This is a genomic window from Micromonospora sp. SD19 (genome assembly GCF_054462275.1).
The window spans coordinates 115,344-173,014 of sequence record NZ_JBTLMN010000002.1 but is presented as its reverse complement, the minus strand read 5'-3'; the positions used below and the strand labels follow the sequence as shown (position 1 = coordinate 173,014).

50 protein-coding genes (2 of these 50 cut by a window edge) are annotated in these 57,671 nt (G+C 71.4%); 24 read left to right on the top strand and 26 right to left on the bottom strand.

The genetic code is table 11. The features are described from left to right. Positions 1 to 346: the 5' portion of an epoxide hydrolase family protein gene (locus ACX27O_RS07950; protein WP_081883977.1), read on the bottom strand. 788 nt of this gene lie to the left of the window's left edge; 346 of the gene's 1,134 nt are visible here — the first part of the coding sequence; it begins with the start codon at positions 344 to 346; the stop codon falls past the left edge of the window. Positions 347 to 409: 63 nt separating this feature from the next. On the opposite strand from ACX27O_RS07950, the gene ACX27O_RS07945 reads away from it, so the two are divergent. The 4 genes from ACX27O_RS07945 (at position 410) to ACX27O_RS07930 (ending at position 3,975) form a co-directional block, all read left to right on the top strand. Further along, a complete protein-coding gene (locus tag ACX27O_RS07945) occupies positions 410 to 1,378 on the top strand; it encodes a helix-turn-helix transcriptional regulator (RefSeq protein ID WP_030335379.1) in 969 nt (322 codons plus the stop codon). 93 nt (positions 1,379 to 1,471) lie between these two features. Beyond that, on the top strand, positions 1,472 to 2,395 hold the full coding sequence (locus ACX27O_RS07940; RefSeq protein ID WP_030335376.1) for an RNA polymerase sigma factor: 924 nt from the start codon (positions 1,472 to 1,474) through the stop codon (positions 2,393 to 2,395). 112 nt (positions 2,396 to 2,507) lie between these two features. Next, positions 2,508 to 3,392 carry an alpha/beta fold hydrolase gene (locus ACX27O_RS07935; protein ID WP_030335374.1) on the top strand — a complete coding sequence of 295 codons (885 nt, stop codon included), beginning with the start codon at positions 2,508 to 2,510 and terminating at the stop codon, positions 3,390 to 3,392. A 121-nt stretch (positions 3,393 to 3,513) separates the two neighbouring features. Then, positions 3,514 to 3,975 (top strand): DUF5709 domain-containing protein, encoded by a 462-nt coding sequence (locus tag ACX27O_RS07930; RefSeq protein ID WP_081883976.1) that lies wholly within the window; start codon positions 3,514 to 3,516, stop codon positions 3,973 to 3,975. Between the two features lie 54 nt (positions 3,976 to 4,029). Here the strand turns inward: ACX27O_RS07930 and ACX27O_RS07925 are convergent, their stop codons facing one another. From ACX27O_RS07925 to ACX27O_RS07905, 5 genes are all read right to left on the bottom strand, one after another. Further along, positions 4,030 to 5,610, bottom strand: a complete 1,581-nt coding sequence (locus ACX27O_RS07925; protein ID WP_030335371.1) for a DHA2 family efflux MFS transporter permease subunit — start codon at positions 5,608 to 5,610, stop codon at positions 4,030 to 4,032. A gap of 821 nt (positions 5,611 to 6,431) precedes the next feature. After that, positions 6,432 to 6,755 (bottom strand): hypothetical protein, encoded by a 324-nt coding sequence (locus ACX27O_RS07920; protein ID WP_458939167.1) that lies wholly within the window; start codon positions 6,753 to 6,755, stop codon positions 6,432 to 6,434. Positions 6,756 to 6,822: 67 nt separating this feature from the next. Next, entirely contained in the window at positions 6,823 to 7,398 is a 576-nt protein-coding gene (locus ACX27O_RS07915) for a DinB family protein (RefSeq protein WP_458939166.1), read from the bottom strand. A gap of 72 nt (positions 7,399 to 7,470) precedes the next feature. Next, positions 7,471 to 8,274 (bottom strand): IclR family transcriptional regulator domain-containing protein, encoded by an 804-nt coding sequence (locus tag ACX27O_RS07910; RefSeq protein ID WP_458939165.1) that lies wholly within the window; start codon positions 8,272 to 8,274, stop codon positions 7,471 to 7,473. 3 nt (positions 8,275 to 8,277) lie between these two features. Next, entirely contained in the window at positions 8,278 to 9,714 is a 1,437-nt protein-coding gene (locus tag ACX27O_RS07905) for an amidohydrolase family protein (protein WP_458939164.1), read from the bottom strand. A gap of 197 nt (positions 9,715 to 9,911) precedes the next feature. Here ACX27O_RS07905 and ACX27O_RS07900 point away from each other — a divergent pair, with 197 nt between their 5' ends. The 7 genes from ACX27O_RS07900 (at position 9,912) to ACX27O_RS07870 (ending at position 16,593) form a co-directional block, all read left to right on the top strand. Beyond that, positions 9,912 to 11,048: a CaiB/BaiF CoA transferase family protein gene (locus tag ACX27O_RS07900; RefSeq protein WP_030338322.1), complete on the top strand. Its 1,137-nt coding sequence runs from the start codon at positions 9,912 to 9,914 to the stop codon at positions 11,046 to 11,048. Continuing rightward, the gene (locus tag ACX27O_RS07895) at positions 11,033 to 11,803 is read left to right on the top strand and encodes a citryl-CoA lyase (protein WP_030338331.1); all 771 of its coding nucleotides are present in this window, start codon (positions 11,033 to 11,035) and stop codon (positions 11,801 to 11,803) included. The genes ACX27O_RS07900 and ACX27O_RS07895 overlap by 16 nt, the downstream gene beginning before the upstream one ends. Before the next feature lie 31 nt (positions 11,804 to 11,834). Next, the gene (locus tag ACX27O_RS07890; protein ID WP_210860417.1) at positions 11,835 to 12,701 is read left to right on the top strand and encodes a DODA-type extradiol aromatic ring-opening family dioxygenase; all 867 of its coding nucleotides are present in this window, start codon (positions 11,835 to 11,837) and stop codon (positions 12,699 to 12,701) included. Continuing rightward, positions 12,698 to 13,060, top strand: a complete 363-nt coding sequence (locus ACX27O_RS07885) for a hypothetical protein (RefSeq protein WP_030338325.1) — start codon at positions 12,698 to 12,700, stop codon at positions 13,058 to 13,060. The genes ACX27O_RS07890 and ACX27O_RS07885 overlap by 4 nt, the downstream gene beginning before the upstream one ends. Then, complete coding sequence (locus tag ACX27O_RS07880; protein WP_030338327.1) at positions 13,057 to 14,022, top strand: quinone oxidoreductase family protein; 966 nt, start codon at positions 13,057 to 13,059, stop codon at positions 14,020 to 14,022. Before ACX27O_RS07885 ends, ACX27O_RS07880 begins: the two co-directional genes overlap by 4 nt. A gap of 85 nt (positions 14,023 to 14,107) precedes the next feature. Further along, positions 14,108 to 15,532: an aldehyde dehydrogenase family protein gene (locus tag ACX27O_RS07875; protein ID WP_210866182.1), complete on the top strand. Its 1,425-nt coding sequence runs from the start codon at positions 14,108 to 14,110 to the stop codon at positions 15,530 to 15,532. Positions 15,533 to 15,759: 227 nt separating this feature from the next. After that, on the top strand, positions 15,760 to 16,593 hold the full coding sequence (locus ACX27O_RS07870; RefSeq protein ID WP_210863926.1) for a helix-turn-helix transcriptional regulator: 834 nt from the start codon (positions 15,760 to 15,762) through the stop codon (positions 16,591 to 16,593). A gap of 9 nt (positions 16,594 to 16,602) precedes the next feature. On the opposite strand, the gene ACX27O_RS07865 is transcribed toward ACX27O_RS07870, so the two are convergent. Beyond that, the gene (locus ACX27O_RS07865) at positions 16,603 to 17,088 is read right to left on the bottom strand and encodes a helix-turn-helix transcriptional regulator (protein WP_458939163.1); all 486 of its coding nucleotides are present in this window, start codon (positions 17,086 to 17,088) and stop codon (positions 16,603 to 16,605) included. A gap of 11 nt (positions 17,089 to 17,099) precedes the next feature. Next, complete coding sequence (locus ACX27O_RS07860; RefSeq protein ID WP_309140877.1) at positions 17,100 to 17,405, bottom strand: AraC family ligand binding domain-containing protein; 306 nt, start codon at positions 17,403 to 17,405, stop codon at positions 17,100 to 17,102. Positions 17,406 to 17,455: 50 nt separating this feature from the next. Between ACX27O_RS07860 and ACX27O_RS07855 the strand changes: the two genes are divergently transcribed. Continuing rightward, positions 17,456 to 17,878 (top strand): DUF2000 domain-containing protein, encoded by a 423-nt coding sequence (locus ACX27O_RS07855; protein WP_210862690.1) that lies wholly within the window; start codon positions 17,456 to 17,458, stop codon positions 17,876 to 17,878. Positions 17,879 to 17,973: 95 nt separating this feature from the next. Further along, on the top strand, positions 17,974 to 19,587 hold the full coding sequence (locus ACX27O_RS07850) for an RICIN domain-containing protein (protein WP_247676366.1): 1,614 nt from the start codon (positions 17,974 to 17,976) through the stop codon (positions 19,585 to 19,587). Positions 19,588 to 19,638: 51 nt separating this feature from the next. Here ACX27O_RS07850 and ACX27O_RS07845 read toward each other — a convergent pair whose 3' ends face one another. Together ACX27O_RS07845 and ACX27O_RS07840 are read right to left on the bottom strand one after the other, a co-directional pair. Then, positions 19,639 to 22,170: an ABC transporter permease gene (locus ACX27O_RS07845; protein ID WP_458939162.1), complete on the bottom strand. Its 2,532-nt coding sequence runs from the start codon at positions 22,168 to 22,170 to the stop codon at positions 19,639 to 19,641. Next, on the bottom strand, positions 22,167 to 22,925 hold the full coding sequence (locus ACX27O_RS07840) for an ABC transporter ATP-binding protein (protein ID WP_030338156.1): 759 nt from the start codon (positions 22,923 to 22,925) through the stop codon (positions 22,167 to 22,169). Before ACX27O_RS07840 ends, ACX27O_RS07845 begins: the two co-directional genes overlap by 4 nt. A 146-nt stretch (positions 22,926 to 23,071) precedes the next feature. Here ACX27O_RS07840 and ACX27O_RS07835 point away from each other — a divergent pair, with 146 nt between their 5' ends. From ACX27O_RS07835 to ACX27O_RS07795, 9 genes are all read left to right on the top strand, one after another. Beyond that, positions 23,072 to 24,274 (top strand): sensor histidine kinase, encoded by a 1,203-nt coding sequence (locus ACX27O_RS07835; RefSeq protein WP_210861203.1) that lies wholly within the window; start codon positions 23,072 to 23,074, stop codon positions 24,272 to 24,274. Continuing rightward, entirely contained in the window at positions 24,271 to 24,909 is a 639-nt protein-coding gene (locus tag ACX27O_RS07830; RefSeq protein WP_030338152.1) for a response regulator, read from the top strand. Before ACX27O_RS07835 ends, ACX27O_RS07830 begins: the two co-directional genes overlap by 4 nt. A gap of 88 nt (positions 24,910 to 24,997) precedes the next feature. Further along, positions 24,998 to 26,020 (top strand): fibronectin type III domain-containing protein, encoded by a 1,023-nt coding sequence (locus ACX27O_RS07825; protein WP_458939161.1) that lies wholly within the window; start codon positions 24,998 to 25,000, stop codon positions 26,018 to 26,020. A gap of 53 nt (positions 26,021 to 26,073) precedes the next feature. Next, positions 26,074 to 27,477, top strand: coding sequence for a Si-specific NAD(P)(+) transhydrogenase (sthA, locus tag ACX27O_RS07820; protein WP_030338148.1), 1,404 nt, complete (start codon positions 26,074 to 26,076; stop codon positions 27,475 to 27,477). Positions 27,478 to 27,557: 80 nt separating this feature from the next. Further along, positions 27,558 to 30,305, top strand: coding sequence for an AAA family ATPase (locus ACX27O_RS07815; protein WP_030338147.1), 2,748 nt, complete (start codon positions 27,558 to 27,560; stop codon positions 30,303 to 30,305). Between the two features lie 46 nt (positions 30,306 to 30,351). Continuing rightward, positions 30,352 to 30,636, top strand: a complete 285-nt coding sequence (locus ACX27O_RS07810) for a hypothetical protein (protein WP_030338145.1) — start codon at positions 30,352 to 30,354, stop codon at positions 30,634 to 30,636. After that, positions 30,633 to 31,166, top strand: coding sequence for a P-loop NTPase family protein (locus ACX27O_RS07805; protein WP_210862896.1), 534 nt, complete (start codon positions 30,633 to 30,635; stop codon positions 31,164 to 31,166). Before ACX27O_RS07810 ends, ACX27O_RS07805 begins: the two co-directional genes overlap by 4 nt. Before the next feature lie 47 nt (positions 31,167 to 31,213). Further along, positions 31,214 to 31,795 carry a DUF3558 family protein gene (locus ACX27O_RS07800; protein ID WP_210862898.1) on the top strand — a complete coding sequence of 194 codons (582 nt, stop codon included), beginning with the start codon at positions 31,214 to 31,216 and terminating at the stop codon, positions 31,793 to 31,795. Positions 31,796 to 31,797: 2 nt separating this feature from the next. Continuing rightward, positions 31,798 to 33,282, top strand: coding sequence for a hypothetical protein (locus ACX27O_RS07795; protein WP_458939160.1), 1,485 nt, complete (start codon positions 31,798 to 31,800; stop codon positions 33,280 to 33,282). A gap of 166 nt (positions 33,283 to 33,448) precedes the next feature. On the opposite strand, the gene ACX27O_RS07790 is transcribed toward ACX27O_RS07795, so the two are convergent. From ACX27O_RS07790 to ACX27O_RS07755, 8 genes are all read right to left on the bottom strand, one after another. Beyond that, positions 33,449 to 34,831: an endo-1,4-beta-xylanase gene (locus ACX27O_RS07790; RefSeq protein WP_210864348.1), complete on the bottom strand. Its 1,383-nt coding sequence runs from the start codon at positions 34,829 to 34,831 to the stop codon at positions 33,449 to 33,451. A 39-nt stretch (positions 34,832 to 34,870) separates the two neighbouring features. Then, a complete protein-coding gene (locus tag ACX27O_RS07785) occupies positions 34,871 to 36,211 on the bottom strand; it encodes an extracellular catalytic domain type 1 short-chain-length polyhydroxyalkanoate depolymerase (RefSeq protein WP_458939159.1) in 1,341 nt (446 codons plus the stop codon). 306 nt (positions 36,212 to 36,517) lie between these two features. Beyond that, positions 36,518 to 38,656 (bottom strand): alpha-glucuronidase, encoded by a 2,139-nt coding sequence (locus ACX27O_RS07780; RefSeq protein WP_387218941.1) that lies wholly within the window; start codon positions 38,654 to 38,656, stop codon positions 36,518 to 36,520. Further along, entirely contained in the window at positions 38,653 to 38,787 is a 135-nt protein-coding gene (locus ACX27O_RS07775; protein WP_256443313.1) for a hypothetical protein, read from the bottom strand. Before ACX27O_RS07775 ends, ACX27O_RS07780 begins: the two co-directional genes overlap by 4 nt. After that, positions 38,784 to 39,473 carry a DUF624 domain-containing protein gene (locus ACX27O_RS07770; protein WP_357641089.1) on the bottom strand — a complete coding sequence of 230 codons (690 nt, stop codon included), beginning with the start codon at positions 39,471 to 39,473 and terminating at the stop codon, positions 38,784 to 38,786. The genes ACX27O_RS07775 and ACX27O_RS07770 overlap by 4 nt, the downstream gene beginning before the upstream one ends. Before the next feature lie 83 nt (positions 39,474 to 39,556). After that, positions 39,557 to 41,194 (bottom strand): ABC transporter substrate-binding protein, encoded by a 1,638-nt coding sequence (locus tag ACX27O_RS07765; RefSeq protein ID WP_210857873.1) that lies wholly within the window; start codon positions 41,192 to 41,194, stop codon positions 39,557 to 39,559. A 52-nt stretch (positions 41,195 to 41,246) separates the two neighbouring features. Beyond that, on the bottom strand, positions 41,247 to 42,158 hold the full coding sequence (locus ACX27O_RS07760) for a carbohydrate ABC transporter permease (RefSeq protein ID WP_245233805.1): 912 nt from the start codon (positions 42,156 to 42,158) through the stop codon (positions 41,247 to 41,249). Continuing rightward, positions 42,155 to 43,144, bottom strand: coding sequence for an ABC transporter permease (locus ACX27O_RS07755; RefSeq protein ID WP_030338250.1), 990 nt, complete (start codon positions 43,142 to 43,144; stop codon positions 42,155 to 42,157). The genes ACX27O_RS07760 and ACX27O_RS07755 overlap by 4 nt, the downstream gene beginning before the upstream one ends. Positions 43,145 to 43,441: 297 nt before the next feature. Between ACX27O_RS07755 and ACX27O_RS07750 the strand changes: the two genes are divergently transcribed. Continuing rightward, positions 43,442 to 44,479 (top strand): LacI family DNA-binding transcriptional regulator, encoded by a 1,038-nt coding sequence (locus ACX27O_RS07750; RefSeq protein WP_030338248.1) that lies wholly within the window; start codon positions 43,442 to 43,444, stop codon positions 44,477 to 44,479. Between the two features lie 21 nt (positions 44,480 to 44,500). Further along, the gene (locus tag ACX27O_RS07745) at positions 44,501 to 45,550 is read left to right on the top strand and encodes an acetylxylan esterase (protein ID WP_458939158.1); all 1,050 of its coding nucleotides are present in this window, start codon (positions 44,501 to 44,503) and stop codon (positions 45,548 to 45,550) included. Between the two features lie 9 nt (positions 45,551 to 45,559). Here ACX27O_RS07745 and ACX27O_RS07740 read toward each other — a convergent pair whose 3' ends face one another. The 8 genes from ACX27O_RS07740 to ACX27O_RS07705 all read right to left on the bottom strand — a co-directional run. Next, positions 45,560 to 49,204 carry an nSTAND1 domain-containing NTPase gene (locus ACX27O_RS07740; protein ID WP_458939157.1) on the bottom strand — a complete coding sequence of 1,215 codons (3,645 nt, stop codon included), beginning with the start codon at positions 49,202 to 49,204 and terminating at the stop codon, positions 45,560 to 45,562. A 495-nt stretch (positions 49,205 to 49,699) separates the two neighbouring features. Next, positions 49,700 to 51,067 (bottom strand): endo-1,4-beta-xylanase, encoded by a 1,368-nt coding sequence (locus ACX27O_RS07735; protein WP_458939156.1) that lies wholly within the window; start codon positions 51,065 to 51,067, stop codon positions 49,700 to 49,702. A gap of 381 nt (positions 51,068 to 51,448) precedes the next feature. Then, complete coding sequence (locus tag ACX27O_RS07730) at positions 51,449 to 51,913, bottom strand: MaoC family dehydratase (protein ID WP_030336986.1); 465 nt, start codon at positions 51,911 to 51,913, stop codon at positions 51,449 to 51,451. A 20-nt stretch (positions 51,914 to 51,933) separates the two neighbouring features. Then, positions 51,934 to 53,082 (bottom strand): acyl-CoA dehydrogenase family protein, encoded by a 1,149-nt coding sequence (locus tag ACX27O_RS07725; protein ID WP_387218920.1) that lies wholly within the window; start codon positions 53,080 to 53,082, stop codon positions 51,934 to 51,936. A 46-nt stretch (positions 53,083 to 53,128) separates the two neighbouring features. Then, on the bottom strand, positions 53,129 to 55,951 hold the full coding sequence (locus ACX27O_RS07720; RefSeq protein ID WP_358137234.1) for an AAA family ATPase: 2,823 nt from the start codon (positions 55,949 to 55,951) through the stop codon (positions 53,129 to 53,131). A 64-nt stretch (positions 55,952 to 56,015) separates the two neighbouring features. After that, a complete protein-coding gene (locus ACX27O_RS07715) occupies positions 56,016 to 56,627 on the bottom strand; it encodes a TetR/AcrR family transcriptional regulator (protein WP_030336992.1) in 612 nt (203 codons plus the stop codon). Positions 56,628 to 56,721: 94 nt separating this feature from the next. Next, entirely contained in the window at positions 56,722 to 56,877 is a 156-nt protein-coding gene (locus ACX27O_RS07710) for a hypothetical protein (protein WP_358131137.1), read from the bottom strand. A 143-nt stretch (positions 56,878 to 57,020) separates the two neighbouring features. After that, on the bottom strand, positions 57,021 to 57,671 hold the 3' portion of the coding sequence (locus ACX27O_RS07705) for an ABC transporter substrate-binding protein (RefSeq protein ID WP_360054576.1). It continues 636 nt past the right edge of the window; 651 of the gene's 1,287 nt are visible here — the last part of the coding sequence; the start codon falls outside the window, past its right edge; the stop codon is at positions 57,021 to 57,023.

Sequence of the window (57,671 nt, the reverse complement as noted above, 5' to 3'; positions counted from 1 at the left end):
GGTCGGTCAGTGGACCGATCAGCTCGGTGAACTCGACGACGGAGTTCGGCCAGCCGTGCGTGAGCAGCAACGGCAGCGCGTCCGGCTCCGGCGAGCGGACGTGCAGCAGGTGTACGTCCAAGCCGTCGATCTCGGTGAGGAGTTGGGGAAAGTCGTTCAGACGCGCCTCGTGCGCCCGCCAGTCGTAGTCATTCGCCCAGTACCCGGTCAGCTCACGGAGGTAGTCCACCGGCACCCCGCGGCTCCAGCCGGTGCCGGGCAACGAGCGGGGCCACCGGGTGCGGGAGAGCCGGTCACGCAGGTCGTCGAGGTCCGACTGGCTGATGTCGATGCGAAAGGGTGTCATGCCGAAAACGCTACGGCCCATATAGGACAGCTTCTGGCACACATCGCTGGCATTCTGGGAGCCATGTCCGACACCCCCGCCCGACTGCTGAGCCTGCTGTCGCTGTTACAGACGTCCCGCGAATGGCCCGGCAGCGAGTTGGCCACCCGGCTCGGGGTCAGCCTGCGCACCATCCGCCGCGACGTGGAGCGGCTGCGCGATCTCGGCTACCCGGTGCGGGCGACGATGGGCGCGATCGGCGGATACCGGCTCGTCGCCGGTAAGGCGATGCCCCCGCTGCTGCTCGATGACGACGAGGCGGTGGCGATCGCTGTCGGTCTGCGCACCGCCGCCGGTCACGCGGTGGCCGGCATCGAGGAGGCCTCGGTGCGGGCGCTGACGAAGCTCGAACAGGTGCTGCCATCCAGGCTGCGGCACCGGGTCAGCGCGCTGGGGGCGGCCACCGAACCGATGCTCACCTGGGACCAACCGACTGTCGACCCGGAGCACCTGAGCGCGCTGGCCGCCGCCGTCAACAACCGGGAGCGGCTACGGTTCACCTACCGCCGTCGCGACGGCGTGGACGCCGAACGGCTCGTCGAGCCGTACAAGCTGGTGTCGGCCGGGCGACGCTGGTATCTGGTGGGCTACGACAACGACCGCGACGACTGGCGGATCTTCCGGGTCGATCGGATCACCGACCTGCGGCCCACCCGGAACCGGGTCGCCGCCCGGCAACTGCCGGCGTCCGACGCCGCCACGTTCATGACGGAGAAGCTGCTTGAGCTGACCCCCGTCTACCGAGCGGTGGTGACGCTGCACGCGCCGATCGAGCGGATGGCGGGCCCGCTCAGCGGTGCCGGCGTCGAGCTGGACCCGATCGACGCGACCTCGTGCCGGCTGCGCAGCAACGCCGACACGCTGGAGTGGCTGGCGTGGCGCCTACTCACCCTCGGTTGCGAGCTGGAGGTGCACGAGCCGCCGGAGTTGATCGCACACCTGCGGCAGATCGGCACCCGTGCCACCCGCGCCGCCAGCCCTCCCGCAGCGTAGGACGGCCGGCCGCTCGGGGCATCGACACGCCAGCCCGCCGTACGCTTGACGGAGCACAAGCCAGCAAAACCGGCTTTTGGGGAGGAGCTGGACGTGACGCAGAGCGACGCGGAGCTGGTCGTGCTCGCGCAGGCGGGAGACGCGGCCGCGCTCGGTGTGCTGCTGGCCCGGCACGAGGCCGGGATGCGTGCCGTCGCGCTGAGCGTCCTCGGTTACGGGCCGGACGCCGAAGACGCGGTGCAGGACACCATGGTCGTCGCCCTGCGTCGCATCGGCGAGGTTCGCGACCCGAACGCCGTCGGGTCCTGGTTGCGGGCCATCGTCCGCAACACCAGCCGGACGACGTTACGCAAGCCCCGAGCCGTCCCGGTCGCCGAACCGGAGTGGTTCACCGGCCCGGCCGACAGCCCCACCCCCGAGGAGGCACTGGACCGGGCCGTGATGCGCGACTGGGTGTGGCATTCCCTCGAGCAACTGTCCGAGCCTGACCGCCTGGTCACCCTGCTGCGCTACTTCAGCGACGCGTCCTCGTACGAGCAGATCGCCGCCGTGTGTGGGGTGCCGGTCGGCACCGTCCGCAGCCGCCTCAACCACGCCCGCCGTGCGCTCGCCGGCGGTCTGCGCGCGGCCGCGACCACGGCGCACGCCGACGTCGCCGCCGCCAACGACGCCCGGTGGCGCGAGGGCCGCGACGTGATCGCCACCGCGATGGGCGGCGGCTTCGAGCGGGTGGTCCGCGAGAGTTGGTGGCCGAACGCCGAAATGATCGTGCCGGGCGGCCCGCGCGGCGGTCGTGACCTGGCGATCAGCGGCATGAACCGCGACCTGACCGCCGGGGTACGTCAGCGGCTGCGCAACGTGGCCGCCAGCGGCGACGTGCTGATCTGGGAGACCGACCTGATCAGCCCGCCCGACGACCCGGAGCACTGCCCACCCGCGGCGCTGTGGTTGCAGGTGCTGCGCGAGGGGCGGGTACGCCAACTGACCCTCTTCCACCCCGTCCCCGCGCTGGTCTGAAAAACCCTCCCGGCCGAGCGAACTTTTCCCCCGACCCGAGCATCTGGTCCGCGTCATGCACCAGTCGCCGTGTCGGCGGACGCCGCACGGTTCTCGGATCGGGAGATAGTTCATGGGTTCCACCAGCCACGACGTCAGCGCCCTCGCACCCGGTGCCCACACGTTCACCGTCGACGGCGTTCGGCAGGTCTACCACGTCGCCGGCACCGGCCCGGTCTGCGTGGCGCACTCCGGCGGCCCCGGCATCGAGTGGGCGTACCTGCGGACGCCCAGCCTTGAGACGCACTTCACCATGGTCTACGTCGAGCCGGTGGGCACCGGCGCGTCCGGGCAGCTGGAGAACCCCGCCGATTACCGCCTGGACACCTATGTCCAGTTCCTGCACGCCGTCGTCGAGCACCTCGGCGAACCCCGGGTGTACCTGCTCGGACACTCACACGGCGGTTTCGTCGCCCAGCGGTACGCGCTCACCCACCCGGACCGGATCGCCGGCCTCGCCCTGTACGACACGTCACCCGTCACCGGCGCCGAGTTCTGGGCCGAGGCCATGGCAGGCCTCGCCGCCTACCCGCAGCGGCACCCGGACCGGCCGGAGGCGGCGGCGGTCCCGGCCGCCTTCGCGCAGATCGGCGGCGCGACGGACGACGAGTCGTTGGGCGCCGCGCTGCGCGCCGCCCTGCCGGTGTACTTCGCGGACTTCTGGGGTCGACAGGACGAGTTCGCCCCGTTTCAGGCGGCCGTCCGGATCTGGTCGACGCCGGCCGGCGCGCAGGACCCCACGCCCTTCGACGTGCGGGACAACCTGGGTGAGATCACCGTGCCCGTCGTGGTGATCGTCGGAGCGTACGACTTCATCTGCGGCCCGCGCTGGGCCGAGCAGCTGCACGCCGGGCTTCCGGACTCGCGGCTGGTGACCCTGCCGCGAAGCGGACACTTCGCGCACATCGAGCAGCCGGCCGAGTTCACCGACGCCGTGGCGGAGCTGCTGAAGCGCTGACCCGCCCGGGTACGGCGCGACCCGAGGTCCGTTCGTCACAGCGGGCAGGCCTCGGGGTGCGGGCGCGTTGCACGGTCATAGGCTGAGCACTTTGCCGCACCGTGACACAGAGGAGACCGCCGTGAGCCAGACCGAACGGATGGATTCCGTCGACGAGTGGAACGTGGCCGAGGACGACGGGGTGCTGGACGCCTCCGACACCCTCGACGACGACCTGGTCGGCGACCCCCTCGACACCGGCATCGTCGCCGAGGACCACTGGACGGCGGCCAACCGGTTCGGCACCACGCCCGCCGAGGAGCGGGCGGGCGAGTCGCTGGAGCAGCACCTCGCCCAGGAGGTGCCGGATGTCGACCCGTACGCCGAGGGTGGCGACGACGAGGACGAGCTGACCCGCCGGGGGTACGAGGCGGAGGCGCGCGCCGGCCGCCTCGTCGCGTACGACGACGGCGTCCGCGAGGACGACGAGGCCGAGGCGGTGGCGTGGGACGCCGGCATCGACGCGGGTGCCGCCAGCGCCGAGGAAGCGGCGATCCACGTGGTCGAGGACCCGGACGGGCCCGGCGACGGTCCGTTGCGCTGACGACGTACCCGCCGCGCCCGGCACCTCAGCGGGTGCCGGGCGCGGCGGGGTCGGTCAGTGGATGACGACGGGCGTCTTGATCTGCTCGCCCTGCGGGTCGTCGAGCTGCGCCGGCTGCCGTCGGCGCGGCAGCAGGGCGGCCGGGATGAAGGTGAGCACGACCAGCGCGAACGCGACCCAGAACGTGGTGGCGAACGACTTGGCGGCGAAGTCGAGCCCGCGCTCGATGAGCGACGGGTCGACCGGCATCTGCTGAAGCAGCTCCGGCCGCTGCTGGGAGGCGATGGCCAGCCCCGCCTCGGTGACCGGCTTGCCGCTCTCGTCCACCAGGCCGGGAATCGGCCGGGAGCCGTTCAGCTCGTTGGTGAGGATCACCGACATCACGGCGGCACCGACCGACCCGCCGATCTGCTGGAGGATGTTGACGAGCGTCGAGCCGCGCGCCACCTCCTGCGCCTGCAACGTCCGCAGCGCCGACGTCATGATCGGCATCATCGTGCCGCCCATGCCCAGACCCATCACGAACAGCGACGCGCCGAGCAGCCAGTACGAGGTCTGCGGGTCGACCTGGGTGAAGCCGAAGAACCCGATCACGATGAGCCCCAACGCGAACGGGACCGTACGCCCGATCGGCACCCGGTCGGCGAGCGTGCCGGCGATCGGCATGGTGATCATCGCGCCGATGCCCTGCGGGGCCATCAGCAGGCCGGCGGCCAGCGTCGACTCACCGCGCACCTGCAGGAAGTAGCTCGGGAACAGCAGGCCGGCGCCCATGAACGCGATGATGAACACGAACATCGTCACCGACGCGATGGTCAGGCTGCGGTTGCGGAACAGGCGCAGGTCGAGCAGCGGGTGCCGGGGCCTGAACGAGTAGAGCACGAACGCCACCACCAGCGCCCCGCCGACCAGCATCGGGGCCCACACCTTGGCCTCGGCGAAGGTGCCCACCTCCGGCAGGGACGAGACGCCGTAGAGGAAGAGGGCCAGACCCGGGGAGAGCATGAGCATGCCGACGAAGTCGAACGACTCGGACGGCTCGGGCGCGTCCTTCGGCAGCGCGAACTGCGCGTAGATCAGGGCGATCAGGCCGATCGGCAGGTTGATCAGGAAGATCCAGTGCCAGCTCGCGGTGTCGATCAGCCAGCCACCCAGGATCGGGCCGCCGATCGGGCCCAGCAGCATCGGGATGCCGAGGACGGCCATCAACCGGCCGATCCGGTGCGGCCCGGCCGCCCGGGTCATGATGGTCATGCCCAGCGGCATGAGCATGCCGCCGCCGAGGCCCTGCAGGACCCGGTAGCCGATCAGCTCGCCGATCGTGTCGGCCATGGCGCAGAGCCCCGACCCGATCGTGAACAGAGCCAACGCCACCATGTAGAGCCGTTTGGTGCCGAACCGGTCCGCCGCCCACCCGCTGAGTGGGATCACGGTGGCGAGCGCGAGCGTGTAGGCGGTCATGGTCCAGGCGACGCGGGCGTAGGACGCGTCGAACTCGCTCTGGAATGTGGGCAGCGCCACACTGACCACCGTCACGTCGAGGATCGACATGATCGCGCCAAGGACGACGACGCCCGCCACCTTGAGCACCGCACCGTCGAGTTTGTCCGATGTCGCGATGGATTGCTGTGTCACTAACTCTCCTGAAGTCGATTGAGCCGGCCGATGGTGGGCGGTGGCGGCAATGCCGCGCCTACCGGGCGCGGGGCGCGACGTGCCGGGGCAGCGACGCGCGGAGGCAGACTAACCGCCAGTTGTGACGATTCGCCGCCGGTTTTCGTGACCGCCCGGCTGCTTATCCGAACGGCTGTGCGACTGTGGCCGGACGTCGGGGTGGCGATCGGCCGGCAGAACCGCGATCCAGTGGTCACCAGGGTGGTCTCCTGATCGGCCTGGACAGCCGCCCTGGTGATCTGTCGGTCTGTCGAACGCGTCAAGGCGGGAAAGCCGCGCGTCAGGCCCCGCCGTCCCTGCGCGGCAGGACCTCATCCCCGGTAGCTGAACGGGAGCGGCAGCGCGCCAGGTCTTGGCCCCCGCGCCCTCTCACCCCTCCGTAGCTGCACGGAGTGCGGGCGTGTGCACGGTCCTGGCCGCGCGCTCTCACCGCCTCGATAGCTGAACAGGAACGGGCCCACGCCGGTCCTGGCCGCGCGCCCCCACCGCCCTCGGTGGCCGCGCGGAATCGCGGCGTGCCGGGCTGGACACTCGATCCGCCCGCCAGCATCACTGCCAGCTTTACGGCGGCGAGACGTTGCTCCAAGCGGTGCGCGGCGTCGAGCGCGGCGATCAGGTCCTGCTCGGAAAGGGCCCAGACGGCCGTATCGGCGGAGCCGCGATCGCGTCCTCTGCCTGCGCCAACTCCTCGACCACGATCCGAATCTAGAACACCTGTACGACACTTTCAGTCACCGTGATCGATTCGCAGCAGGTCGGCGCCACGGCGGCGGGCGCCTGATTTATCGCGCGGCCCGCAACGCCGCCGCGACCTGGACCACGTCCAGGTCGACGACGACGTCCTCACCATCCCGCATGCCGCGCTCACCGATCGCCAGACCGATCAAGGCCAGTTCGGCGGCATCGTCACGCAGTTCGTACTCTTCGCGACTCTCCTCGCCGATGCCGCCCAACTCGTCGCGATTCCAGGCGGCGACGGCTGACTCGGCCAGAGACCGAGGCAACCGCACGCTGATCCGGCCGACTTGGGAACCGAGACGAGCACCGATCGCCAGCAGCACGGTCCGGTCCCGCTGATATCGCAGGTACTGTTCGCGATCCTCCACGAGCCGAGGCTACTCGCGCCCCGTGCAGCCACCGGTCCCAAGCCGGTGAACGTTAGTGGTCAGGGCACTAGTTGCTGCGCTTGCCGGCGTCGAGGGCAGCCAGCTCCACTCGCTGCCGGTGTTCCCGCCACCATGACTCGTCGGCCGGGGGCAGATTGTCGTTTTCCGACAGCAGCCCGACCGCGCCGTCGATGAGTTCGCGCACGATGTCGGCGTGGCCTGCGTGCCGTTGCGTTTCCGCGACGACGTGGACCAGGACGTGGTGCAGCGTGACAGCAGCATCGCCCCACCACGGCACCCGGCCGACCTCATCCAGGGTGAGGGCTTCGATGGTGGTGTCGGCGTGGGCGATCGCGCGACGGTACAGTGCGACGATTTCCTCGCGGGTCTCATCCGCGCTCGCCCACATGTCGGCGTTGGGCTCCGCCCCGTCGCCGACGTACGGCAGTTCCTCCTCGAACGGCCGGCCGAACACGACGCCGAAGTAGAGGACCTCCATGGCCGCCGCGTGCTTCACCAGACCCAGCAGGTTGGTCGCGGTCCGGGTCAACGGACGCCGAACATCGTATTCGCTGAGCCCGTCGAGCTTCCACAGCAGCGTGTCGCGGCCGCCCTTCAGGTAACTGTGCAGGTCTGCCTTCATCGCGGCACTATGGCATCCGATCTGGTGTCGGCGCTGCCCCGGACAATCGACGAAGCTCGTGATCGGTGGAACCTAGGCGGTGACCACCGGCACGGCGGCGGTGAGTGCCCAGTCGTGCCCGATGTCGGCGGCGGCGCGCAGCAACCTCGGCAGGTGCTCCTCGCGCAGGGTCTCCACCGAGGTCTCGGCGGCGTGCACCGTCACGTTGATGGCGGCGACGACCCGCCCGTCGCCGTCGCGGACGCCGGTGGCGACGGACCGGATCCCCGGGGCCAGGTCCTGGTCGGCGAGCGCCCAGCCCTTCGCCCGGACCTCGCGCAGCACGGCGTCGAGGTCGCCGGGCGAGGGCTGCCAGCGCGGGGTGATGCCGGAGCGGCTGGGCTCGGCGAGGACGGCGGCCAGTGTGTCCGGCGGTAGCGCGGCGAGCAGCACCTTGCCCATCGACGTCGCGGGCGCCGGGAAGCGGGTGCCGATGGTGACGCCCAGCGTCACGATCTTGGGGACGGCCACCCGGGCGACGTAGACGATGTCACTGCCGTCGAGCTGGGCCATCGAGGTCGACTCGTTGGTCTGCGCGACCAGCTTCTCCATGTGCGGGCGGGCCACGTCCCACATGTTCAGCGCGTTGACGTACGCCATCCCCAGTTCGAGGACACGCGGGGTGAGGGTGTGGCCGCGGCCCGCCGCGCGGACGTAGCCCAGCGATTCGAGCGTGATGAGGATGCGCCGGACGGTGGGGCGGGCCAGGCCGGTGGCGGCGGCGATCTCGCTGAGGGTCATCGAGGGGCTGGCGGGACGGAAGGAGCGCAGGACGTCGAGGCCCCGAGCGAGAGCCTCGATGAAGTCGGGCCCGGTGCCCCTTCCGTTGTCACCCATGTCCTAATGCTTCCATTGCGCCGACCCGGCGTCCCACTCGGTGTACTGGTACGGGTTCTCCAGGATCGCGGTCTCGGGGATGTCCGGGTTCATGCCCCGCTGCCACGCCTGCTCCCCCATCGTCTCGCGCAGGTGGTCGATGGTCGCCGCCACCCGCGCCCGCGCGGCGGCGAGGTCGACGCCGACGAGGCGGCCGTCGCGCTTCACGACGCGCCCACCGACGAGCACTGTGTGCACGTCGGCACGCTGGGCCTGGAAGACGACGTGACCGTGCGGGTTCAGGATCGGGAACATCACCGGCGAGGCGTCGTTCTTGATCAGGACGACGTCGGCCTGCCGGCCGGCGGTGAGCGCGCCGATGGTGGCATCCATGCCGAGGGCGCGGGCGCCGCCCCGGGTGGCCCACTCGACGACCTGCTCGGCGCGCAGGTGGCAGTGGGTGACGGTCTCCTGCTTGGCGTGCGCCTCCAGGTGCTCCCGGGAGCGGTCCGCGCCGAGCGTGCTGCGCATCGCGGAGAAGAGGTCGCCGCTCCACCACACGCTGGTGTCCATCGACAGTGACACCGGGATGTCGTGGTGGCGCAGCTGCCAGGTGGGTGGGTAACCCTGGCCGGCGCTCTGCTCGCTCTCGGTCGAGACGGAGACCGAGCCGCCGGTCGCGGCGATCCGGTTGTACGAGTCGTGGATGAGCGTCGCCGCGTGCACGTAGACGGTCGACGGGGTCATGAACCCGTTCTCGTGCATCAGTCGGATGCCGTCGTCGTTGGTGGCGCCCCACACGCCGGCGTGGGTGGTCACCGCGGCGCCCAACTCCCGGGCCACCTCGAACGCGGCCCGTTCCGGGAAGGCGGGGTCGCCGGTGACGTCGAAGGCCATCTGGAAGCCGGCCAGCTTGCCCCCGTCGACGCGGCGGCGGTGGAAGTCGCGGAACTCCGGGGAGGTGGCCCATTCCCAGGGCCCCTGCTGGATGTTGCCGTAGGCGAGCACGAATCGCCCGTCGACCGCCTCCAGGGCGTCCACTGCGGCGTCGGCGTGCTCGGGCGTCTGCAACCCGTGCGACCAGTCGACAGTGGTGGTGACGCCCGCGTCGATCGCCTCGATCGCCCCGAGCAGGTTGCCGGCGTGGATGTCCTCGGGCCGGAACAGCTTGCCGGACTCGAGGTAGTACCAGACGAAGTACTGGGTCAGGGTCCAGTCGGCGCCGTACCCGCGCATCGCGGTCTGCCACAGGTGCCGGTGGGTGTCGACCATGCCGGGCATGAGGATGCCGCCGGTGGCGTCGATCTCCAGGGCGTCGTCGGGCGCGGTGAGGCCGACGCCGACCTGCGCGATCCGGTCGCCGACGACCAGCACGTCGGCGCCGGGGAGCACCGTGTGCGCGTCGTCCATGGTGAGAACCAGGCCGTTGCGGAAGACCACCGGCCGGTCGGTTGCGCTCATCGCCACCCATTCCTTTCCGGGGTACGAGGGGAATCCGAACTCTTGTCCGCTGTACGGCCAGCCCGGGTGGCGCAAGTGTGGTCCGGGTCACCATTCGTGTCAAGGTCTGGCCCCGCTGGCCAATTCCTCCGTTGACACTCCCCTTCCGGTGTCGGAAGCTGTCACGACGGACAGGTGTCCGTAGAACGGGCGGAAAAATGGTGCAGCATTCGACAGGGCCGTTGGCCGGGCTGCTCGTCGCGGACTTCTCCCGGATCCTCGCCGGGCCGTACGCGACGATGCTCCTGGCCGACCTCGGCGCACAGGTGGTCAAAGTGGAGAGCCCCGGTGGCGACGACACCCGCACCTGGATGCCGCCCACCCGCGACGGTGTCTCGACGTACTACCTCGGCATCAACCGCAACAAGCGGTCGATCGCCCTGGACCTCAAGAATCCCGACGACCTGGCCGCCGCGCAGGAGCTGGCCCGCCGCGCCGACGTGCTCATCGAGAACTTCCGGCCCGGTGGCCTCGCCCGGTTCGGCCTCGACTACGACACGGTCACCGCGACCAACGAGAAGGTCGTGTACGCGAGCATCAGCGGCTTCGGCACCGGCGCCGGCCGGGACTTCCCCGGCTACGACCTGATGGTGCAGGCCATCTCGGGCCTGATGAGCCTCACCGGCGACCCGGACGGCTCGCCGTACCGGGCCGGGATCTCGGTCTTCGACGTGATGGCCGGGTTGCACGCGAGCATCGGCATCCTCGCCGCGCTGCACCACCGTGGCGCGACCGGACGCGGCCAGCACGTCGAGGTCAACCTGCTCAGCTCGGCGCTGTCCGGCCTGGTCAACCACTCCAGCGGCTACGTCGCCGGCGGGACCGTCCCGTTCCGGATGGGCAACGCGCACCCCAGTCTCTTCCCGTACGAGCCGCTGCCCACCGCCGACGGCGAGCTGATCGTCATCGCCGGCAACGACGGGCAGTTCCGCAAGCTCTGCCAGGTGCTCGACCTGCCCGACCTGCCGGACGACCCGCGCTTCGGCCGCAACCAGGACCGCACCGCCAACCGCGAGGAGCTGCGTCCCCTGCTCGTCGAACGGCTCGCCACCCGACCGAAGGACGAGTGGTTCCGTGATTTGCTCGCCGCCGGCGTCCCGTGCGCGCCGATCAACACCATCGACGGCGGGGTGGCGCTCGCCGAGGAACTGGGGCTCGACCCGGTCGTCACCGTCGGGGACGTACCCGGCGTGCGTAACCCCATCACCTTCTCCGACACCCCGGCGCGTTACGAACTGCCGCCGCCCGGGCTCGACGAACACGGCGAGGAGATCCGCGCGTGGCTGAAGAACTGAGCTTCCCGACCGGGATCGGCACCTCCGACCCGACCACCATCTCCCTGCTGGGGCACGACCTGGCCGCCGACCTGATGGGCACCGTGGGCTTCGGCGAGCTGGCGTACTGGCTGGTCGCCGGCCGCCGGCCCACCTCCGGTGAGGTACGGGTCTTCGAGGCGGTGCTGGTGGCCCTCGCCGACCACGGCTTCACCCCGACGGCGATCGCGGCCCGGCTGACCTACCTGTCCGCGCCCGAGTCGTTGCAGGGCGCGCTCGCCGCCGGTCTGCTCGGCGGCGGCTCGCGCTTCCTCGGCGTCACCGAGGACTGTGGACGTTTCCTCGCCGACACGCTCGCCCAGGCCGGTGAGGTGACCGACTACGACGCGGTGGCGCTGGACGCGGTCACCCGGGCCAAGCAGGAACGCCGGCTGGTCCCCGGGCTGGGGCACCCCGTGCACAAGGAGCAGGACCCGCGCACCCCCGTGCTGATCCGGATCGCCACCGAGGAGGGTCTGCACGGCCCGCACCTGCGGCTGTTCGAGGCGATCGGACGCGTCCACCCGCAGGTGCTCGGCCGCACCCTGCCGCTCAACGGCGCCGGGGTCTGCGGCGCGGCCCTGGCCGATCTGGGGCTCCCCGTCGAGATGCTGCGCGGCTTCGCCCTGCTGGCCCGCGCGGCGGGGCTGCTCGGGCACCTCGCCGAGGAACGACGACGACCGCTCGGCATGGACATCTACCGCACTGTCGACAGCAACGCCGTCTACGAACCCTGACCCCCTCTCCGCACCCCCGAAAGGAGCGGGAATGGCCTCCATCGTCGCGGTCATCGCCTCCACCCACCACCCCTTCTACTACCGGGCCAGCACCGCCACCGGCGATGATCGACCACCGTTCGCCGACGAGTGGACCCGCAAGATCCTGGCGTTCCGGGAGACGTTGACCCGGGCCCGACCCGACGTGCTGGTGATGGTCGGCTCCGACCACTTCCACCAGCTCTGGCTGGACAACATGCCGCAGTTCCTGGTCGGCAAGGCGCCCCGCTACGACGCCAACTGGTACAACGAGGAGCGCGAGTTCGGGCTGCCCCGGATGCTGCTCACCGGCCAGGAGGACCTGTCCGCGCACATCCTGCGGGCCGGGCTCGACGCCGGGTTCGACCTCGCGTTCAGCAACGAGCTGCGCATCGACCACAGCATCACCTGCCCGATCATCACGCTGCGGCCCGAGGCCGACCTGCCGATCGTGCCGATCTACACGAACATCTTCGCGCCGCCGCTACCGCAGCCCAAGCGCTTCGTCCAGCTCGGCCAGAGCATCCGCGACATCGTCGAGTCGTGGCCGTCGCACCTGCGGGTGGCCGTCATCGGCACCGGTCACCTCTCGCTGGAGCTGGGCGGCCCCCGGCAGTTCGGCCCGCACGGCCCGGACCCGGAGTTCGACAGGCGGGCCGTCGAGTGGATCGCCAACGGCGACCTGGACGAGTGCCTGCGCGAGGTCACCCTGGACAGCCTGCACTCCCCCGGCAACGCCACCCACGGTTTCATGGACTTCATGCTCATGATGGGCGTGGCCGGTGCCGGCGTGAAGGCCGACTACGTCGACACCCTCGACCTGTTCCACACCATGGAGGCCTACTTCACCTGGTACCCGAACGGAGCGCCGACGGCATGAGCAGATACCTGCTGAACAAGTTCCTCTTCACCGTCGACCGGGACCCGGAGCTGGTCGAGCGCTACCGCAGCGAGCCGCGCGAGCTGGTCGCCTGGTGGGAGGCCGAGTGCGCCAACACGGTGCTGAACTGCCACACCGGCGAGGCCAGCACCTGGCTGCGCTTCGACGACGTGGAGCGCGAGGCGCTGGCCACCCACGACCACGTGAAGCTCTTCGAGCTGGGCGCGCACCCGTTCCTCACCCTGACCCTCTTCATCGCCCTCTTCGAGCGGGACAACACCGAGCCGCTGGAATACCAGAAGTCCTACGGCGCGCGGCTGGCCCACTTCTCGATGCCCTACCCGGACATCGCGACGTGATCCGCGCGGCAGTGCTCACCCGCTGCGGTGCCGCGCCGACGCTCGCCGAGCGGCCGACACCCGTGCCAGCCGACGGCGAGGTGGCGGTCACCGTCGAGGCGGTGCCGATCACCCCGCTGGACGTGCTGTGCGCCAGCGGCACCAGCTACTTCGGCCCGCCGACCACCCCGTACGTGCCGGGGGTGCAGGGGGTCGGTCGGCTGGCCGACGGCACTCCCGTGTGGTTCGGCACGTCGGCCGGGATGCGCCCTGGTGTGGACGGCAGCATGGCGGGCACGGTCACGGTGCCCACCGCCGACGTGGTGGCGCTGCCCGACGGCGTACCGCTGAGCCTGCTCGCGGCCCTGGGCCTCTCCGCGGTCGCCGCGCAGGCGGCGCTGACCGACGCCGGCGGCCTGTCGGTCGGTGACCAGGTCGTCGTGCTGGGGGCCGGGGGTGTGGTGGGCCAGGCCGCCATCCAGCTCGCACTGCTCGGCGGCGCCCGCCGCGTCATCGCCGTGGCCCGCTCGGCGGCGGCCCGCGCCCGGGCCGAGGAGCTCGGCGCCGCCGTCGCCCTCCCGCTGCTCCCCGACGACGACGTCGCGTCGTTGGCCGACCGGCTGCGCCACGCCGCCGACGGGCCGCTCGACCTCGTCCTGGACCCGGTCTTCGGTGTCCCGGCCGCGGCGGCGCTGCGGGTGCTGCGCCCCGGTGGGCGACTGGTCAACCTGGGCAGCGCGGCGGGTGCGACCGCACCCATCGAGTCCGCCGTGCTGCGCAGCGGGGCACTGCGGATCGTCGGTTACACCAACAACGGGTTGTCGACCGCCGCGCGGGCAGCGGCGCTGACAGTGGTGGCCGGGCACGCGGCGACCGGCCGGCTCACCGTCGATCATGAGATCGTGCCCTTCGATGCCGTCGCGGATGCCTGGGCCCGGCAGGACGCCGGCACCGCCGCCGGCCGGATCGTCCTCGCGCTCTGAGGAGGGCCGGACCCCAGCCAGGGATCGCGAAACCCTGGATAAACCGCACCTGGTTGGGGTTCCGGCACGGTGCGACGGTCGGTCCATGACACCTTCCACCCACACCGTCGCCGGCCACTGGATCGGTGGCGAGACCGTCACCGGCTCCGCCGGCACCCTTCCCGTCGTGAACCCGGCCACCGGCGAGGTCGTCGCCGAGACCCCGGCCGGCACCGCCGCCGACGTCGATCGCGCCGTCGCCGCCGCCCGGGCCGCCTTCCCGGCCTGGTCGGCGACCACCCCGCAGCACCGGGCGGACGTGCTGCGCCGCCTCGGCGCCGGCCTCGCCGCCCGTACCGAGGAGATCGCCCAGGCGATCACCGCCGAGATGGGCTCGCCGATCGGCATGTCCCGCACCGCCCAGGTCGCCTTCCCGGCCGCGGTGCTCGAATCCATCGCCGGCCTGGCCGACGACTTCGCCTGGACCGAGGAGGTCGGCAACTCGCTGATCGTCCGCGAGCCGATCGGCGTGGTCGGCGCGATCACGCCGTGGAATTTCCCGCTCCAGCAGATCGTCTCCAAGCTGGCCCCGGCCCTGCTCGCCGGCAACACGATGGTCTTCAAGCCGTCCGAGAACGCCCCGCTGACCGCGCGCATCCTCGCCGAGACCGCCGCCGAGGCCGGCGTACCGGCGGGCGTCTTCAACGTCGTCTACGGCACCGGCGCGACGGTCGGCGAGGCGATCTCCGCCCACCCGGACATCGACATGATCTCGTTCACCGGCTCCACCCGCGCCGGGCAGCGCATCTCGGCGGTGGCCGCGGCGAGCGTCAAGCGGGTCGCGCTGGAGCTGGGCGGCAAGGGGGCGAACATCATCCTGGACGACGCCGACCTGCCCGACGCTGTCGAGCGGGGCCTGATGATGGCGTTCAGCAACGGCGGTCAGGTCTGCGGCGCGTGGCCCCGGATGCTGGTGCCCGCCTCCCGGCAGGACGAGGTCGTGGCGTTGGCCGTCGAGGCCGCGAAGCAGTACACAGTCGGCGACCCGGGCGACGAGGCCACCCGGATCGGCCCGATGGCGTCCGAGACGCACCGACAGAAGGTGATCGGGTACATCGAGCGGGGCATCGCCGACGGCGCCCGGCTGGTGTTCGGCGGCCCGCAGCGGCCCGAGGGGCTGACCGTCGGGGCCTACGTCCAGCCGACGATCTTCGCCGACGTCGACCCGGCCTCCGCGATCGCTCAGGAGGAGATCTTCGGCCCGGTGCTGACGATCATCCCGTACGCGGACGAGGAGGAGGCCGTGGCCATCGCCAACGGCACGGTGTACGGCCTCACCAGCGGCGTCTTCGGTGAGCCGGAGCACGCTCTCGCCGTCGCCCGGCGGCTGCGCGTGGGCCAGGTCGACGTGAACGCCGGCCACTGGAACCCGCTCGCCCCGTTCGGCGGCTACAAGCACTCCGGCAACGGCCGCGAGTTCGGCCGAATGGGCCTCGAAGAGTTCCTGGAAACAAAGTCCATCCAGCGCTAACCCCCCCACCCCGCCGCCCCGCCCCCACCCCACCCCTTTGATCCCGCCGATCTTGCACTTTCGGTCGTCGGAATGAGGCGAAACGCACCTCATGTCCCGACAGAAACCGCAAGATCGCGAAGGGGGTGGGGTGGGGTGGGGTGGGGCGGAGGGAACACGGGGTTGGGGGTGTGCTGTTGCGCTCGATGTGCCGGGTCGTTTCCCGGCACCTGCCGATCGGAGTCATCGTGGACCGCGCCCAACTCGCGAGCTTCCTGCGCACCCGCCGCGAGGCCCTACAGCCCGAGGACGTCGGGCTGCCCCGGGGCCCGCGCCGACGCACCGGAGGGCTCCGGCGCGAGGAGGTCGCCGCGTTGAGCGGGATGTCCACCGACTACTACAGCCGGCTGGAGCAGCAGCGTGGGCCGCACCCCTCGGAGCAGATGCTCGCCGCGCTCGCTCGTGGCCTGCGACTCTCCCTCGCCGAACGGGACCACCTGTTCCAGCTCGCCGGGCACGCGGTTCCGCGTCGGGCGCTGCGCGCCGATCACGTGAACCCGGGCATGATGCGGATCCTCGACCGGATGCACGACACCCCGGCCCAGGTGGTGAACCACCTGGGCGAGACCCTGGCGCAGACCGCGCCGGCCGTCGCGCTGCTCGGTGACGAGACCCGGTACACCGGCCTGGCGCGCAGCGCCCACCACCGCTGGTTCACCGACCCGGCGGCACGGCAGCTGCACCCGGCGCAGGACCACCAGACGCAGAGCCGCCTGCTCGTGGCGCACCTGCACGCCGCGTACACCCGTGACGGGCGCGGGTCACGGGCCGCCGCGCTCGTCGACGACCTGCTGGCCCGGAGCGTCGAGTTCGCGCGGCTGTGGCGCGAACACCCGGTGCCGGCCGGCTACTGCCCGCCCAAGCACTTCGCGCACCCGGAGGTCGGGGCGTTGGAGCTGCACTGCCAGACACTCGTCGACCCGGACCAGTCGCAGACGCTGTTGGTCTTCACCGCCGTGCCCGGGTCGCCCAGCGACGAGAAGCTGCGCTTGCTCTCCGTCATCGGCGGCCAGCTCGTCTGACCCGTCCGATCAGCCCCGGGCGGGGTAGCGGGCCGGGCTGACGCCCAGGTAGCGCCGGAAGTGGCGGGCCAGGTGCGCCTGGTCGTAGAACCCGGCCGCGACGGCCGCCTCGACGGGCCGCTGCCCGGCGAGGAGCAGGCGCCGGGCCAGCTCGATCCGACGACCGGTCAGATACGAGTGCGGTGGCACGCCGTACACCTGGGTGAAGATCCGGACCAGGTGGGTCGGGTGGGCGTGCAGCAGCTGCGCGGCCTCCCCCAGCGTGACGCCCTCGACGGTCCGGGCGTCCAGCAGCTCCCGTAGTCGGACCGCGAGGCCGCGTCCGGCCGGCTGGCCATCGACCGGAGGGCGCTGGCGCAGCTGGCGGCGGAGCCGGTCCAGGATGAGCGCGAGGCGACTCTCGGCCTCGAACTCGTCGCCGGGCGCGGCCAGCGCTTGGTGCAGGTGGTGGATCCGGTCGCGCAGCTGCGGATCGGCCAGGTCCGGCTCGTCCACGGCCCGGCCGATCAGCTCGGCGTCGAGCGCGGAGGTGTCCAGGTACAGGACCGCTTGCGGAAGCCGTCCGGGGTGGCGGAGCTGCCGTCGTGCGGGACGTGCGGTGGCAGCAGGGTGACCGACGTGCGCAGCGCGCCGTGCCGGTGCCGGTCCAGGTCGAAGCGGACCGCGCCGTCGTCGACGATCAACAGCGTCCACACGTCGTGGATGTGCCGGGGGTAGGCGTGGTCCACGAAATGGGCGTGGAAGACCTCGGCGACCCCGGCTACCGCGGGTCGCCATGCGCTGACGTGCGAGCCAGCCGGGCTGGTGGCCACGCTAAGAACGTACAAGACCGGGCGACGTCGGGGCGGGCAGGCTCGACGCCATGACCGAACCGATCCGTTTTCCCACCAAGATCGCCGTACTGCTCCGTGACGACCTGGCGAGCTGGCAACGACTGAACGTCACCGCCTTCCTGGTCAGCGGCATCGCGAGCACCCTGCCCGAGTTGCTCGGCGAGGAGTACCGGGACGCCGACGACACCCGCTACCTGCCGATGTTCGGCCAGCCGGTGCTGATCTTCGCCGGGGATCGGGCGACGGTGGTCGGCGCGCACTCACGCGCCCTCGCCCGGGGCCTACGGTTGGCGATCTTCACGGCCGAACTGTTCGCCACCGGCAACGACCGGGACAACCGGGCCGCCGTCCGTGCGGTCGGACGGGAGAAGCTCGACCTGGTGGGCCTGGCGCTGCACGCGCCACGCAACGTGGTGGACAAGGTGCTCAAGGGCGCGTCGATGCACCCGTAACGGCATCCGTGGCGACGAAGACATTGATATCGGTGTGTATGGCTGTAATGATTAACACACTTTACAGTTATTTCGCCGCCCCGGAAGGACCCGACATGGCGCGACGACTGGCCGGGCTCGTGCCCCGCCACCCCCGCATCAGACTGACCTCCGCGCTCGCCGCGGCCCTGCTCGCCGTACCGGCCGCGATGGTCGTCGGCGCGGCACCCGCCACGGCGGCCGCGACCGGCGCCATCACCGGGTACGGCGGCAAGTGCGTCGACGTGGCCGCCGCGAACCCGGCCAACAACACCCAGGTCCAGCTCTTCACCTGCAACGGCTCCACCGCGCAGCAGTGGACGGTGGCCGACGACGGCACCATCCGGGCGCTGGGCAAGTGCCTGGACATCGCCGCCGCCAGCACGGCAAACGGTGCCCGGGTGCAGATCTACGACTGCAACGGCACCGGGGCGCAGCAGTGGTCGGCCAACGCCGGCCAACTGGTCAACCCGGTCTCCGGCAAGTGCCTCGACGCCACCGGTCCCAGCTCGGCCGACGGCACCCCGCTGCAGATCTGGAGCTGCACCGGCACCGCCAACCAGACCTGGACACTGCCCAGCGGCGGCGGCACGACACCACCGCCCTCTGCCGGTTTCACCCACCCCGGCGTGCTGGTCAGCCGAGGCCAGCTCGACTTCGTCCGGGGTCGGGTCCAGGCCGGCGCGCAGCCGTGGGCGGCGGCCTACAACCAGATGATGAGCAGCCGGTACGCCTCCCTGTCGCGTACCCCGGCGCCCCGTTCGGTGGTCGAGTGCGGTTCCTACTCCAACCCGAACAACGGCTGCACCGACGAGCGTGAGGACGCAATCGCCGCGTACACCGACGCGCTGGCCTGGTATGTCACCGGGGACGCCCGGTACGCGCAGAAGTCCATCCAGATCATGGACGCGTGGTCGGCCACGATCACCGCCCACACCGGCAGCAACGCCCCGCTGCAGACCGGCTGGGCCGCCTCGGTCTGGCCCCGGGCCGCCGAGATCATCAAGTACACGTACACCAGCTGGCCCAACGCCAGCCGTTTCGCCACCATGCTGCGCACCGTCTACCTGCCGATGGTGCGCAACGGCTCGAACAGCAACGGCAACTGGGAACTGACCATGATGGAGGCCGCCGTCGGCATCGCGGTGTTCCTGGACGACCGCAGCGCCTACGACGCGGCGGTCACCCGCTTCCTCAACCGCACCCGGGCCTTCGTGTACCTGCCCAGCGACGGCGCGTTGCCGTACACCACGCCCGGCAGCGGTCTGGACACCAGCGCGGAGATCATCGGCTACTGGCAGGGCCAGTCCACCTTCGTCGCCGGCCTGGCCCAGGAGACCTGCCGCGACTTCGTCCACACCGGGTACGGGATCTCCGCCATCTCACACGTCGCGGAGACCTCCCGGATCCAGGGCCGCGACCTGTACCCGCAGGTCGGCGAGCGGCTGCGTCAGGCGCTCGGCTTCCACTCGCGCTACCAGCTCGGCGAGGCGCCGCCCTCCTGGCTCTGCGGCGGCAGCCTCACCCGGGGCCTCGGCCCGATCACCGAGGTCGGCTTCAACGCGATGAGCAACCGGTTGGGCAACGTCATGACCAACACCCAGACCCTCACGCTGCAACAACGTCCGGCCGGAACCAACAACCTCTTCGTCGCCTGGGAGACGTTGACCCACGCCAACAACCCCAACTGACCGGGCCGCCGTGGGGCGGCGCCGACAACCGACGCCACCCCACGGCGGTGCTCAGCCGTCAGTCCCCAGCGCCACCACCGGGCTGACCCGCGACGCCCGACGGGCCGGCAGCACCCCGGCCAGCGCGGTCAGCCCGACCAGCACCACGAACAGCCCGGCCAGCGGCAGCAGCGGCGCGGTCAGCGGTGCCGCGATCCCGAGGGCCTGCACCGCCAACCAGGCGTACGGGACGCCCAGCACCAGGCCGATGCTCGCGCCGATCAACCCGTACAGGCCGGACTCGACAGTCAACATGGTGCGCAGACCCGTCCGGGACAGCCCGATCGCCCGGAGCAGCCCGGACTCGCGTACCCGCTCGACCACCGACAGCGCGGTCGTGGAGCCCACCCCGACGACCGCGATCAGCACCGTCAGGCTGACCAGACCGACCGCGATCCAGACCAGGGTGCGCACCAACGCGTCGGTGCGGTCCCGTTCGTCGGCGAGCACCGTGAGGCCCACCCCGTCGCTGCCCGCGATCGCCTGCCGCAGCGCCCGCACGCCGGCGGTGCGACCGTCCTCGCCGGCACCGGCCGCGTCCGCCAGCAGACCGGTGTACGCCGACGGCACGCCGAGCCGGTCCAGGTCGGCCGGGTCGGCGAGGATGCCCGCGTGCAGCGGCCCGTCACCGGGCAGCACCGCGACCACCCGGACGTCGACCCGGCGGGTGGCGACGGCGAGCGTCGCGGTGTCGCCGGCCCGCAGGCCCGCGTCCCGCGCGACCCAGCTGTTGAGCACGATCCGGCCGGGGCCGCGATCGTCCAGGCTGCCCTGGGCCACGTCCAGGTCACCGGTGCTCGGCAACACCGCCACGTCCAGGTCGCTCATCGGGTAGCCGGACTCGACGGCGCCGAGCCTGTCGGCACCGCGCAGCAGCGTGGCGTCGTCGACCTTCCGGTACGGCACCACCCGGGCCAGCGCGCCGTGCGCCGCCTCGGCCCGACTCACCACAGCCGGCGGCAGCGTCGCACCGTTGCCGGTGACCTCGAAGTCGGTGGGGGCCGCGAGCGCCATCTCGCGGTCGGCGAGGACCTGCAACGACGTGCCGCCGATGACCACCCCGGAGATCAGCGTCGTGCCCAGCGCGACCACGACGGAGACCGCGGCCGCCCGGCGCGGCGCCCCGCCGATGCCACCGACCGACATCCGCCCGAGCGGCCCGAGCTGGCGCAGCGGCCAACCGACCACTGCCAGCACCGGGCGTACCAGCAGCGGACCGAGGGCGACCAGCGCGAAGAACGCCAGCGCGCCGGACCCGACCAGCAGAAGCAGCGGCATCGCGGGGTCGTAGCTCGACTGGTCCGGCTTCGGCAACTGACTGATCGTCGCGACCGCCGCCAGTACCGCACCGATGGCCAGGATCAGCCCGCCGACCAGACGCAGGACCCCGATGCCGCGCCGGCCGGCGGTGGTGCTCGCCGTCCGCAGTGCCTCCAGCGGGGAGACCCGGGCGGCCGAGAGCGCCGGTGCCAGCACGGCCAGCACGGTGAGCACGACAGCACCGATCACCACCAGGACCGCCGTCGCCAGTGGCAGGCCCGGCGCGGAGACCGCGCGGCCGGTGGCGCGCAGCACCGCCGGCAGCGCGTACCCGAGGGCGAGGGCACTGACGACCCCGACGACGCCGGCGACCAGCCCGGTCAGGGCTCCCTCGGCGGTCAGGGCCCGCACCAGGGTGCCCCGACTCGCGCCGACCGCCCGCAGCAGCGCGAGCTGCCGCATCCGCTGGGCGAAGACGATGCGGAAGGTCGAGGTGACCACCAGCGCCGCGGCGACGACGGCGATGGAGACGAACATGCCGACCAGGATGAAGAGTCGCCCGACCTCCTCGGCCGCCGCGTTGGCCTCGGCCTCGCGCACCTCGGCGCCGGAGCGGATCGGCTGGCCGGCGACCGCCGCGCTCACCCGTTGGCGGACGACCTCCGTCGAGGCGTCGGCGGAAACTCGCAGGTCGACGCGCTCCACGCCGGTGAGGCGCGCCCAGGCGATCACCGCGCTGTCCGGGGCGTACGCGTCGTAGCCGGCGTCGGCGGCGGTCTCCACCACGCCGGTCACGGTGAGTGCGGCGGGGGCGGTGAGCTCACCGCCGGTACCGCTGGTGGTGGTGCCGACCGAGAGCCCGAGCCGCTCGGCGGTGCGCGGCGTGACCGCGATCTCGCCGGGCTGGTCCGGGTAGCTGCCCTCGATCAGCCGGACCGTGCTCAGCGGGCCGGTGCCCGGATCGGCCTGGAGGTTGAGGTAGCCCTCGCCGACGGAGATCCCGGCCGACGCCCGGGCCACCGCCTCGGCCACCCCGGGCACGGCCCGGATCTGCCGCACGTCCGCCACGGTGGGTGGCGGCTCGCCGGGGCTGCCGATCACGAGGTCGGTGACGGCCGGGGTGCCGCTGAGGTTGTCCCGCACGGTCCGCTCGGTGATCTGCTGCACCAGCACGGTGCCGAAGACGACGAACGACGCGACCAGGATCGCCAGGCCGGTCAGGATCAGCCGGCCGGGCCGCCGGGCCGCGGCGGCCGTCTGGGTACGCAACACCGTCGCCCTCATGCCCGGGCCGCCAGCTCACGCAGGGCGTCGGTGACCGACACCTGGTCCGGCTTGTCGATCTCGCCGGCCAGCCGCCCGTCGGCGAGCAGCACCACCCGGTCGGCGTACGCGGCGGCGATCGGGTCGTGGGTGACCATGACGACGGTCTGGCCGAGGTCGCGTACCGAGTCGCGCAGGATGGTGAGCACCTCCGCGCCGGAGCGGGAGTCGAGGTTGCCGGTCGGCTCGTCGGCGAAGACGACCTCGGGCCGGGCCACCAGCGCCCGGGCCAGCGCGACCCGCTGCTGCTGGCCACCGGACAGCTCGCTGGGCCGGTGGTTCAGCCGGTCGCCGAGGCCCAGCACCCGCACCAGGTGCGCGAGGAGGTCGGCGTCGGGCCGCCGACCGGCGAGGTCCAGCGGCAGGGTGATGTTCTGCGCGGCGGTGAGCTGCGGCAGCAGGTTGAAGGACTGGAAGACGAAGCCGATCCGCTCCCGGCGTACCCGGGTCAGGGTCCGGTCCGACCGGCCGGTCAGCTCCGTACCGCCGAGCAGGACGCGTCCGGAGGTGGCCGTGTCGAGTCCGGCGAGGCAGTGCATCAGCGTCGACTTGCCGGACCCGGACGAGCCCATGATCGCGGTGAACTCGGCCCGGCCGAAGCCGACCGAGACCCCGTCCAGGGCACGGACGGCGGTCTCGCCGCTGCCGTACACCTTCACCAGGTCGACCGCGGCGACCGCGGCGTGGCTGGTCTGCGGCGGGGCGTGGGTTGTCATCGTTCCTCCAGTGGCTGCGTGGTGACCGGGGAAGCGTCGCCGCCGCGGTGGGGTGGGCGCATCGGCCCGGGGCCGGGTATCGCCGTCACCGGGTCTGCCTTTTGGCCGATCCGGCAGCTCCGCCCGGCTGGCTACGCTGGGTCACCATGAGCGCTCCGGATCTTCGCCGTCTGTGGGTACGCCTGGCTCAGGCGGCCGGGCTGGTGGCCTTTGGCCTCCTCGCTCTGTTCGACTTCACGGCCAGCACTGCGGACGACCGCGGGATCTCGGCTCTTCTGCTCCTGCTGGTGCCGGTGGGGTTGGCGGTGGCGACGGTGCCGCTCTGGCTGCCGGTGCACCAACCGGGTTCGCGCCGGCTGCCGGTGGCCGCGCTGGCCCTCGCCGCCGCCTCACTGGCGGTGACCGCGGGGGTGGTGCTCCTCTCCGCAGGCGGCGGCATCCTGATCGCCCGCACCTGGGGGCTCGCCGAGTCGGCCGGGCTGATCGGCGTGGTCTTCGTGGTGAGCCGTTGGGGCGCGCCCCGGCTCGCCCCGTGGGCGGCGGTGGCCGCCGGGCTCGCCGTGGCCGCGATGCCGCTGCGCGTCGGCACCGACAGCCTGCTGGTGATCTTCGGACTGCTCCAGGCGCTCGCGGCGGCCGGCGCCGCCGGGGTGGGGCTCTACCTGCGGGTGATCGCCGCCGGCCGGGCGCGGGCGATCGCGCTGGTCCGGGCGGAGCAGCGCGCGGAGTTCGCCCGCGACCTGCACGACTTCATCGCCCACCACGTGACCGGGATCGTGGTGCAGGCGCAGGGCGCCCGGTTCGTCGCCGAACAGGACCCGCAGCGGGTGATCGTCGCCCTGGAGCAGATCGAGCGGGCCGGCGCGGAGACGATGGCCTCGATGCGGCGGATGGTCGGGATCCTGCGCAACCCGGACGCCCCACCGGACGCGCCGCTGGCCCCGCTGGCCGGGGTGACCGAGTTGGAGCCGCTGCTGACCGGGTTCAACGGCGCGGCGAACGCGCCGGCCAGGCTGCACGTGGACGGCGACCTGACGGGACTGCCGGTGGAGGTCTCGACGTCGGCGTACCGGGTGGTGATGGAAGGGCTGACCAACACCCGTCAGCACGCGCCGGACGCCCGATCCGTGGATGTGGTCGTGCGGCGTACCCCGGACTGGTTGCTGGTCCGGGTCGCCGACGACGGTGCCTCGCCGCGCACCGCGCCGGCCCGGGGGCACGGTTTCGGTCTGATCGGCCTCACCGAGCGGGTCCGTGCGCTCGGCGGCACGATCACCGCCGGGCCCGGCGTCGTCGGTGGTTGGGTGCTCGACGCCGCGTTCCCGCTGCCCTCGGCGGTGGCCCGGTGATCCGGGTGTTGATCGCCGATGACCAGGCGATGGTCCGGACCGGCTTCGGCATGATCATCGGCGCCCAGTCGGACATGGAGGTGGTCGGCGAGGCCGCCGACGGGGTGCAGGCCGTCGAACTGGCCCGACGACTGCGCCCGGACGTGGTGCTGCTGGACATCCGGATGCCCCGCCTCGACGGTCTCGAGGCGCTGCGGCTGCTCGCCGGAGCGGGTGTCACCGACCCGGTCCGGGTGGTCGTGGTGACGACCTTCGACCTCGACGAGTACGTGCACACCGCGCTCGCCAACGGCGCCTGCGGCTTCCTGCTCAAGGACTCGGGCCCGGCCCTGCTGGTCGAGGCGGTCCGCGCGGCGGTGTCCGGCGACGCGCTGATCAGCCCCTCGATCACGGTACGACTGTTGGAGCACCTCAGCTCACCGGCCCCGGCGCGCGACGACGGCGGGCTGTCGCCACGGGAACTCGACGTCGTGAAGCTCGTCGCCCGCGGCCTGACCAACGCCGAGATCGCCACCCAGCTCTTCATCGCCGTGGGCACGGTCAAGACCCATCTGGCGAGCGTGCAGATGAAGCTCAAGGCCCGCAACCGGGTCGAGATCGCCGCCTGGGCCTGGGAACGCCGCCTCGTCGGCTGACGGGGCAACGGTGCGACCAGCAGTGGCCTAACATCGTCGACAGTCGATGACTGGTCCGCTGCGGTCACCCGGAAGCGAGGCAAGCATCATGCGCGATCATCAGGTGCGCGGCGTCCGACCCAGGGCCGCCGCGCTGGCCGCCTGCGTGCTCACGACGACAGTGCTGGCGGCGGGCGCGACCCCGGCGTACGCCGCCGCGGACACCGAACGACCCACCGCCCCCGGCCCGATCACCGTCGTCGCCGTCGACACCACCTGGATCGAGCTGACCTGGGCGCCCGCGACCGACAACGTCGGCGTGGTCAGCTACCCGGTCGGCGTCCGGTTCGAGGATTCCGGCGCCCAGTACTCGACCGACACCACCAGCATCCGGATCACCGGCCTGCGGCCGTCGCGCACGTACGTCTTCTCCGTCGCGGCGGTGGACGCGGCCGGCAACCGGTCGCTGTCCGACCCGACAGTGCGGGTGACCATGCCACCGGGAGACGACCAACCGCCCGGCGCACCCGGCCAACCGGTCGCCTACGACGTCGCCGCCACGCTGGTCTGGCTGCGCTGGGCGCACTCGGTCGAGAACGTCGCCCTCGACCGGTACGAGGTGTTCCGGGTCGACGCCGGCGGCGTCCTCACCCGGGTCAGCGAGGTGTACCAGTACCCGCCCGGGCGCAACAGCACCCAGATCAGCGGGCTGACGCCGAGCACCACGTACACCTTCGTGGTGCAGGCCCGCGACGAGGCCGGCCACCTGTCACCGATGTCCGCACCGGTCACCGTGACCACGCTGCCGCCACCGCCGAGCTGCACGGTCCGCTCGAGGGTGGGGCAGTGGCCCGACGGTCTGGTGGCACGCCTTCTGGTCACCAACACCGGCGCGACGGCGATCGACGGTTGGACGATGCGGTGGCGGTTCTACGCCGCCCAGCAGCTGCGCAGCCTGTGGGGCGCGGAGGTCGTCGACCGCGACAGCAGCTACCTGCGGGTGCGCAACGTCCGCCACAACGCGCTGATCCCACCCGGCGGCACGGTGTCGCTGGGGTTCGTCGCCACCGGATCACAGCCACCGGAGGAGGTCACGCTCAACGGCGGCAGCTGCACGGTGGCGGCTGAGTAACACTCGGGTACGAAGTCTGGCGCGCGCCAGGACATCTTGCGACGCTAACGCCTGTGTATGACTACGACCTGTTGGTGCTGGGTTCCGGACCCAGCGGTCAGAAGGCCGCGATCGCCGCCGCCAAGCTCGGCCGGCGGGTCGGCATCGTGGACCGCCGCGACATGATCGGTGGGGTGTGCATCAACACCGGCACCGTCCCCTCCAAGACCCTGCGCGAGGCCGTGCTCTACCTGACCGGCCTGAGCCAGCGGGACCTGTACGGCAGCAGCTACCGGGTCAAGGAGGAGATCACGGTCAGCGACCTGGCCGCCCGGACCCAGCACGTCATCACCCGGCAGACCGACGTCATCCGCAACCAGCTGGCCCGCAACCGGGTCGCGATGATCACCGGCACCGGACGGTTCGCCGACGCGCACTCGATCTGGGTCGACGGTGGCTCCGGCCGCGAGTCCAAGGTGACTTTCGACAAGATCGTCATCGCCGCTGGCACCCGCCCGGCCCGCCCGGACAGCGTCGACTTCGACGACCGGACCATCGTGGACTCCGACGGCGTCATCAACCTCCAGGCCGTACCCCGCAGCATGGTCGTGGTCGGCGCGGGCGTGATCGGCATGGAGTACGCCTCGATGTTCGCCGCGCTCGGCACGAAGGTGACGGTGGTGGAGCGCCGCGACCGGATGCTGGAGTTCTGCGACGACGAGATCGTCGAGTCACTCAAGTACCACCTGCGCGACCTGTCCGTGGCGTTCCGCTTCGGCGAGGAGGTGGCCGCCGTGGAGAAACACCAGACGGCCGCGCTGTGCGTCCTCAAGAGCGGCAAGAAGATCGTCGCCGACACGGTGATGTACTCGGCCGGCCGGCAGGGCCAGACCGACGACCTGGCGCTGGAGGCGGCCGGGCTGGCGGCCGACCGACGCGGCCGGATCGCCGTCGACGGCAACTACCGCACCTCGGTGGAGCACATCTACGCGGTCGGCGACGTGATCGGCTTCCCCGCGCTCGCGTCCACCTCGATGGAGCAGGGCCGGCTGGCCGCGCAACATGCCTGCGGCGAGCCGATCCGGGAGATGCACGGCCTGCAACCGATCGGCATCTACACGATCCCGGAGATCAGCTTCGTCGGGCAGACCGAGGCGCAGCTCACCGAGAGTTCCACCCCGTTCGAGGTGGGCGTCGCCCGCTACCGCGAGTTGGCCCGGGGTCAGATCGTGGGCGACTCGTACGGCATGTTGAAGCTGCTCGTCTCCCCCGACGACGGCCGACTGCTCGGGGTGCACGTGTTCGGCACCGCCGCCACCGAGATCGTCCACATCGGTCAGGCCGTGATGGGCTGCGGCGGCACCATCGACTACCTGATCGACGCGGTGTTCAACTACCCGACGCTGGCCGAGGCGTACAAGGTGGCCGCCCTGGACGCGTCCAACAAGATCCGCAACATCACCCGCATCGACGGCTGACTCCTCGGGGCGGCCGGGCCATCCCCGATCACCCGTTGGCGGGATGCCCCGGCGACCGTCGCCGATGCCAGAATTTCCCCATGCGACGCGCCATCGTCGGGCGGGACGAGGTGTTCGACCGGGCCTGGCAGCAGCTGGGCCGATCCGGGCCGGTGCTGGTGGAGGGGCCGGCCGGCATCGGCAAATCCGAACTCTGGCGGGCACTGGTCGCGCACGCCACCCAGGCGGGGTGGTTGGTCCTCAGCTGCGCGCCCACCGAGGCCGAGGCGGAGCTTCCCTACGCCGCCCTGGCCGACCTGTTGCGTCCGCTCGCCGACCAGGTCGCCGCGCTGCCCGGCCCGCAGCGGGCCGCGGCTGAGGTCGTGCTCCTCTCCGGCACCGTCCGGGAGGCCGTCGACACCCGGGTGGTCGGGGCGGCGACCCGGTCCCTGCTGGAAGCCGCCACGACCGACCCCCACTTGAGGACGCTGGTGGCAGTGGACGACGCGCCGTGGCTGGACCGGCCGAGCGAGCGCGCGTTGCGGTACGCGCTACGCCGGGTGGCGGGCCTGAGCGTGCTGGTGAGTCGCCGACGCGGCCAGGGCGACAGCGAGGACGTGCCGCTCGGGCTCGACGACGGCCGCCACGGCAACCGGCTCGACCGGGTGGAGCTGCCACCACTCGACGTCGGCGCGCTGCACCACGTCGTGCGCGACCAGCTCGGCGTCACGCTCACCCGACCGATGCTGGTCCGGGTGGCCCGGGAGGCCGGGGGCAATCCGCTGCTGACCATCGAGGTGGTCCGCGCCATGCAGCGGCTGCCACGCCACCCCTCGCCCGGCGACGATCTGCCCGTGGCCGCGTCCATGCACCACCTGCTCGCCGACGTCGTCGCCGGGCTGCCCCCGCCCAGCCGCGACGCGCTCCGACTGGCCGCCCTGCTGACCGTGCCCACGCTCGTCGACCTGTCCGCGGCCGGGGTGCCCGCCGCCGCGCTGGACGCCCCCGAGGAGGCCGGGCTGATCGTGGTGACACCGACGGGCGTGCGGTTCACCCACCCGGTGCATGCCGCCGCCGTGCGGGCCGGCATCCCGCCCGGAGTCCGCCGCCGCCTGCATCGCAAACTGGCCGATCTGGTGGCCGACCCGGACGAGCGGGCCCGGCACCTGGCGCTGTGCACGACAGCACCCGACCCGGTGGTCGCGGAGACCCTCGCCGCCGCGGCCGAACGCTGGCACAGCCGGGGGGCGCCCGACCTCGCCGCCGATCTGCACGAGCGCGCCAGCCAGCTCACCCCGGTCGAGGACCGGGCACTGCTGGGCCGGCGGCGGCTGGCGGCGGCGCGCTGCCGGCTGGACAGCGGTGACCTCCCGGCGGCCCGGCAGGCGGCCGAGGCGGTCGCCGCCGATTTCACCGGCGACCTACGGGCCGAGTCGTTGCTGCTGCGCGCCGTCGTCGCCTGGTCCAGCGGCGAGGCCGGCCAGGCGGCGGTGGAGATCGGCACCCGGGCCCTGACGGCGGCCCGGCCGGGCTCCGCAGTGGCCGGCCGCGTCCACGCCCACCTGGCCGTCTTCGACGACCACACCGAGGCCGCGCGGGCGCACGCCGAGGCCGCCGCCGCGCTGTTGGACGGTCGCGACGGCGAGCACGACCTGCTCGCGGCCGCCCTGCTCCTGCTCTTCTTCCAGGAGGTACGCCTCGGCCGGGCGCCGCGTACCGACCTGCTGGAGCGGGCACTGTGCCTGGAGGGCGACGAGCCCGCGTGGCTGGCGAGCACGGTGCCCGCGATCTGGTGGAAGTCGATCGACGACGCGCAGCGGGCCCGCGATCGGCTGCACCGGATGCTCGCTCGGGCGGAGGCCCGCGGCGACGAGCCCCTACAGCACGAGTTGCTCTCGCACCTGGGTGAGGCCGAGTTGCTGGCCGGCCGGTGGGACACTGCCGAGCGGCACATCGCCGCCGCCCGGGACCTCGGCGACCAGCTCGGCAGCGGCCTGGTCGCGGAGACCTGGCTGGCCGCCCTGCTCGACGCCCACCGGGGTCGGCTGGCCGAGGCGACCCGGGTGGCCGAGTCCGGCCTGCGGCTCGCCGAGGAGCTGGACGACGACTGGTGCCGACGCATCCACCAGCAGTTGGCCGGGTTCGTGGCCCTGTCGGCCGGCCGGATGGCGGAGGCCGCCGCCGCCTACACGACCCTGGCCGCGACGATCGATGCCAGGGGTCTGGTGGAGCCCTTGGCGATGCGCTTCGAGCCGGACTGGATCGAGGCGTGCGTCGGGGCCGGCGACCTCGACCGGGCCGCCGCCGCGCTGCAACGTCTGAATGACCGGCATCGCCGCCTGCCCCGGCCCTGGACGATCCTGGGCACCGCGCGGGCCCGCGTGCTGTTGGACAGCGCCACCGGCCGGGACCCGGGGCCGGCGCTCGACGCGTTGACGGCGGCGCGGGACGCCGTACCGCCGGATGTGCTGCCGCTGGATCGCGCACGCTGCCTGTTCGTGGCGGGGATGGCGCACCGGCGTTCCCGCCGCAAGTTGCCGGCCCGGCAGGCGCTGGAGGCGGCGGTGGCGGAGTTCACAGCGATCGGCGCTGCCGCGTTCGCCGAGCGCGCCCGGGCCGAGCTGGCTCGCGTCGGCGGCCGGGCACCGACACCCCGGCATCTCACCCCCACCGAGGATCGGGTGGCGCGGCTGGCGGCGCGCGGCCGGACCAACCGGGCCATCGCCGACGAACTGTTCGTCAGCCCGAAGACCGTCGAGGCCAACCTCGCCCGGGTCTACCGCAAGCTCGGCATCTCCACCCGTGCGGAGCTGGGCGCGGCGATGACCAGGGCAGAAGCGCAAACATAGGGAAACGCCCGATTCCTCGCCGCCGGCCACGTCCTAGCGTCGGGTCATGGCCAACCACCTGTTCGTCCTGGAGCAGTACTACTGCTCCGCCGACGCGGGCGCGGTGGCACCGCTGATCGCCACGGTGGGCTGCCGGCTGGTCGCCACCATCCGGTTGCCCACCGACGATGTCGTCATCGCGCTGGTCGAAGGCCCCGACGCGGAGGCGGTGGCCGCTGCCGCCGCCGTCAGCGCGTGGCGGGTGGACCGGCTGATCCCGGCCTGGTGGATCCATCCGCCGCAGGCCAACCCCACCATTTCGGACGTTCCACGACAGGTGAAGGAAGCATGACTGTGCGCCGACTGATCGCACCCCTGTGGTGCTCGCTGCTGCTGATCCCGCTCGTCGCCTGCGGCCCCGACGACACCGGGGGCAGCGACCCCGTCGTCGGCGTCGGGGTCGACGCCGACGCGGACACCGACGCCGGCGGTGACCTGCCCGATGTGCCCCGACCCGCGTGCCCGTTCAGCGCTGCCCAGGTCTCCGACCTCGTCGGTCAGTCGATGCAGGACCAGGGCAACTGCCTGTTCGGCGACGGCAAAGGCGTCGCCTCGCTGACCATCACCACCGCATCGCCGCTCGCCGGCGAAAGCACCTACGCCTACCAGCGTGATCAGGCCACCCAGGTCTACCGGGAGGTGCGGGACGTCGACAAGGGCCGCAAGGCGTACCTGGCCGTCAAGGACATCGCGGGTGAGGCCGTCGTGGTCAGCGACAAGGGCAGCTACACCGTGATCCTGAGCAGTTTCGAGCGGCTGGGCGCCACCTCGGGCGGATACGAGTCGACGTTGCGCTCGGTGCTCGACGCCCTCCCGCTGTGAGCCCGAGGCCGGAACCGGCCGAGTCCGAGACACGGAGAGGAGCCACGATGACCCACCTCGCACCGGTGTGGCGACGCGCCGGACGAGCCGTGGCCGCGGCGGTCCTGGCGCTCGCCGGGCTCGGCGGCTGCGCCCTGTTCGGCGGCACGAGCGGCGACGGGGACGACCCCGCCGCCGGCGTCCAGCCGACAGTGGCGGCCACCTCCGACGGCGAACCGTCGGTGCCGCCGGAGCAGGTGGCCCCGGCGACCACGGCCGTCGACGCCTGCACGCTGTTGACCAGGCAGGAGGCCGAGAAGCTGGCCGGCACCCGGCTGGCGGAGCCAGCGGAGCCGCCCGCGCCGGATCGGAGCAGCTGCACCTACACCGGACCGTCGACCGGCCCGACCGCGCAGGTCGAGGTGTATGTCGGTGACGGCGCGAAGAAGTTCCTGGACATCGATCGCGAACTCGGGCACAAGCTGACCCCAATCAGTGGAGTGGGCGACGAGTCGTACGCCGAGGACGGCACGGTCTTCGTCAGCAAGGACGGGCTGTGGGCCTGCGTCCGGTTGGTTCGCACCGAGGACCCGGCCGTCTATCGCAAGGCCCTGGAATCCGCGGCCGCCACGGTCGCCGGTCGACTGTGACCGTGCGGGGCGGCGACGTGGTGCCCGCCGGGCCGGGGCGTCGTCGTCCGGTGATCGCGTTGCTCACCGCGACAGTGCTCCTGCTCACCGCCTGCGGGCGGGGTGACACCGCACCGAGGCCGCCCGAGCCGCCGACCGCCGACCCGGCGGCGGAGCAGCGGTACGGGGCCGCGCCGACGTCCGACCCCGGGGTGACCTACCAACCCGACGTGGTGTTCGTCGGTGGCGGCGGCGCGTCGGTGCGCGGGCTCTCCGCGGACGCGCTCACCTGGCGCATCGATCCCCGCGCCAGCGGCGCGAACACGCTCGCCCGGGGAAAGGTCATGTTCCTCACCGGGCGGGCGGTCGGGCGGGTGCTCGACCTCCGCCGTGACACCGGCGACCTGGCGGTGACCCTGGGGCCGGTGGACATCACCGACGTGATCCGCGACGGCACCTTCGCCAGTGACGGCCCGGTCGCGTTGGAGAACCCGACCCGGCACGACGCGGGCACGCCCTTCTGGGCGGAGTACGACGCCGACGGTGAGGGTGCCGGGGGCGTGGCCTCGACCGCCCCGGTCGCCCGGCAACGGCCTGACTCGACCTCGGGTGGGCGGCTCGGGGTGGCCCGCGCGGTGCGACAGGGAACCTTCGCCGCTCAGCGGCGGGTGGCCGGGTTCGCCGTCACCCCGATCTGTTGTGCCGGCGGTGTGGGCGCGCGGTTCAGTTACGACGGCGGCGGGATCCGCGTGGCGGGCACCGCGACGTTGCTGATGAAGCGGCCCACCGCCCGGTTCCACCTGGAGATTCGCGGCGCCACGGTCCGCCGGGCGGAGTTGCGGATCGGCGGGATGGCCGGGCTGCGGATCGAGATCGCCGGGGCCACCGACAGCCACCAGAACATCAACAAGCGCATCCCCATCCCCCTGGACTTCAGCGTGCCGGTGGGCGAGATCCTCGGCGTACCGTTCTCGGTCACCGCCAACCAGCTCATCGGCGTGCAGACGGCCTTCAGCGCCAAGGACGGCAACATCAAGGCGGCCGGCGAGTGGTCGCTGGGCGGCTCCATGGGGTTCGGTTACGCCAACGGCGCGTTCGGCGCTACCGAGCCCTGGCGCCTCAGCGTCCGCAACAGCATCACGGACTCGATCAGCGGCCCGTCGGTCGGCGTGAACGGGATCATCGTGCACTACCAGGCCGCGTTCCGGGCTGGTCTGGGTGCGCTCGGCTTCACCGCCGGGTTGTACGCGACAGTCACCGCCTCGGTGGGGCTGACCGTCGGCTCCGCGCTGGGGGCACCGCTCGTGCTGTGCCGCAGCACCCAGCTCGGCCTGTACCTGGACTACGGCGTCGGTTACACGATTCCCGCTGGCCTGACGAGGGCGATCAACGCGTTCCTCGATCTGGTGAACGCCGGACCGATCGCGGCGAAGGCGGGCATCGGCAGAGTCGACAACGTCTTCACCAAACTGGACATCCAACCGCCCAAGAAGATCTGCACCTCCTAACGTCCCCAATCGGGCTCACCCCCACCTCGACTCGGTGATCAAGAGATTTCGGTCAGCGTCCACGGCGTGTCGTGACGCAAACCTCTTGATCACCCGCTCGGGGGGTGGGGGGTGGGGTGGTCCGGCCGGTGCGGAGGTCCTGCCTCCGCACCGGCCGGACCAGGGTTTAGCGGGCTGAGCAGGTGGGGCTGAGAGTGCCGGCGGTGCCGTTGGCCTGGAAGCCGTACTCGGTGGACTGTCCGGCGCCGACCTGGCCGTTGTACGACACGTTCGTCCAGGTTGTCGTGCCGCTGTTACCGCTGCGGTCGGCGCTCCACGCGTTGGTGACCGTCGCGCCCGACGGCAGCGCGATCGTCACCGTCCAGCCGTTGAGGGCCGACGATCCGGCCGTCACCCGAACGTTCGCCACGAAGCCACCCGTCCACTGGTTCACCGTCACCGTGGCCGTGCAGCCACCCGTCCCCGGCGGCGGGGTCGTGGGCGGATCGGTCGGCGGGTCGGTCGGCGGGTCGGTGGGCGGGTCGGTCGGCGTGGTGCCGTTGTTCAACGCCGCGAGGACGGCGTCGTACGCCGGCTTCTTCGAGCCGTTGCTGTTGAACAGCAACGGGGTCTGGGAGGCCCGCCACGAGTCACTGTCCCGGATGCCCCACACGGTGATGCCGTTGCAGCGCGAAACGGCGAGGCAGTCCTCCACCACGCTGCGGTAGGTGTTGGCCGACGCGCCCTGGATGTCCAGCTCGGTGATCTGGACGTCCACACCGAGAGCCGCAAAGCTCGACAGCGTGGTGCGGTAGTTGCTCACATAGGGCGAGTCGTTGTTGAAGTGCGACTGGAACCCGACGCAGTCGATCGGCACACCACGCGACTTGAAGTCGCGCACCATGTTGTACACGGCCTGCGTCTTCGCGTGCGTCCAGTTGTCGGTGTTGTAGTCGTTGTAGCACAACTTCGCGTTCGGATCCGCCGCGTCCGCCGCCCGGAACGCCGCCTCGATCCAGTCATTGCCCGTACGCTGCAAATTCGAGTCACGACGCGCACCCGAACTACCATCGGCGAACGCCTCGTTCACCACATCCCACGCCACCACCTGACCCCGGAAGTGCGTCGCCACCTGCGTCACATGATTGAGCATCGCCTGCCGCAACGCACTACCACTCATGCTCTGCATCCAACCCGGCTGCTGCGAATGCCACGCCAACGTGTGACCCCGCACGCTCATACCCCGAGACCGCGCATGACTGACAATCTGATCCGCGGCACCGTAACTGAACCGACCCTGCTGCGGCTCCGTCGCGTCGATCTTCATCTCATTCTCAGGCGTCACCGAATTGAACTCACGGTTCAAAATCGTCGTGTACGCACTATCAGACAACTTGTTCGCCGCCACCGCCGTACCGAAATACCGCCCCTTCTCCGCAGCCGACGCGCCGAGCGTCGTACCGGCGGCGGCCGGCGCGGTCATGAACAGCGCCATACCGGCGGCGAGGGCCCCCGCGCTGGTCAGCGCGATGGCGGCTCTCGATGCCGCCTTCCATCTCGCATTTCTCATCGTGTGACTCCTTCTCGGGTGGTGGGGTGGAAGGGGAAATCAGGACACCGAACAGGCGGCACCGTTGAGTGCGAACGAAGCGGGCTTGCCGGTGCCGCCCTCATGCGTGGCCTGGAAGCCGATCTCGACCGACGCGTTCGGGGCGATGGTGCCGTTGTAGGAGACGTTGCGGGCGGTCACCGCACCGCTCGTCGGCGCGTACTGGGCGTTCCAGCCGCCGGTGATGCGCTGCCCGCTGGGCAGGGTGAAGGTCAGCGCCCAGCCGTTCACGGCGGTGGTGCCGGTGTTGGTGATGGCCACACTCGCGGTGAGGCCGTTGTTCCAGGCGTTGACCGTGTAGCCGACCCGGCAGGCACCCTCGCTCGGCGGCGGGGTCGTCGGCGGCGGAGTGGTCGGGGGTGGGGTGGTCGGGGGCGGAGTGGTCGGGGGCGGAGTGGTCGGGGGCGGAGTGGTCGGCGGTGCGGTCCCGTCCAGCCCGAAGAAGCGGATCACCTGCGCGGCGTCGACCGGAAGGTTGTGCGTGACACCCTGCATGCTGATCGCCTCGACCGGCGCCATCGGGCCGCTGCTGCCGTACCGGGTGCGGGTGTAGCCGGACTGCGGGGAGTCGGTGTACGTCGGGGTCTGGCTCAGCCCGTGCACGTTGGTCCACTGCTTGACCTGCTCACCGAAGTTCGGGTAGCGCAGCGTCTCATCGTTGGTGCCGTGCCAGATCTGCATCCGGGGTCGCTGTCCGGTGTAGCCGGGGTACGCCTCCCGGATCAGGTCACCCCACTGCTGCGCGGTCCGGATGAGTTGCCCGTTCGCGCACTGGCTGTTCCACTCCGAGGTGCCGCCGGTGGCGAAACAGGCGAACGGCACCCCGGCGAACGAGGCGCCCGCCGCGAACACGTCCGGGTAGTCACCCAGCATGACGTTGGTCATCATCGCGCCGGACGAGGTGCCGGTGGCGAAGATCCGCGCGGGGTCGGCGGAGTAGCGCTGCTTCACGTAGTCGACCATGGACATCAGCCCGACCGGGTCGCTGCCGCCGCCACGGCGCAACGCCTGCGGCGAGTAGACGTCCCAGCACTTGCTGCTGCGGGTTGCCGACGGGTAGATCACGATGAACCCGTACCGGTCCGCCAGGGATGCGTACTGCGTGCCCGAGTGGAACGCGGGGCCCGTCCCGGTGCAGTAGTGCATCGCCAGGAGAATCGCCGGTCGGGTCGCCACCCGGTCCGGGACGTACAGGTGCATCTGCAGGTTGGTGGGGTTGGTGCCGAAGTTGATCACCTGCGTGAGCGTCGCCGCCGACGCGGGGGTGGCGAGCGTCAGCGCGGCGGCGGCCAACGTCACGGCAGCCATGACGACGCCGAGCATTCTCGTCTTGAGTGTCATCGTCGCGATCCCTTGCGAAAAAAGGCGCGTGGAAGGGGACTTGAGTCGAGGACTGCCCTTCGCCCGACCTTGACCGCGGCTCGCGTGACCATGTCAGCTTCAATCGAGCACGTTCGATTGTCAAGACTTCCGGAAACCTTTCGCCGCAACGGTTCCGGCGGCCACCTGCGCTACCACCGGCATCGACCGGCATGATCAGCGACTACAGGTCGCGAGAAATTACCGGGACATTATCGGTACGCGCAGACCCCGGTGAGCGCGAGGTGACCGACGGCCCGACCGGGTGGTCGGGCCGTCGGTCGCCGCTCAGTAGATGTCCCGCCCTCGCTCGTCCGGCACCCCGGACTTGCGGAAGAAGTACGTGTTGATCTGGTCGCGCCACTCGGTGGCACACCGCACCTGCTCCTCCAGGCGTTCGGCGACCCGCTCGTACACGCTCGGGTCGATCATGCCGTTGAGCCGCTGCCACCGTCGCCGCATCGCCGTCACCTCCTCCACCCCCGCGAAGTGGGTGTCGTAGATGTGCTGGATGACCGTCGAGCCGCTGTGCAGCACATGCCCGTACGGCACGTGGTGGAAGAAGAGCAACAGCTCGTCGGGGCAGCTCTCGGGTGACTCGTACACCTGCGCCCAGTACGGCGGGTACTGGCCGGTGAAACCGGTGCCCGACGCGCGGCTGCGGTCCACGCCGACGCCGTCGCGGTCGGCGAAGTGGTAGGTGCCCCACCGCGTGTACTCGTACCCGTCGACGCCGGGGCCGTAGTGGTCGCCGGGGTTGACCATGAAGCCGACGCCCAGCGGGGCGGTGTAGCGCTCGTAGGTGCGCCACGAGTCGTCCATGATCTCGTGCAGGGTACGCCGCACCAGCTCCGCGTCGGCGGTCGCCGACGGCGGGAAGGTCAGCGTGATCCACTCGTCGAGGATCGCCGTCGGGTCCCGCCGCGGGTCCCAGGCCAGCCGGCCGAACGTGTACAGGTTGGCCTGCGCCAACGGATGCCCGGTCCAGAACGGGTCGTCGCCGACGTTGGCGACGGCGACCATCCCGCCGCCCGCCCCCGCCTCCCCGGTGACCACGTCGGCGATCGTCCGCCCGCCGGGCCCCCAGGGGGCGAAGCTGAGCACCTCACTCCACCACGGGCCGAGGTGGCAGACGTGCCGTTGCTGGCCCGTGTACTCCTGGGTGACCTGCAACTCCACCGCCAACCGGGTCGCCGGCATCGCGGCGAGCACCGGTGAGATCGGCTCCCGCGTCTGGAAGTCCACCGGACCGAACTTCACCTGGACGACCACGTTGGTGCGGAAGCGCCCGTCGAGCGGGGCGAAGTGATCGTAGGCGGCCCGCGCCCGGTCGGTGGACCGGTCCCGCCAGTCCTGGTGGTGGTTGTAGACGAACGCCCGCCAGTGCACCACTCCCCCGTGCGGGGCGAGCGCCTCGGCCAGCAGGTTCGCGCCGTCGGCGTGGTCACGGCCGTACGTGAACGGGCCCGGCTGCCCCTCCGAGTCGGCCTTCACCAGGTAACCGCCGAAGTCCGGGATGCGCTCGTACACCCGCCGGGTGGTCGCGGCCCACCAGACCCGCACGTTCTCGTCGAGGGGGTCGGCGGTCGACAGGCCACCGAGGAGCACCGGCGCGGCGAAGCTGACCGACAGGTGCACCCGGATGCCGTAGCGGCGCAGCACGTCCGCGATCTCGGCCACGTCACCGAGCCGTTCGGTGAGCAGCAGCGCCTCGGTGCGGGCCACGTTGACGTTGTTCACCGAGATCGCGTTGACCCCGCAGGACGCCAACAGCCGCGCGTACTCCCGCACCCGGTCCAGGTCGCCGCGCGAACGGCCGTCCCGCCAGAAGATCGAACCGCCGGCGTACCCCCGTTCGACCTGACCCATCACCGGGTGCACGGCGACGTTGTCCCAGTGGTTCAGCATCCGCCGGCGCAGCGCCGGCCGGTGCCACTCCGGCGGGCGGGCCGGGTCGAAGGCCGCCGCGCAGAGCCGGACCACGTGGAAGAGCCCGTACAGCAGGCCGGCCGGCGCGTCGGCCAGCACGACCGTCACGTCACCGGCTCGCGCCAACACGAAACCCTCGTCGCCGAGCGTCTCGCCGTCGCCCAGCTCGACCAGCGCCGCCTCACCGGCGGCACGGGCCGCCTCGACCGACGGGTTGGGCAGCTCAGCGGCGTCGCGCAGGGCGAGCACCAGGTCGACGTCGACGTCCCAGGACGGGGAGTGCCACACCAGCCCGCCGTAGCGCGCGCAGGCCCGTGAGACCTCGTCGAGGACGGTGTCGACGAGCAACCCCTCGCCGTGCAGGAGGACGCGGCGCGCACCGAGCGACCGGAACGCCTCCGGGGGCAACCAGGCCGGGTGGACCCGCGGCCCGTCACCATCCATCGGCTCGTCGACGAACATCAACTGCTCCAGGTCCACTGACTCTTCGGCGTTCACCGGTCTCCCTCCAGCACGACGACCCGGTACGCCGGCAGTCGCGGGGTGGCGAGCGCCGACGGCGGTTCGGTCTCCTGTCGCGGGTTGTCGTCGCCCCCGAAGGGCACCGTGGCGCTCAGGGGCAGGCTCATGTCGTGAACTCCTTCCGGATCAGGTGGATCATCGGCTCGCTGACGCGCAGGAACGCCAGGGCGGCGATCGACGCGAGCAGCGTCAGCACCGCCTCGGAGAGGACCGCGGTGATCCCGGCCGCCGCGGCCAGCAGCAGGACGTTCCCGACGGTGACCGCCGGGGTACGCACGAGGAAGTGCACCGCCAGTCGGAGCACGTCCCGGGTGCGGAAGTCGAACAGCGAGGTGATCACCAGGGCGTTGGCCGCGCCGAGTGTCACCGCCACCGCGATCAGCACCAACGGCACCGTCCACCAGGTCGCCAGGCCGACCGCGTCCCGGTAGGCGAGGTTCAGGGCGAGCACGGCCAACCACAGCAGCGTCGGCACCCAGATGCGCAGCACCCCGAACGCGTTCGCCCGGTAGCCGCGCCAGAACACCGCCGCCGGGCGCAGGTCGGTCAGGTCGGTTCGCTGGTGGCGCAGGACGTACAGGGCGGCGGAGAGGGCCGGACCGACAGGTACCAGGAGGAGCGCGACCAGCGGCAGGTTGCTGGGGTCGCGGTCCAGCAGCAGCAACGGGAGCAGGCCGGGCACTGTGGTGAGCAGCAGGAGCAGTTCGACCACGAGCAGGATGTAGACGCGTGAGGTGATCCGCGACAGTGGTCCGTCGCCGAACTGTCGCCAGGTCTGGGCCGCGCCACTCACTGTCGTTTCCTCTGATCGTCCGACCGGTGCTCACGACGAGGTCCGGTCGGGCCGCGACTGGCCGCCCGACCGGACCTCGCTGATCAGCCGTTGTTCTTCTGGAACCGCTCGTACGCCTTGTTGACCAGCTCGATGTACTGGTCGGAGTTCTTGGCCTTCAGCTCCGCCACGTACGCGTCCCACTCGGCGAGCGGCCGCTGGCCGAGGGCGAACTTCAGCGTGTTCTGGGTGACGAAGTCCTTCAGCGGCGTCTCCCAGAGCGACACCTGCTCGCGCTCCTCGTCGGTCAACGGGGCCGGCGGAGGCACCATCCGCGGGGCACGCGCGTCCATCACCTTCTGGAACTCCAGCTCCTCCGGGGAGAAGAACCCGCGGACCAGGTCGGGGCTGCCGCCGTAGGCGAAGACGCCGTTCTGGAAGCCGAAGTCCTTCTGCAGGTGCTTGGGCGCCTTCGGGTTGAGGCCGAGGAAGTCGACGCCGGGGTTGAGCGTGCGCTTCCCGGAGGCGTCCTTGGTGAAGGTGGTGCCCTCGACGCCCCAGCGGGCGAACTCCAGGCCGGCGTCCGAATACCACAACCAGTCGATGAACTGCATCATGGCCACGAAGTTCTTGCTCTCCCGGGCCTTCGTGGAGATCATGATGCCGTTCTCCAGCCGGGGGAACGGGTTGACCTCGCCGGCCGGGCCGACCGGCAGCGGGATCTTGGCCATCTTCGCGTTCGGCAGGGTCTTGGCCAGGTCGGGCCGGTGGTTGTTGACCAGCGTCTGCGCGTTTCCGGTGACCACGAAGGACTTGCCGTTGGCGAGCTTCTGCCGGGCCTGGTCGTCGGTCTGGGTGAAGCTCTCCGGGTCGAGCAGGCCCTCGGCGACGAGCTTGTGCAGGAAGGTGACCATCTGCTTGTACTGCTCGGACGCTCCGGTGTAGGTGAACTTCTTCGCCGCCGGGTCCCAGGTGGCGTGCTGGTAGTCCCAGCCCGCCTGGGTGCCGTGGGCCGAGCCGAGGATGTTCAGCAACGCGCCGGTCGGGTTCGGCTTGCTGAAGAGGTCGGAGTACGGGTAGACGTTCGGGTACTTCGCCTTCATCGCCTTGAGTACGGCGTACAGGTCGTCCCAGGTCTTCGGCGTCGGCAGGTTGAGTTCCTGCATGATGTCGGTGCGCACCAGCACCGTGTAGTCCTGCGTGGGCTTCTCGTGCAGCCCGGGCAGCAGGTAGAACTTACCGTCGGCCTGCCGCAGGTTGTCGATCTCCGGCTTGAGGTTCCACTTGGCGATCTTGTCCTTGAGGTTGGGCATCAGGTCCAGGTAGTCGCTCACCGGAAGGATCGCCCCGGAGGCCACGAACGCGTTCTCCTGCGGGTGGTACGTCTTCGGGATGATCAGCGGCGCGTCCCCGGCGCCGATCAGCAGGCTGCGTTTCTGCTCGTAGTCGCTCAGCGGCACGGCCACCGGTTCGATGGTGACGTTGGTCCGCTTCGTCAACTCGGACCAGAACAGCCAGTCCTCCTTGAGCGGGTAGAACGTGTGGTTGTTGTAGAGGGTGGAGAACGAGAGCGCCTCGCTGGCCTTGAACTGGTCGCCGACGCCGTAGTCGGCCATCGCGCCGACCCGGTTCCCGGAGAGGTCCGTCGACTCACCGGGGTCCTCGGAACAGGCGGTGGTAAGGGAGAGCGCGAGCAGACCCGCGGTGGCTACCGCCACGCGGCGCCACGTCTTGTGGAGCATGGCTCGTCCTTTCGATGGTGGGTTCGGAGGTGCCGCGGTGCGACATTCGGCGTCATCCCTTGACCGCGCCGAGCATCACGCCGCGGACGAAGTACCGCTGGACGAAGGGGTAGACCGCCAGGATCGGCACTGTGGTGAGCACGATCGTCACGGCCTGGAGGGTGGCCGCGGCCTGCACAACGTCGGCGTCGGCAGCGCCGGACTGCTGTGCGTCGGTGGCGCCCGCGATGAGGTTGCGCAGGTAGACGGTGACCGGCAGCAGATCCTGCTGGTCCATGTAGAGGAACGCGGTGAACCACGAGTTCCAGAAGGAGACCGCGTAGAAGAGCACCATCGTCGCGATGATCGCCTTCGACAGCGGCAGCACGATCCGCAGCAGGATGCCGTACGTGTTCAGCCCGTCGACCGCCGCGGCCTCCTCCAACTCGGTCGGCAGACTCTCGAAGAACGCCTTCATCACCAGCAGGTTGAACACGCTGATGGCGTTGGGGACCACCACGGCCCAGATGGTGTTCTTCATCCCCAGGCTGGTGACCAGCACGTAGTTGGGAATCAGGCCACCGGAGAAGAACATGGTGAACAGCGCGACCCCGACGAGCACTCCGCGCCCCTTGAGCTGCGGCTTCGACAGCACGTACGCGTAACAGGTGGTCAGCACGATGGAGATGAGCGTGGCGACCACCGTGTACACCACCGTGTTGCGGTAGTTCGTCCAGAACAGCGAGTCCGACATCACCAGCTTGTACGCGGTCAGGTCGAACCCACGCGGGACGACGCTCACCTTGCCGGCGATGATGTACGCCTCTTCGCTGAGCGAGCGGGCCACGATGTTGAGGAACGGGTACAGCGTCACGACCACGACGCCGAGCAGGACCACCGTGTTGACGACGCGGAAGATCCGGTAACCCCGGCTGTCGTCCGGCCCGCGGGTCTTCGGGGCGTCGATCTTCGTACCGAAGGTCACCACAGGCTCGTCCCCACCGTGCGACGGGAGATGACGTTCGCCGACAGGACGAGGATCAGCCCGATCACCGCCTCGAAGAGACCGATGGCCGCCGCGTAGCTGAAGTTGCTCGACTGGAAGCCCATCCGGAACAGATAGGTGGAGACCACGTCGGCGGTCGGGTACGTCAACGGGTTGTAGAGCAGCAGGATCTTCTCGAACCCGACGGCCAGGAAGCTGCCGATGTTGAGGATCAGTAGGGTCATCATCGTCGGGCGGATGCCGGGCAACGTGATGTGCCAGGTTTGGCGCAGCCGGCCCGCGCCGTCGATCCGGGCTGCCTCGTACAGGTCCTCGTCGATGGTGGTGAGGGCGGCGAGGTAGAGGATCGTGCCCCAGCCGACCGTCTGCCAGACCTCGGACGAGACGTAGATGGTGCGGAACCACTCCGGTTTCTGCAGGAATGCCACCGGGTCGCCGCCGAACAGACTGACGAGTTGGTTGGCCGTGCCCTCGATCGAGGTCAGCTGCATGACCATCGCGGCCACGATCACGATCGACAGGAAGTGCGGCAGGTAGGAGACGGACTGGACGAACCGCTTGAAACGGCGGGCCCGGACCTCGTTGAGCAGCAGCGCCAGCACGATGGGCAGCGGAAAGCAGAACAGCAGGGTCAGTGCCCCGAGCACCAGGGTGTTGGTGAACACCTCCCAGAACGTCGGGTCGGTGAGGAACATCCGGAAGTAGCGCAGCCCGACCCAGTACTCACCGAAGATGCTGCCGCCCGGCTTGAACCGGCGGAAGGCGATGATGTTGCCGAGCATCGGCAGATACCGAAAGACCAGGAAGAACAGCAGCGGCAGAATGGCGAGGGAGTAGAGCTGCCAGTCCCGGCGCAGTGCCTGCCGCCAGCTTCGGCCACGTCGCGGTGGGCGCGGAGCAGGACTGCGCGCCTCCTGCGGTGAGCGCGGCGGCGCCGGCGGCGGTGGCCGCAGGGTGGATGTCATCCACGACCTCCTATGCCGACTGGGGAACAGCCCCGATCCGAAACTTCACGATCCGAAACTTTCCGGAAACCTGCGCAACCTTTTCGGCAACCTAAGTGCCCCATCGATGCCTGTCAAGAGTCTCAATCGGACCACCAGGCATTGTTTCCTGCACACGGTGACCCTGAGATCGGCGTTCCGTCGTCGACGGGCCGCGCGACGACCCACCAATGGGCACGCCGACGGCGAGACCGACTGGCGTGAATGTCGCATCATGTTAAGGTCGGCCGAAACTTTCGGATGTTGTATGGGGCTGCGATGACAGAGCACCGCCCGCTCGGCCCACCCGCCTCCACCACCATCGCGACCATCGCCAACGATGTCGGCGTCTCGGTCGCGACCGTTTCCAAGGTCCTCAACGGACGCGGCGACGTCGCCCCCGGCACCAGAGCCCGGGTGGAGGCGAGCCTCGACCGCCACCAGTACCAGCGCCGCGCCCGGCGACACGCGACCAGCGGCGGTCGGGTGGGCCTCGTCTTCCACGAGTTCGACACGGGCTGGGCGATGGAGATCCTGCGGGGCGTCGAGGCGGTGACCTCCGCCGCCGGCATCGGGCTGTCGGTCGCCCAACTCGACGGCGCGCACCGACCGCCGGCACGCTGGCTGGAGGCGTTACTCGCCGACCGCCCGCTGGGTGTGGTGTTCGTCCTCTCCCACCTGGCCGAGGCGCAACAGCAGCACCTGCGTCGGCAGGGCATACCGTTCGTCGTCGTCGACACCGACAGCGCGACCTCGGCCTCCGTGCCCACCGTCGGGTCGAACAACTGGAACGGCGGCCTGCTCGCCGCTCGGCACCTGCTGGATCTGGGGCACCGCCGGATCGCCGTCATCTCCGGCCCACCCGAGGTGCTGTGCAGCCGCGCCCGCGCCGCCGGCTTCCAGTCGGCCCACGAGGAAGCCGGGCTGGTGCTCGACCGCGAGCTGATCCGCTACGGCAGTTTCTCCGCCGGAGCCGGGCACGCGCACGGGCTGCAACTGCTCCAGCGGCCGGACCGACCCACGGCGATCTTCGCCGGGTCGGACATCCAGGCCATGGGGGTGCTCCGGGCCGCCCGCCAGTGCGGCCTGCGGGTGCCCGAGGACCTTTCGGTGATCGGCTACGACAACCTGCCGCTCTCCGCCTGGACCGACCCGGCCCTCACCACGATCAACCAGCCGTTGCGCGACATGGCCGGCATCGCCACCCAGATGCTGCTCGACCTGACGAGAGGGAACGAGCCGGCGACCAGCCGGATCGACCTGGTGACCGAGCTGGTCGTCCGGGAGAGCACCGCGCCACCGACACACCCGCACTGACCCCGGCCCCTGCGAGGACCCGTGCCCCACTGCGCCAACACCGTCGACGAGCTTCAGCGCTACGCGCCCGAGGTCGCCGAGCCCGCCGACTTCGACGAGTTCTGGCGGGACACGCTCGCCGAGGCGGCCGCCGCGCCGGTGCTCGTCGACGTCCGTCCCGAGCCCACCGACCTGCCGCTGCTCGACTCCTGGGACGTCACGTTCGCCGGTTTCGGCGGTGACCCCGTACGCGCCTGGTACACCCGCCCGGCGGGGGTGCGGGAGCCGCTGCCGGCCGTGGTCGAGTACGCCGGCTACGGTCGCGGTCGCGGCCTTCCCCACGAACGGCTGACCTGGCCGGTGGCCGGGTACGCGCACCTGCTGATGGACAACCGGGGCCAGGCGGGCCAGTACGGCGCCGGGGACACCGCCGACCCGCACGGCGCGCCCGGCGGGCCCGCGCCGGTCACCTGGGGGGTCCTCGATCCGCGGACCTACCACTACCGCCGCCTGATCACCGACGCGGTCCGGGCGGTCGCGGCGGTCCGGGCGCTGCCCGGGGTCGACGGCGACCAGGTCAGCGTGGTCGGCAACAGCCAGGGTGGCGGCCTCGCCCTGGCGGTGGCCGGTCTCGTCGACGACCTCAGCGCGGTGCTGACCACCGCCCCGTTCCTGTGCGACATGCGTCGCAGCGTCGCGCTCACCGATCTCGCGCCGTACGGCGAGATCGCCCGGTACCTGGCCGTGCACCGGGAGGCCGAGGAGGCGGTCTGGCGCACGCTGTCCTACGTCGACGGCGTGAGCTTCGCCCGCCGAGCGACGGCCCCGGCGCATTTCGGGGTCGGCCGGCGCGACACCGTCTGCCCACCGCGAACGGCCTTCGCCGCCTACAACCACTACGGCGCCGCGAACGGCAGGCCGGTCCCACCCGAACGCGAGATGCACGTCTACCCGTTCAACGGTCACGAGGGCGGCGAGGCCGTACACGTCCGGCGTCAGCTGCGCTGGCTGGGCTCGGTGTTGCGCCCAGCCCGGTACCGCCGGGCACATCCGCTCGTCGACCGGACGCCACGGCGCGCACCGACACCGTGAGTGTGCTGCTCACGGCTCCAGCAGGCGCTGGACCGGAGCACACGCACGGCAGGGCCAGACGCGTACGGTGCCGTCGTCGTGGGTCGAGACGAGCCGCTCGCCGTCCGGGCTGAAGTCCACGGTCTCCACGGACGCCCCGAACCCGTCGAAGGTCACCGACTGCGCGGTCTCCGACGCGCGCCACAGGCGGGCGGTGCCGTCCTTGCCGGCGCTGAGCACCCACCGCCCGTCGGGGCTGAACGACACGTGCCAGACGGGGCCCTCGTGGCCTCGCAACACCATCGGCGCGACGCCGCTGGTGATGGAGTGGATCTGCACTGTGCCGTCGAAGCCGGCGCTGACGACCCGTTCTCCGTCCGGGCTGAAGGCCACGGCCCAGACCAGCCCTTCGTGACCGGGAAGGAGCAGCGGGTCGGCCGCGCCGAGGGCGTCCCAGATCCGCAGGGTGCCCTCCGCGCCGGCGGTGGCGACCTTCGTGCCGTCGGGGCTGAAGGCGGCGTACCGGATCTCCTCGGCGACCCGATGGACCACCGGGCCGCGCTGGCCGGTCAGGTCCCAGATGCGCAGGCTCCGGTCGTTGCTGACACTGGCCAGGCGACGGCCGTCAGGGCTGAAGTCGGCGGTCCACGCCTGTTTCTCGTGCCCGCGCAGCACCACCGGATCGTCTCTGCCGGCAAGGTCCCACACCCGTACCGTCCCGTCGCTGCCGCCGGTTGCCACCCGCGTGCCGTCCGGGCTGACCGTGAGGCCGTAGACGTCGCCGTCGTGGCGGCCGAGCAGCCGAGGCTCGTCGGGCGCGGCCAGGTTCCAGACCCGCACCGTGCCGTCCTCGCCGCCGCTGACCACCCGCTGCCCGTCCGGGGTGAACGCGGCGGACCAGGAGGCCTTGTCGTGGCCGCGCAGGATCACCCGTTCGCTGCCCGGGTCCCAGACCCGCACCGTGCCGTCGTCGGCGGCGGTCACCAGCCGCGATCCGTCCGGACTGAACGCCACCGCCCAGACCCGGTTGGTGTGACCGCGCAGCACCAGCGGGTCGCCAGCGCCGTCGGCGTTCCAGATCCGCACGGTCAGGTCGTCGCTGGTGGTCGCGATCCACTGTTCGTCCGGGCTCAGCGCGAGCCCTTCCACTGTGCCCTCATGCCCCCGCAACACCACCGGAGCGGTCGACCCGGTCAGCGACCACACCCACGCCGTACCATCGCTGCTGGAGCAGGCCAGGCGGCTGCCGTCGCGGCTGAACACCAGTGTCCTGGTGGCCGTGCGCGGCCCGGTCAGCGTCGTTGCGGCGGATCGGTCGGCCAGATCCCAGAGCCGCACCGTCGCGTCGTGGCCGCTGCTGGCCAACTGCCGCCCGTCCGGGCTGAACGCCACACCCACAGCGACCTTGGTGTGCCCCCGCAGCACCACCGGTCGAGCGCCGCCGCGGGCATCCCAGACCCGGACGGTGGTGTCCTCGCCGGCACTGGCAACCAGCCGTCCATCGGGGCTGAACGCCACGCCCCACACCGGGCCCTCGTGCCCGCGCAGGACGATCGGCCCAGCGGTCGCGTCGACCTGCCAGATCCGGACCGTACCGTCCGAGCCGGCGGTGACCAGCCGCTTCCCGTCCGGGCTGAACACCGGGCTCCAGAGCTGCCCGTCGGGTCCGCCGGGGAGAGCCAGGCCCGGCCCGGAGACGCCGCGCCCGGTCCAGGTCCACACCCGCACCTCGCCGTCCGTCCCGGTGGCAGCCACCCGCTGCCCGTCCGGACTGAACGCCACGCCCAGGGCCTTCTTGCTGCTCATCGGCACGATCGCCTGGAGCCGGTCGTTGACGGCCGCCTGGCGGAGCACCATCTCCGCGTCGAGAGTCGGGCGTACGGTCAGCGCGCGCTTGGCGAGCCGTTGGGCCTGTCGCGGATCGATCTGCAGTTGGTTGCCGGCCTCGACCGTCAGCTGCCGAGCAACAGCGAGGTCCCGTTCGGCCGCCGCCCGGTTCGCCTGCACCAGAGCCACCGCCGCGAGGACGCTCACCACCACAACGATTGCCGCGAGCCCGGTCAGTGCCACCCGGGTCCGCCGCCGTCGGGCCGAACGGCGCCGGGCCTCCCGGGCCCGGCTGGCCTCCAGAAAGTCCCGTTCCAGGTCACTGAGGTCCAGCACCCGGTGGGCTCCCCAGAGCGCCAACTGAACCCCCCGGTACAGGAACCCGTCGGCGCGGTGATGCCGATGCCACTCGGCGGCGGCCTCCGTCAGCCTGCGGTGGGACCGCAACAGCTCCCGATCTTCGGTCAGCCAGCGGCGCAGCCGGGGCCACTCCTGGATCAGGGCCTCGTGGGCCACCATGACGCCCTTCTCGTCCGCGGTGACCAGGCGCGCGGCCGTCAACCGACCCAGCACCCCGGCCGCGGCCAACGGGTCGGCGCCGCCCACCAGCTCGGCGAGGGGGGCCCGACGTCGGGTGTCCTCGGTGCCGTCACCGAGGGCGGTCAGCCGCAGGAAGATGTCCCGGGCCAGCCCGCGCTGCCCCTCGTCGAACTGCGCGTACACCCCTTCGGCGGTCCGGGTGATGGCACCGTTCACGCCGCCCGACTCGCGATAGTGGGCCAGCGTGATCCGCTTGCCCTGGCGCAGGCGTGACGTTTCCAGCAGCGCGTGGGACAGCAGCGGCAGTGCCCCCGTCTGACCGCCGACGTCGGCCACGGCCATCTCCACCAACGCCGGATCCACCTGCAACCCGGCCCGCTCGGCCGGGCCGGTGATCGTCCGGCGCAGATCCTCGTCGTCCATCGGGCCGACCAACAGTTGGTGCTCGTGCAGGGCCGCCACCAGGGCCGGGTAGGCCGCGCACCGACCATAGAAGTCGGCCCGCACCCCCAGCACCACACGCGCCCTGGGAAGATCCGCCGCGGCGAGCAGCGCCGCGATGAAGCCCGATCGCTCCTCCTCGTCGCGGCAGAGCGTGAAGAGCTCCTCGAACTGGTCCACCACGATGAGCAGGTGTGCGACCGACGGACGGGAGTCGAGAATCCGCTCGATCGTCGCGCGGATGTTCGCCGGATCCTCGATCAGCTCGCTCTGGACCGTGCCGCGCGCCCGGTCCTGTCCATTCACGAGCTGAGTCGCGAGTTCCTCGACCGGGTGTTCGCCGGGGGTCATCAGCACAGTGGCCCAGGCGGGCTGGCCCTTCCCGGGATTCTCCGCCACTGCCGCCAGCAGGCCGGCGCGGAGCAGTGATGATTTGCCCGCACCAGACGGGGCGAAAACAGCGACGAACCGCAGACGGGTGAGCATTTCACACAGTTGAGCCACCATGCGCTCGCGTCCGAAGAACCATTCTGAGTCCTCCGGCTGAAAGGCCGCCATTCCCCAGTACGGCCCCCGGCTGACCTCCGTCGTCTCGGCGGACGCCACGCTGGCGATCAAACTGTGCCACCGCTCGGTCCACTCGGCCAGATCGCCGTCGCACGCGGCCACGTACGCGAGTGTCACCTGAAGGCTCGGCACGGTCTCGCCGCTGGCCGCCTTCGCCAGGGTGGTCACCGAGAAGTGGGCCCGTCTGGCCAGTTGGCGGTACGTCGGCGTCCCCGCCTTCGCCCGCAGTTTCCGCAGGTCGAGCGCGAATCGCTCCAGCTCACCCGCCTCCGGGTCGAGCGGCCGCTCAGGTCTACCCACGTTGTCCCCCGTCGAAGAGTTGTTTGTCAGTCTCACGACATGATTGGCAAACAATCCATGGGGGACTATATCTAGTTTCGTGATCGCCGATCGGTGACTGTCAGATAGCAGCCATCGTACGACGAGGTGTGTGGGCGCCTTCGACAGGCAACGCGATCGGCGGCACGGAGGAGAACGGGGAGGGCGGTGTGACGCGCGCCAGAAACGGCATCGGCGTTGTTACCGACAACACTGGTGACCGTCCTGGGATCGGGGGGCGTCACACGGTCCTGAATAGACGGGGGGGTCTTTATTCAGCGACGCACATGATCGTTTTCTCGGATTCGTCGACGCTGTCAGCGCGTACCTCGAACGACCGGATCGACAAAGTCTGGGCCTGCGCCTCTCGGCCGCGGCGACGCCGGGCGGCTGCTCGGCCAGCGGTCGGAAAGTGATCGGACCGGCTGATGGGGCGGCGACGGATTCCGTCGCCGCCCCATCAGGGTGCGCCGCTGGTCAGGAGGCGGTGCAGGACTGGACCACCGGGCGGTTCCAGTTGCCGTTGGCCATTGTGGTGAAGCCGAAGGAGTTGCCGCTGCCGTTCGACCGCATGGTCATGACGTTCCCGCTGCTGTCCCAGGTCGGGCTGCCGTTCCAGGTGCTGGAGATCTTCTGGGGCGAGGTGACGGCGACCACGACGGTCCAGCTGCTCGCGCCGCTGACGGTGACCGTGCTGTTGAACCGGTCGCCCCACCGGGTGCCGTCCTGCAGGGTCGCGGTGCAGCTGCCGCCGGGCGGGTTGGTCGGCGGAGTCGTGGGCGGGTTCGTCGGCGGATCGGTCGGCGTGGTGCCGTTGTTCAACGCCGCGAGGACGGCGTCGTACGCTGCCTTCTTCTGACCACTGTTGTTGAACAGCAACGGGGTCTGCGACGCCCGCCACGAGTCACTGTCCCGGATGCCCCACACCGTGACGCCGTTGCACCGGGCCACGGCCAGGCAGTCCTCCACCACAGCGCGGTAGGTGTTCGCCGGTGCGCCCTGGATGTCCAGCTCGGTCACCTGCACGTCGACACCGAGAGCCGCGAAGCTCGACAGCGTGGTGCGGTAGTTGCTGTTGTAGGGCGAGTCGTTGTTGAAGTGCGACTGGAACCCGACACAGTCGATCGGCACACCACGCGACTTGAAGTCGCGCACCATGTTGTACACGGCCTGCGTCTTCGCGTGCGTCCAGTTGTCGGTGTTGTAGTCGTTGTAGCACAACTTCGCGTTCGGATCCGCCGCGTCCGCCGCCCGGAACGCCGCCTCGATCCAGTCATTGCCCGTACGCTGCAAATTCGAGTCACGACGCGCACCCGAACTACCATCGGCGAACGCCTCGTTCACCACATCCCACGCCACCACCTGACCCCGGAAGTGCGTCGCCACCTGCGTCACATGATTGAGCATCGCCTGCCGCAACGCACTACCACTCATGCTCTGCATCCAACCCGGCTGCTGCGAATGCCACGCCAACGTGTGACCCCGCACGCTCATACCCCGAGACCGCGCATGACTGACAATCTGATCCGCGGCACCGTAACTGAACCGACCCTGCTGCGGCTCCGTCGCGTCGATCTTCATCTCATTCTCAGGCGTCACCGAATTGAACTCACGGTTCAAAATCGTCGTGTACGCACTATCAGACAACTTGTTCGCCGCCACCGCCGTACCGAAATACCGCCCCTTCTCCGCAGCCGACGCGCCCAGCGTCGTACCGGCGCTCGCCGTGCCCGGCAGGAACGCGGCGCTGGTTGCGGCGAGCAGAGCGGCGGCGGCGAGGACGACCGCCGTACGGGCTCGGGGGCCGAAGCGTGGGCGGGTGTCCTCTTGGCACCGTTCGATCATGTCTTTTCCTTCCGTGAACCCGGGGCAGCGCAGGTGACACGCACCGCCCCTGCGGTGGTGGGGTGCCGGGTCACGACCACGCGCGGGAGTGCGCCCGGGAAGTGGCACACACCGCTGGTCATCGACCTCGGTGGATGTGAAGTATGTCAGCGCCACTGATCGACAGGCAAGAATTTCCGGAAGGATTGCGAGAATTGATTCGGCCCGGGTACCGGAGCAGGACGTAGCTGCCCAGGCCGGGTGCCATCGGAAGGCGACGGCGGTGCCCTGTTACATCGGCCGGGTGGATTCACCAGCCGCAGGGCACCGCAAGTTCCGGAAGTTCTCTCGCAACGCTACCGGAGGTCGCGGCACACCGACCAGACCGCAGACGAGCTGGGGTCAGCGCTGCGCGGCAGCGTAGAGCCGGCTCACGGTCTCGGCCACGCAGACGGGCTTGCCGCCGCTGTCGCTCTCCACCACGACCGTCACGACCAGCTGCACGCCGCCGCTCACCGGCGACACGTCGGCGATGGTGGCGGTGGCGCGTACGGCGGCGCCGACCCGCAGCGGCGCGGGGAAACGCACCCGGTTCAGCCCGTAGTTCACCCCCATCGCCACCCCCTCGACCCGGTAGAGCCCACCGGCCAGCGCCGGCAACAGCGACAGGGTGAGATACCCGTGCGCGATCGGCTGGCCGAACGGCCCGGCCGCGGCTCGGACCGGGTCGACATGGATCCACTGGTGGTCGTCGGTGGCGTCGGCGAACAGGTCGACACGGCTCTGCTCGACACGCTGCCACGGACCGGGTCCGAGGCTCTCACCGGTCGCGGCGGCCAACTCCTCGAACGAGGTGAACACTCTCATGCCAGGTCTCCCTACAGCTACTAGAAGGCGTTGACGCCGGTGAGCGCGCGTCCGATGAGGAGTTGCTGGATCTGACTGGTGCCCTCGTAGAGGGTGGCGACCCGGGCGTCGCGCAGGTACTTGCCGACCGGGTACTCGTCGATGTAGCCGTACCCACCGAACACCTGGACCGCGTTGTTGGCCGCGCGGACGGCGGCCTCGCTGGCGAAGAGCTTGGCCACCGACGCCTCGGTGGCGAACGGCTGGTCGCGGTCGATCAGGTCGGCCACCTGCCAGACCAGCAGCCGGGCCGCGGCGGTGTCCACAGCGATGGCGGCGAGCAGTTGCTGAACGAGCTGGTGCCCGGCGATCGGCCCGCCGAACTGGGTCCGCTGCCCGGCGTAACCGACCGCCGCGTCGAGGCAGCCCTGGGCGATGCCGACACACCCGGCGGCCACCGACATCCGCCCCTTGGCGAGGGTGGCCAGGGCCAGCCGGAATCCACCGCCCTCGGCACCGAGCAGCGCCGTGTCGGGCACGCGCACCTCGTCGAAGCCCAGCTCGCCGGTGGCCTGGCCGCGCAGGCCGAGCTTGCCGTGGATCTCCCGTCGGGTCAGCCCCGGACTGCCGGTGGGCACCAGGAACGCGCTGATCCCCCGGTGCCCGGGGCCGCCGGTACGGGCGAAGACCAGCGCCACGTCGGCGGTGGTGCCGTTGGTGATGAACGTCTTCGTGCCGGAGATCAGCCAGTCGGTGCCGTCGCGGACCGCACGGGTGCGCAGTGCGGCCGCATCGGAGCCGCTGTCCGGCTCGGTCAGCGCGAAGCAGCCGAGCGCGGTGCCGGCGCAGAGCTTCGGCAGCCACTCGGCCCGCTGTTCCGCGCTGCCGTTGGCGGCGATCGACTTCGCGACCAGGCCGAGGGAGACCGAGACGATGCCGCGCACCGCCGAGTCGCCCCGGCCCAGCTCTTCCAGCACCAGGCAGTACGCGAGGTGGTCGCCGCCGGACCCGCCGTCGGTCTCGGCGATGGTCAGCCCCAGGAAGCCCAGGTCACCGAGCATGCCGACGATGGCGGGGTCGACCGATTCGCGACGATCCCAGGCGGCCGCGTGCGGCAGCAGCTCGCGGTCGGCGAACTCGGCGGCCAGCTGGCGGGCCGCCGCCTGCTCGGCGGAGAGGGTGAGGTCCATGACGATCAAACTAGCGGTGATAGTTTAACGCGTCCAGACCGGAGGGTCACCGGTCCGAGGCCAGACCGACGTGCCGTTCGGCGGTGAACGCGCGGGCCAGCTCGGTACGCGACCGGATGCCCAGCCGATGGAACACGTTGCGCAGGTGGTGGTCGACAGTACGGGTGGAGAGGAACATCCGGGCGGCGATCTCCCGGTTGGTGGCGCCCTCGGCGACCAGCTCGGCGATCCGCAGTTGCTGGCCGGTCAGCAATCGTGCCGCAGGCAGGTCCGGCGGACCGATCGACTCCCCCGCCGCCCGCAGCTCCGTGGTGGCCTGCTCGGCCCAGCACTCCACGCCGAGCAGGCTGAACATCTCGCGGGCCTGGTGCAGGTGTGTGCGCGCGTCGCGGGGGCGTCGGTTGCGGCGCAACTCCTGACCGAAGAGCAGTTCGGTGCGGGCCCGCTCGAACGTGCCGGCCTCTGTCGGGTGCAGCCGCAACGCCGCCTCGAAGTGTCGTTCCGCCTCGGCGCCACCCCGCGGAGCGAGCAGCGCGTGGCACCGCGCGGACAGGGCCCGGCGCAGCGGGCTCGCGGTGCTGCTGGCCCACCTGTCGAAGGCGGCGAGCGCGGCCGTCGCCGCCGGCCGGTGCGCCAGGTGCGCCGCCGCCTCCACCAGGTACGGGGTGGCCATCACCTGCACGAGGACCTGACCTCGACCGGTGCCGAGCCGGGCCAGCGACGCCAGCCGGTCCGCCGCCTCGGCGTGCCGGCCGTCGACCAGGTCGAGCACCGCCAGGGCCCACGCGGCGAGCGCGTGCGGACGGCTGCCCGGCGTCGGTGACTCGCCGATCTCCCGAATCCGCCGCAGGCTGGTGGCCCGGTCGGCCCGGATCGCGGCCAGCACGGCCAGCATGCCCAGATGGACGTTGGCGCAGTTGACCTGGCCGGTGGCCCGGGCGACGCGCAGCCCGTCGCGGGAGGTCTCCGCCGCCGCCTCGTGTCGACCCAGCCAGTATTCGGCGACCGCCCGCAGCTCCAACGCCCGCGACAGCATCGACAGCTCGCCCCGTTCCCGGGCCAGCTCGACAGCGCGCCCGGCGAGCCGGTGGGCCGCGCCGTCCACCGCCACCAGCAGCCCGGCCGCCGCGGCGCAGCTGAGCGCGGTGGGGGTCAGCGCCCAACCGGTCAGCCGGCCGCCCAGCACCACGGCGCGGCGCAGCGCGGGTCCGGCCCGCTCGTGGTCGCCCCGCAGGGTCGCCGCCACCCCGGCGACCAGACAGCCCATCACCTCCAGGGCCGGCGGGTCGTCCGGGCGCCGCAACGCCAGCGCCCGGCGGCCGACCTCGGCGTAGCGGTACTGGTCGCCGGAGAAGCAGACCGCCTCACCGGCCCGCACCAGCCCGGTCAGGGCCAGGGCACGGTCGGTGCCGTCCACGGCCGCCGCGGCGGCCAGCAGCGTGACCGACGCGCCCGACGCGGTGCCGCAGCGCAGCTCCAGCTCACCGCGGAGCAGGTCGGCACGCGCGCGGACGACCGGATCGGGGCAGACCGCGCGGAGGCGGTCGAGCAGCAGCCGGGCCGCGTCGGGTTGCCCACCGGCCCAGGCGTAGCGGGCGGCGGTCAACAGCCGGGCGGCGGTCAACTGGGGTTGATCGCTCAACTCGGCGGCCCACCGCAGGGCCACCGACGCGGTGGCCCAGCCATCGGATCCGCCGACCGCGGCCTGTTCCAACTCGGCGGCGAGGGCCGGATCGGCGCCCGCCGTCGCGGCGGCGAGGTGCATCGCCCGGCGCAGCCGCTGCCCCTGCGCGACCAGCACCTCGGCGAGCAGTCGGTGCGCCGCGCGGCGCTCCGCGAGCGGTGCGCTGGCCGCGATCATCATGCGCACCAGCGGCTGCGGAAAGGTGACACCACGTTGCTCGACGCGGACCAGGCCGGCGACCTCCGCCGGGGCGAGCGCCTCGACCTCGGCGCCGGCGGCTGCGGCGGCCCGGATCAGGGTGCCCGGTGCGCCGTCCTCGTCGAGCGCGGCGAGCAGCAGCACCCGTCGGGTCTCCGGTGGCAGCCGGTCCAGCCGGGCCCGGTACGCCCGACCGAGCGCCCCGTCCGCCGGTGGCGCGGCGGGCAGCGGCTCCTCCCCCCGCCACTGCCCCGCGCTGAGCCCCTCGGCGAGGTCCACCAGGGCCTGCGGGTTGCCGCCGCCGGTCGTGGCCAACGCGGCCAGCGCCGACGCGGCCGGCCGTTCGGGGAGCCGGTCGACGCCCGCGCGCTCGGCGAGCCGACGAAGCCGGTCGGTGAGGACGGCGCTGCTCTCGTGCTCGGTCAGCGCCCGCAGCCGGTGCGCCGGTATCCCGTCGAGGTTGGCGGTGACGTCAGCGGTGAGCAGGACGGCCAGCGGCAGGTGCCGCAGTCGGCGGGCGACGAACGCGAGCACCTGCGCGGTCTGCGGGTCGCCCCGGTCGACGTCGTCCATGGTGGCGAGCAACGGCCGCGTGTGGGCGGCGGCGGCGAGCAGCCCGAGCACCGCCATCGACAGCGTCAGTTGCCGGTCGGCCGGGCAGCTCTCCCCGGCCAGCGCGCGCCGCAGCAGTTGGCGCTGCTCGTCGGGCAGGTCGGCGGCATGGTGCAGCACCGGGTCGACCAACCGTTGCAGGCCGGCGTACGGCAGGGTGGCCTCCTCGGCGAGCCCACTGCCGACGAGCACGGTGCGGTCCTCGGCGTGCCGGTGGGCGTAGCCGATCAGCGCGGTCCGGCCCGATCCGGGCTCTCCGCGTAACAGCAGGGCACCGCCGGCGTTGGTCATGCCGTCGAGCAGGCTCCGGACAGCCCGGCACTCGTCGTCCCGGCCACGCAGCACGGTTAGTTGCACTCTTGATGCAGTAACCATGCCTGCCAGTGTTACCCATCGGAAACCGAATGGAAAGAGGGGGCGATATCGGGCCGGGCCGGAATCAGTCGGGCGTGACCTCGGCCAGCAGCGCGCCCACGGTCCGGGACATCACCGCGCGGGCCTGGTCCACGCCCAGACCGAGCCCGTAGCGCAGCATCGACCAGGCCTGCCAGGTGCTCGCCGCCACCAGGGCGTGCACCAACTGTTCCCGCCCCGGCCCGGCCTCGGCCAGCTCGACGGCGAACAGCTCCTCGACCTCGTCGCGGACCCGCTCGATGTGCTTGAGTTTGTTGCGGTGCAGCTGCTCGGAGACGGGCTCACGCATCTGGGCGGCCCGCGCCGACGGCGCGATGAGCTGGAGCAGTCGAGCCCGCTGGCGGCAGTACGCGTCGACCCGCTTCGCCAGCGGCAGCCCGGGTGAGATCGGCCGGTGTGCGGCGTCCTGCTGACGGAGCACCTCCGCGCCGCTGGCCTCGAAGAGCGTCTCCATGTCCTTGAAGTTGGTCCAGAGGGTGCGCAGCGAGATCCCGGCCCGCTCGGCGATGCGCTCGCCGGTCGGGCGGAGGTCACCCTCGGAGATGAGCGCGAGGTGCGCCTCGACGATGGCCGCGCGGGTGCGTTCGGCGCGGGCGGTGCGCCCGTCGACCCGGCCCACCACATCGACCCCGTCCATCCGCCCCCGCCCCCTCACCGCCATGGCATCCCCCGACGCACCGCCGAGTCTAGACAGGGGCTGATCAGCGATCCCGGACGCGCCACCGACGCCGTCATCCGGCCCGGCCGGTCAGCGAGACGCCGCCGTCGCACCGACCCACCCGCGCGCCCTCGGCGACGAGGCGCTGGGCGAGGGCCGGACCGGTCCCCCGACCGGCGCCGGTGACGATGGCGACCCGGTCCGCGAGGCGATCCGAATATGCATTCACGGTGCAGATAGTAGGAGCGTCAATCGGCATCGGTCAACGCCTCGGACGGTCGCGCCGGCAGACCGCGTCAGCAACACGCGCGCAGCCGTCCGACCGGGCGTGGTCACGCGAACCAGCCCGGTCGGACGTCCGGACACCCCGGCTCAGGAGCCGGTCGGCACCCCGTTCGCCGGCGGCACCGCCGCAGGGGCGGTGTACTCGTTGACCGCCCCGTCGGCCTCGTCCGTCTCGTACGCCGGCCCGAAGTAGGTCTGCACTCCCCCGCTCACCCGGCTCAACCGCTGGCCGCCGTACCCGGAGTGGTCCTTCTCGGAGAAGCGCAGCGGCACCAGCCCGGGGCCCTGGAAGCCACCCTTCTGCACGGCGTCCAGCACCTTCTCCCGGGTGAGGTCCTTGCCGGCGGCGAGCAGCACCTGCACGAAGAGGTACCCGACCGACATGCCGTAGACGGTGTTGCCGTCGAACGGCGCGTCCCCGTTGTGCTCCTTGTTGATCTTCGCGAAGAGCTGGATCCACGGGTTCGCGGTGTCGTTCTGCATCGGCAGGTAGTTGGTGCCGACCATGCCCTCCAGCAGCGGCGCGGCGGCGCCGAGCTGCTTGGCCAGGGTCGGGTGGTCGGCGCCGACGTTGGAGACCAGCCACTGCGGCTTGAAGCCCAGCCGTGCGGCGGTGCCGATGGAGAGCGCGGTGAAGCCGGGCACCGTGGCGAGCACGACGACCTGGCAACCGGCCGCCTTGAACGCGCCGATCTGCGGCGCCACGTTGGTGTTGCTGGTGACGTACGTCTGCTTGAC

What these genes read in the sequence shown, in the direction of transcription:
- ACX27O_RS07730 (WP_030336986.1), bottom strand. Translation starts at nt 51,913, where the DNA reads ATGAGAGTGTTCACCTCGTTCGAGGAGTTGGCCGCCGCGACCGGTGAG.
- ACX27O_RS07715 (WP_030336992.1), bottom strand. Translation starts at nt 56,627, where the DNA reads ATGGACGGGGTCGATGTGGTGGGCCGGGTCGACGGGCGCACCGCCCGC.
- ACX27O_RS07800 (WP_210862898.1), top strand. Translation starts at nt 31,214, where the DNA reads ATGACCCACCTCGCACCGGTGTGGCGACGCGCCGGACGAGCCGTGGCC.
- ACX27O_RS07825 (WP_458939161.1), top strand. Translation starts at nt 24,998, where the DNA reads ATGCGCGATCATCAGGTGCGCGGCGTCCGACCCAGGGCCGCCGCGCTG.
- ACX27O_RS07720 (WP_358137234.1), bottom strand. Translation starts at nt 55,951, where the DNA reads ATGGTTACTGCATCAAGAGTGCAACTAACCGTGCTGCGTGGCCGGGAC.
- ACX27O_RS07725 (WP_387218920.1), bottom strand. Translation starts at nt 53,082, where the DNA reads ATGGACCTCACCCTCTCCGCCGAGCAGGCGGCGGCCCGCCAGCTGGCC.
- ACX27O_RS07885 (WP_030338325.1), top strand. Translation starts at nt 12,698, where the DNA reads ATGAGCAGATACCTGCTGAACAAGTTCCTCTTCACCGTCGACCGGGAC.
- ACX27O_RS07810 (WP_030338145.1), top strand. Translation starts at nt 30,352, where the DNA reads ATGGCCAACCACCTGTTCGTCCTGGAGCAGTACTACTGCTCCGCCGAC.
- ACX27O_RS07775 (WP_256443313.1), bottom strand. Translation starts at nt 38,787, where the DNA reads ATGAGCCTGCCCCTGAGCGCCACGGTGCCCTTCGGGGGCGACGACAAC.
- ACX27O_RS07850 (WP_247676366.1), top strand. Translation starts at nt 17,974, where the DNA reads ATGGCGCGACGACTGGCCGGGCTCGTGCCCCGCCACCCCCGCATCAGA.
- ACX27O_RS07815 (WP_030338147.1), top strand. Translation starts at nt 27,558, where the DNA reads ATGCGACGCGCCATCGTCGGGCGGGACGAGGTGTTCGACCGGGCCTGG.
- ACX27O_RS07905 (WP_458939164.1), bottom strand. Translation starts at nt 9,714, where the DNA reads ATGAGCGCAACCGACCGGCCGGTGGTCTTCCGCAACGGCCTGGTTCTC.
- ACX27O_RS07890 (WP_210860417.1), top strand. Translation starts at nt 11,835, where the DNA reads ATGGCCTCCATCGTCGCGGTCATCGCCTCCACCCACCACCCCTTCTAC.
- ACX27O_RS07805 (WP_210862896.1), top strand. Translation starts at nt 30,633, where the DNA reads ATGACTGTGCGCCGACTGATCGCACCCCTGTGGTGCTCGCTGCTGCTG.
- ACX27O_RS07900 (WP_030338322.1), top strand. Translation starts at nt 9,912, where the DNA reads ATGGTGCAGCATTCGACAGGGCCGTTGGCCGGGCTGCTCGTCGCGGAC.
- ACX27O_RS07835 (WP_210861203.1), top strand. Translation starts at nt 23,072, where the DNA reads ATGAGCGCTCCGGATCTTCGCCGTCTGTGGGTACGCCTGGCTCAGGCG.
- ACX27O_RS07875 (WP_210866182.1), top strand. Translation starts at nt 14,108, where the DNA reads ATGACACCTTCCACCCACACCGTCGCCGGCCACTGGATCGGTGGCGAG.
- ACX27O_RS07910 (WP_458939165.1), bottom strand. Translation starts at nt 8,274, where the DNA reads ATGGGTGACAACGGAAGGGGCACCGGGCCCGACTTCATCGAGGCTCTC.
- ACX27O_RS07785 (WP_458939159.1), bottom strand. Translation starts at nt 36,211, where the DNA reads ATGACACTCAAGACGAGAATGCTCGGCGTCGTCATGGCTGCCGTGACG.
- ACX27O_RS07855 (WP_210862690.1), top strand. Translation starts at nt 17,456, where the DNA reads ATGACCGAACCGATCCGTTTTCCCACCAAGATCGCCGTACTGCTCCGT.
- ACX27O_RS07735 (WP_458939156.1), bottom strand. Translation starts at nt 51,067, where the DNA reads ATGATCGAACGGTGCCAAGAGGACACCCGCCCACGCTTCGGCCCCCGA.
- ACX27O_RS07845 (WP_458939162.1), bottom strand. Translation starts at nt 22,170, where the DNA reads ATGAGGGCGACGGTGTTGCGTACCCAGACGGCCGCCGCGGCCCGGCGG.
- ACX27O_RS07840 (WP_030338156.1), bottom strand. Translation starts at nt 22,925, where the DNA reads ATGACAACCCACGCCCCGCCGCAGACCAGCCACGCCGCGGTCGCCGCG.
- ACX27O_RS07750 (WP_030338248.1), top strand. Translation starts at nt 43,442, where the DNA reads ATGACAGAGCACCGCCCGCTCGGCCCACCCGCCTCCACCACCATCGCG.
- ACX27O_RS07755 (WP_030338250.1), bottom strand. Translation starts at nt 43,144, where the DNA reads ATGACATCCACCCTGCGGCCACCGCCGCCGGCGCCGCCGCGCTCACCG.
- ACX27O_RS07790 (WP_210864348.1), bottom strand. Translation starts at nt 34,831, where the DNA reads ATGAGAAATGCGAGATGGAAGGCGGCATCGAGAGCCGCCATCGCGCTG.
- ACX27O_RS07915 (WP_458939166.1), bottom strand. Translation starts at nt 7,398, where the DNA reads ATGAAGGCAGACCTGCACAGTTACCTGAAGGGCGGCCGCGACACGCTG.
- ACX27O_RS07945 (WP_030335379.1), top strand. Translation starts at nt 410, where the DNA reads ATGTCCGACACCCCCGCCCGACTGCTGAGCCTGCTGTCGCTGTTACAG.
- ACX27O_RS07765 (WP_210857873.1), bottom strand. Translation starts at nt 41,194, where the DNA reads ATGCTCCACAAGACGTGGCGCCGCGTGGCGGTAGCCACCGCGGGTCTG.
- ACX27O_RS07935 (WP_030335374.1), top strand. Translation starts at nt 2,508, where the DNA reads ATGGGTTCCACCAGCCACGACGTCAGCGCCCTCGCACCCGGTGCCCAC.